This is a genomic window from uncultured Desulfobulbus sp. (genome assembly GCF_963662935.2).
Taxonomy (GTDB): Bacteria; Desulfobacterota; Desulfobulbia; order Desulfobulbales; family Desulfobulbaceae; genus Desulfobulbus.
On sequence record NZ_CAXXTL010000002.1, the window covers coordinates 749,573 to 807,243 of the forward strand.

Below are 57,671 nucleotides of genomic sequence, written 5' to 3' on the forward strand. Positions count from 1 at the left end.
GAGCAAAGCCTCGGTGATGGCCCGGCCGATGCCACGGGTAGCGCCGGTGACGACTGCTTTTTTTCCTTCAAATTCGAGCATGGCTTCTGTCAACCCTTTACTTTTCGATCCAGCTGGTCAGCGTTTTGGGATGTCACTTATGATTCGAATAAAAAATCAGACCCTATTTCCCATCATCATTCGCGTTCATTCCGTTGAACTTCTTTAGTAGATACTGCAAGAAATTCCTAAGTTAGCAATCGCGTCCAACTACGGCTTGGTTCTATTTGGCTTTGGCAGTGAAGAAGAATACCACATCCGCCGCGATTTTCGCTCCATGTGCAACCTTAACTTCTTCCAGCTTCACTTGGAGCGCACTTGCAAACTGCTTACGTTTTGGCTCAACCCATCGTTTTCCTGCACGATTTGTCTGGTGTTGATAAATAACAAGCAACCAACCATGGGGAAGCACATCCCAAATGCTACGGATCTCGGTATTAAGAACGTGCTTCTTGTCAGCCTTGCCTTCTGGTTCAAGACCAGTATCCGGGTCAAGGAAGACTATAGAACGACCGTCGTTGTGTGCATGGATGAAAAATTTAACCGCCTCGTGGTAAACATCCCTCTCCATTTCTTCAAATGGAACGTCAAATATAGCAACCTCAGGTGGGGTAGGCAGCGTGGCAACATTCCCAATGTTACGAAAATGTCTTAGCACTCCTGTTGGAAGAGGGTGTTTTTCACCCCCAATTACAATTTCACCAAAATTTGATTTGTTGTAGTAGGCTATCTGAAGCACACGTTTGGCATCATATCTTTCGGCAAGTATAGAAAGGACACTCCACTTTACCAAGTCTCGATTATCAGAATACCAAGCATCTCGCATCGTTGTTCACCCTCGTCCTAACTCCGCAAATACCCATCGACATCATTGGCCACAATCACCCCGTAGTTGATTGCTCCCAGCCAGCCGCTCATAATGATGCCCACTGAACCGACATGGAAGAGGCCGCCGATCTCCTTGTGCAGGGAGCGGGAGATGTCGAGCCCCTCAAACTTGGTGCCGAACGAGGTGCCTTTAGTGTGCAGGGTGTAGCGGTGGAAGGTGCGCGGCGTCGCCGATTCGATGGTGTCCACCTTGGCTCTGACGCCGGGAATGTAGCGTTCCAGATCATCGAAACAGCGTTCGATCATCGCCTCTTTGGCTTGACTATAAGCAGCCTTATCGAGCCCGGCCCAGTCGTCGTAATCGGCGTTCATCGAGGCGACGATGGTGTAATCGGGTGGACTCTGAGGCCGGGTCCGGGGATAGTAGAGGGAAAAGGTGCGGCTTTTGGTGTCCATCCGCCGCATTTCCTCCGAGGAAAACTCTGCCGCCGTCGAGGTGAACAACAAATCACCAATATCGTTGATAACCTCCCCCTTGCGGATGCCGAAATAAACCTGGCAGCTGGAGTTGTTGACCCGCACCTTGCCGAAACGGTCAAGGAAATCGGCGGCAAACTGTTCCCGGCCCACCAGGTTGTCGATGGTGTTGGTGACGCCTGCATTGGAGATCACCGCCTTGGCGTTGATTTCGCGGCCACGGACCACCACCCCCGCAGTAACGCCGTTATCAACCAGGATGCGTTCGACCCGTGCCCCGGTGCAGATATCGACGCCCTTATCGCGCAGCTCATCCGCCATCAGACCGATCAGCTTGTCGGTGCCGCCCTCAAAGGTGAACACGCCCCGATTCATAAAGTTGGAGAAGACGATGCCGTAGGTAATGGCCGGTTCGTCGAGGGTTGAACCGTTGGCGTAGGTGATGGGTTCCATCAGCAGACGATGGATGTCGCTGCGGCCCGGGAAAAACTGCTCAAACAGCTCCCGGGTGGTCAGGGACTGGTCGTCGTAAAAATTCATCGCATCGACCGTGGCAAAGAAGCCCTCGACCACGGTTTGCCTGACACCGAAACGCTCCTGGAGAATGCGGATGAAGTCGTTCTTGCTGAAAGTGGTGGTCAGAGAAAACTGGGGGTTGTCGAATACGATGTTGTTCAGCTGGACGATGGAATCGCGGATGGCCTTGCCCCAGTATTTCTTGCAGGTCTTGACCATGCCGTAGGGAAAGCCGTGTAGGGAGACATCAAAGATGTGGCCGCCCCGCTTGAACCAGGTGGCGAGTCCCCCAAGCTGGATGTGGTGTTCGAGCAGCAGCACCGAGTGTCCGGCCGCCGCCAGCCGGTTGGCCGAGGTCAGGCCGCCGAGGCCGGAACCGACCACAATGACATCATAACGGGCTTGCACCCTATCCAGCGGTGAGTATTGCATCGCGTTCCATCGTGTTGACTCATTCTCGACCAATAGCCCCTCCGGTTCGAGCCGCATCCAGCAGAGCTGGCGGGCAATCCAGTGGTGCTCCCGAGAAAAAAATTACCGCAGGATATGCTGATTGACCACCGTGATCCCGCTCAGCATCGCCCCGACAATGCCGAGGTACCCTTGATCCGTTCCGGCCAGAAAAAGATTGGGCCAGGGGGTGACACCGTCCCTGATTTTCATGCCGCTGCCATAGACCGCTCCCTGGGCTTTGCGGGTAAAGCGCTCGATGGTCACTGGCGTAAAGCTGTCCTGATATACAATGGACTGGCGATAATTCCCAATAATTTCCTCGCTGGCAACGGTGGAGACCTTGGTCTCACGCTGTTTTACCAGATCATAGGCCTCTGAAGACAGGGCTTTCCACAGGGGATAACTGGCGGCATTGGTCACTCGGACCTGCACAAGATCCGCCGGAGGCAGGCCGGCAAAATTCTCGGGAAAGCAGATTACCCCCCAGGAGGGGTCAATATAGGCATCCGGCCGGCGGTAATGGAGCCGGGGTTGATTGTGATAGAAAATTATGGTGCGTTGCTGGGCAAGCGCTGCAACCTGATCGCGCGGGACCAGGGAAATGGTTTCCATGAAACTCATCCGGCCGCTGTAGGTTTCCCGGTCCGCCTTCCAGCCGGAAAGCCGAATGGTTTCCGGGATACCGGCCGTGGACAGGACAACTTCCGCGGTCAGCACCTCGCCGCTTTCCAGCCGCACCCCCGTAATCCGGCTCTTGTCGCTGACGATCTCCGCCACCGCACTGCGGTAGCGCAATTCGCCGCCGAAGTCCCGGTACTGCTGCACCAGCAGATCGAGAAATTCCCGCATGGTACCAGCCGGCCGAAAAAAACCCTCTTCAAAAACCGCCCGGAACATGATGACGAACTGTCCCAGGTCCATGTCATGCTCTTCCGCATTGCCATAGACCATGAGCGGCAGCAGCAGCATATCCTCCAACTGCGGTTCTTGGAGCTGCTCGGCTAGAAACTGGCGGGTCGAACGCCAAGGAACGGCCTTAAAGGGGTCGTAGGCGGCAAGATTTTTTTTGAGCTGGCGGAAGCGATCGATACAACCTGGAAATTCGCGGCCGACCTCCTCCTCCAACACAGCGGGCTCGTTGGAGAACACGAGGGAACGACCAGCGAAACGAATTTCCGAGGCGATCTGTTCGTGGAGGGCGAATCGTTTGCGGGAGAGGTGCAACTGACGGAAAAGCCGATTGAGCGGGGCGTGTTTTTCACCGGGAGCAGCACAGTTGGTCATCGCGTGCAAGCCCGTTTCCAGCAGCCGTCCCTGACGAACATAGAAGGAATTAAGCCCGCCGGGCAGGGCGTGCTGTTCGAGGATCAGGGTTTTGGTACCGAAACGGGCAGCCCGGATACCGGCCGCGAGCCCCGACAGACCACCTCCGATGATAATGAGCTGATACTCAGCCATGCGAACCAAACCGGTAGATTGAGGGAACCTCAGCCTCGGTGCAGGTCACCCCGGCGAGGGTAATCAGACGTTGTGCAGTTTGGGTTCGAGGTAGTTGACGCAACTGGTCAGCGTGGCGAGCTGAGGATATTCCTCTTCCGGTATCTGCAGTTTGTAGCGTTTCCGCAATTCCATGACAATATCCAAAAAATCCATGGAGTCGAGGTCTAACTGGTCCCGCAGGGGGGCGTCGGCATCAAGGCTGGAAAAATCAGCTTCTTCATCAATATCTGCTATGATTTCAAGGATAACATCCTTGATTTCGTCACGGGTCATTCTTCGATTCCTCTATATAAAAAAACGGATAAACGTATTGCACTCGAACGAAAGTTGAGAGAAATACCACAGACCCCCTCAGTTCGCCACAAATCTCTCGACAATGACCACCGAATTTATCCCCAACATACCGAAGGAATTATTGAGGATGGCATCGACCCGCTCAAGCTGATGCGGGGTGTTGGCGACCAGACCGGGCAGGGCGCATTCCGGGTCGAGGTTGTCCAGGTTGATGGTCGGATGCACCAGATTATCGGTGAACGAAGGTAAATTACCGGCCAGCTCGAGTACCCCGGCCGCGCCCATGGCATGGCCGATACTCGACTTGGTATTGTTGATCCAGGTGGTGGTAGAACCGGCAAAGGTCTCCCGAATGGCGTTGCACTCCTCGATGTCCCCCTGCTTGGTGCCAGTGGCGTGGGCGTTGAGGATGGTGATGTCCGAAGGTTCGAGACCTGCACGTTGCAGAGCCATCTCCATGCACTGCCGTTGCCGGGGGCCATGGGGAAGCACAAAATCCCGGGCGTCCGAATTCATGCCATATCCGGTGATCTCACCGTAGATCGATGCCCCCCTGGCCAGGGCCCGATCCAAACGCTCCAGGGTAAACACACAACCGCCCTCGGAGATGACGATGCCGTTGCGGTCCTGGTCAAAGGGGCGGCTAGCTTTGGTGGGATCGGTGTGCTCGGCCAAGGCTCCCTGGGCGCGAAAGCTGGCAAAGATGCCAAACGAGCCGACGCACTCAGAAAGACCGCCGCAGAGCGCGAGATCAACCTCGCCCAGGCGCAGCATCTGGACTCCCTGGATCAGGGCAGCGTTACCGGCAGCGCAGGCCGCGCCGATGGCGTAGTGCGGCCCAGTGATCCCAAGATTCATGGTGATCTCGCCGGCGGGGTTGTTGAGCACGGTGCGGGGGTTGTGGTGGTGGGTCCAGTAGTTGACATCATAGCCGTACTGACCGATGTTGTAGACCTCGTTTTCCGTTTCCACGGTGCCGTGCTCGGTGAGACCGATGTACACACCAGTCTTGGCTCGATCGTAGGTGGAAAAATCGATCCCGGCATCAACCAGGGCCTCATTGGCGCAGTAGACCGCGATGCAACCGGCGCGGGTCCCCCGGCTGTTCTCCCGTTTCTTGCGGTAGCGGGTTTCGGCAAATTGGCAAATTCCGGCCGGGTGAACGCCCATGTACCGCAGATCGATGGTAGTGATCCCGCTCCTGCCAGCCAGCAGGTTAGCCCGGAAATCGGTCAGATTAGCGGCACCCGGCGCAACCAGGCCGACGCCGGTGATAACAATCCGTTGGTTTTCAGCTTGCTGTTTCATAGTGGCAGACAAGAGGCTCACACCCGTCCCAATCCCTTGATAATACTGGGCACGCTACTCATGGCCTCATCCAATTTGTCGGGCATGGGGCCACCGGCCTGGGCCATATCCGGCCGGCCGCCGCCCTTGCCGCCAACAATCGTTGCCACCCGGTTGACCAGTTCGCCAGCCTTGATCCGTCCAGTCAGCTCTTTGCTGACCATGGCCAACAGGGCGGCCTTGCCCTCAAATTCGCCGCCGAGGACAATGATCCCACTGGGCATTTTATCGCGGATCTTATCACCGATCTCCCGTAGGGTTTTTGGTGAATCGAGCGGTACTCGACTGGCCACCACTCGCATCTCGTCAATCTCGATACTGGATTCAAGTAATTGATCAAGGTCAGACAAGGCCATGGAAGCGTTCAGAGCGCCAAGTTGTTTTTCCAGTTCTTTCTGGCGCTTGAGCAGACCCTGGATCTTATCGACAGCGCCATCAAGAGGCCCGGAGATCACCGAACTGATCGCTGATGCCTGACGGGCCAGCTCCTGCATCCAATGGATCGCCGCCGCTCCAGTGACCGCCTCAATCCGGCGAACACCGGCAGCGACACCGGTCTCCATGATAATCTTGAACAAGCCGATGTCGCCGGTCATGCGGGCATGGGTGCCGCCGCACAGCTCCTTGCTGAATTCGCCGATGCTGACCACCCGCACCTCGTCGCCGTACTTCTCGCCGAACAGAGCGGTGGCTCCCTCGGTGATTGCCTGCTCGCGCCCGAGCAGCGCGGTGGCCACCGGGGTGTTGTTCCGAATCTGGGCGTTGACCACCTGTTCAATAGTGCAGAGTTCAGCGTGGGTCAGGGGAGAAAAATGGGTGAAGTCGAAACGCAGCCGGTTGTGATCAACAGCGGAGCCCGCCTGTTTGACATGGTCACCCAGCACCTTTTGCATCGCTGCCTGCAGGAGATGGGTGGCGGTGTGATTGAGAACGGTGGCGCCACGCCGGTCGGCCACCTGCAATTCCACCCGGATACCGGTGGTCAATGCGCCTTGCGCTACCTGCCCTTCATGGAGGGTCAACCCTTCAACCGGAGCAAAAGTCTTGGTGACGACGAAACGACCTTCCGGCCAGGTGATCTCACCCTGGTCGCCGATCTGCCCACCCGATTCGGCATAAAACGGTGTTTGCGCGCAGAACAGGCGCAAGGTTTCCCCGGTTTTAGCCTCAGTCACTAACTGCCCAGCCGCATTGACAATGCCATCGACCGTCGAAACTCCTTGCGTGGCCCCATAGCCGATGAATTCGGCCTTCTTCCCTTGGGACGCCAACTCGATGATACCGCCCTCCAGATGGTCAACATCACCGCCCTTCCACGATTTCCGGGACTGCTCGCGCTGCTGCTCCATGGCCTTGGCAAAGCCCGGCTCATCAAAGGAAACGCCCTTTTCGATGGCGATATCGCGGACGATGTCCACCGGAAAACCAAAGGTGTCGTAGAGCTTGAAAATGAAACCGCCCTGAATGACGGATCGGTCGCCCTGCTCTTTCTTCAGCCGCCTGATCTCCTGATCGAGTTTGTTCAGGCCGTGATCCAAGGTCTCACCAAAACGCAGTTCCTCATTGGTGACCACCTTGGCCAGCAGTTGGCGGGTCTCATTGAGATGAGGATAAGCGTGGTGCATCTCTTCGGTGACGAGGGCGCAGACCCCAGGGAAAAAGGAGGTCAGGCCCAGGGCGCGGCCGTAACGGATGGCCCGGCGCATGATCCGGCGCAACACATAGCCCCGGCCCTCGTTGGAGGGCAGCACACCATCGGCCACGAGAAAGGTAGTGGCCCGGGCATGGTCGGCGATGACCCGCATGGAAACATCGTCCGCCGCGTTTTCGTGGTATTTTTTCCCGGCGAGAGCAGCGACATGTTCAATGATCGGCGTAAACAGATCGCAATCGTAATTGTTGACCTTGCCCTGGAGCACGGCCGCCACCCGCTCAAGCCCCATGCCGGTATCAATCGAGGGTTTGGGCAAGGGAGTCATGGTGCCGGCTTCGTCCCTGTTAAATTGCATGAACACCAGGTTCCACAGTTCGAGAAACCGGTCGCACTCACAGCCGAGCGCACATTCGGGGCGGCCGCATCCCACTTCCGCCCCCTGGTCGATATGGATCTCCGAACAGGGGCCGCAGGGGCCGGTGTCACCCATGGCCCAGAAATTATCTTTCTCACCCATGCGGACGATACGGCCCTTGGGCAAGGTCTCTACCTGCTCCCAGAGCACGAAGGCCTCGTCGTCGTCATCATAGACGGTGACCCAAAGTTTGTTGGGATCGAGTTTCAGCTTTTCGGTGAGAAATTCCCAGGCAAAGGCAATGGCGTCCTTTTTGAAATAATCGCCAAAGGAAAAATTCCCCAGCATTTCGAAGAAGGTATGATGCCGGGCGGTATAGCCGACGTTTTCCAGGTCATTGTGCTTGCCGCCGGCTCTGACGCTGCTCTGGGCGGTGGTCGCCCGCACATAGGGACGGGTTTCCTCGCCCATGAAGACCTTTTTAAACTGGACCATGCCCGAGTTGACAAAGAGCAGGGTAGGATCATCATGGGGCACCAGGGAAGAAGCGGCAACCCTGGTGTGGCCTTTGCTCTCAAAAAACTCTAAAAAACATTTCCGTATTTCGTTACCAGTCATTGCGTCGTTATACCGTTAGTTTTTTTTGGAATGATCCCCACCGGGGCCACCAGGCCCTCATCCATGGTGCGAACTGGCGCAAAAAATACACGCAAGCGTGAAGTGCAAAAAGCAAAGTTTTCCATGATACCATGAAATAAAATGTTGCAAAGAAAAAATGACGGCAAGAATAGCCGATAAAAAAACAGGCGGAATGCATCGCATCCCGCCTGTCTGTTTTTCTAGATCGCGTGGCCCGTTCAGGGCCGGTCGATCGCTGGCTTGCCTATGGGACCGATCACCCCATCTGCTTCTTGGTGTCGACCAATTGATCGACAACCGACGGATCGGCGAGGGTTGAGGTATCGCCGAAATCGCCAAAATCATTGGCGGCGATCTTGCGTAAAATTCTGCGCATGATCTTGCCGGACCGGGTCTTCGGCAGTCCCGGTGCCCACTGGATCACATCGGGGGTGGCGATGGGACCGATCTCCTTACGGACATGCTGGCGCAATTCCGCCCGCAGTTCCTCGCTCTCCTCGGCCCACGACATTAGGGTAACATAGGCAAAAATCGCCTGTCCTTTGATCGGATGCGGCATGCCGACCGCTGCGGCCTCGGCCACTGCCTCGTGGGCGACCAGGGCAGACTCGATCTCCGCAGTGCCCAGACGATGTCCGGAAACGTTGATGACGTCGTCAAGCCGGCCCATGATCCAGAAATAGCCATCCTCATCCTTACGGGCGCCGTCCTCCGGGTCGTAGGTGTCGGCATAGCGGTTGAAGTAGGCCTTTTTGTAGCGCTCCGGATTGCCGAACACACCGCGCAGCATACCCGGCCAAGGTTTACGGATGACCAGATGCCCGCCCTCATTGGGACCGGCCTCTTTGCCCTCCTCATTATAAATCGCGGCATCAATACCTGGCAGCGGAAAGGTGGCCGAACCGGGCTTGAGCGGGGTTACATAGGGCAATGGCGAAATCATAATCCCGCCGGTTTCGGTCTGCCACCAGGTGTCGACGATCGGCAGTTTTTCCTTGCCGATGTTGATATAATACCACATCCAGGCCTCGGGATTGATCGGCTCGCCCACTGTACCGAGAATGCGCAGGCTGGACAGATCCCATTTTTGGGTGGGTCCGACCCCGTCTCGCATCAAAGCACGGATGGCGGTTGGCGCGGTGTAGAAGATATTGACCTTGAACTTCTCGACGATCTTCCAGAAACGGTCCGAAGCCGGATAGTTGGGCACCCCTTCGAACATGAGCGCAGTGGCACCCAGCCCCAACGGACCATAGAGGATGTAGCTATGACCGGTGATCCAGCCCAGATCGGCGGTGCACCAGTAGACATCGCTGTCCTTCAGGTCGAAGACCCATTGGGCGGTGTGCATGGCGTAGGTCAGATAGCCGCCGGTGGTATGGACAACGCCCTTGGGCTTGCCGGTGGAGCCGGAAGTGTAGAGAATGAACAGCATATCCTCGGAATCCATGGATTCCGGCTCGCAGAACGAGGATATATCAGGGGCATGCACCTCTCTGTGCCACCAGCAGTCGCGGCCTTCCTTCATTTCAATTTCGTTGCCGGCCCGCCGGACCACCACGCAGGTCTCGACGCTGGGGCAGGTCAGCATGGCCTCGTCGGCATTGGGCTTGAGCGGAATGGCCTTACCGCCGCGCAAAACAGCATCGGCAGTAATCAGAACTTTGGCATGGCAATCCTCAATGCGGCTCTGCAGGGCGATGGCCGAAAAACCGCCAAAAACAACCGAATGCACGGCACCAAGCCGAGCGCAGGCGAGCAGGGAAATCGCCAATTCCGGGATCATCGGTAGATAGATGGCCACCCGGTCGCCTTTTTTCACCCCTCTCTTTTTCAGAACATTGGCGAAACGGCAGACCTCGTCGTGCAGCATCTGATAGGTATAGACCCGGACATCCTCTTCCGGCTCACCCTGCCAGATGATAGCGGCCTTGTTGCGCCGCCCGTCGGTGAGGTGCCTGTCCAAACAATTCGTGGAAATGTTGAGTTTGCCGCCAAGGAACCACTTGACCTCGGGAATGGAGAGATCACACTCCAGGACCTTGTCCCATTTTTTATCCCAGGTGACCAGCTCTTCGGCTCGCCCCGCCCAAAAACCTTCAGGATCTTCCATGGAGTGCGCATACGCTTTCTTGTACTCCTCCATCGACTTGACCCAGGCCTGTTCACGCCCTTTATCCGGTGGCTGGAATACTTTTCCCTCGGCCAGCAAACTGGTGATTTTGTCTTCCATTGCACTCATAGGATTCCCCCCTCAACGTAAAAACCGCTTGTTACAGTTATCCATGCCGCCTTTGCCACGCAGACGCGGGCCAACATGACCTACCAACTTGAAATACTTTCCCTCGCATCAAATTGTGCTTGAGCAGGAGACACCATGGGCACCGGTGCATCCTCCGGTTCCAGCCTTGATGACTCCGGACCAGAATTCCATGAGTAAATGAGTACAGGAGTTTTTCGAAAAAAGAAAAGAAATATTGCACGCGACCCCCGTTAATTTGCATTTTTTTGCAAAAAATACTTAACCCCGGGAGGCGCACGCTCTATTCATCAGAACAATAGAAAATGACAATCAGTTTCACTGCTGTCCACAGGAAAAATAATGATGCTTCTCCTTCGTTTTTGCACCTGGAAGACACATTGCCGATAGCATACCTTCCTATTCATCAGAACAATAGAAAATGACAATCAGTTTCACTGTTGTTTACAAAGCGAAAAAGGATGATTTTCCCTCATTTTTGCACCTGGAATGTACGTTGCCGATAACAGTTTCCGGGATTGACGAGAGACAATCCAGTCATTACCTCTTTCCTGAATTCCGGGATCCACAGCGGGAAGCCTACAGGAAGCAGGCAACCAGCATTAATCATCACGCAACAAGGGAGTCTTTTATGGTTATCAACGATTGGATTCATGTCTTTGCCGGTTCGTTTATCCTGCTCAGCCTGGCTATGGGTGTCGAAAGCCCGGTCAATCCTTTGTTCGTCAGCCGTTACTGGCTGCTGCTTACGGCCTTTGTCGGCGCCAATCTGCTCCAGTACGGGATCAGCAAATTCTGCCCGCTCGGGTTGATCCTGAAAAAACTGGGGGTGCCGGAAATCAGGGAGACCTTAAAAAAAGAAGCCTGAACGGCCCGACGCCTCCTCATGAAGGCCGGCCTCCTGATCTGAGGCGCATCAACCGGGGCAAGCAGAGCAGGGAAACCAAAACCAGGCCAATTACCAGATACCAAGGAAAACAACCGATAGTCGCCTTGAAGGCCTGATCTTCCAGGAGAGCCGCCGGCCAGTCAGGGTGCAGGGCCGCCTGACCTTGACGAAAATGCTTGATCAGGCCGGCAAAGATCAGGCCGATGAACCCGTAGGCCGCGTTAAAGGCCAAACCCTTGAAACTCAACACCGTGGCCCGCTGGTGTGACTCGGTGATCTCGTTGAGGTAGTGACTGGTAAAAAAACTGGTCAGCATCAGGCCGATGAACACCGCGATCATCGGCAGCAGCCCCAGATAGGGCACAAAGAGGGTCAGTAAAAAAAGAACAAGCAGCAAGGCACCGCTGAGTAGAACGGCATTTCGACCGGGCGAAAACCGCTCTGTCATCTTGCGCGCCACCCTGGGGACAAAAAGCCCAATGACCGCCACCGCCGAGCCCAGCAGACCGAAACTGGCTTCAGGCAAATCAATCAGTCGGTAGTATTGACTGGTCAGGGTGACGATCATCCGCAGGGTATGATCAAAGGTCATGGCAAAAAGGATAATCGCCAGGGCCATGGGAGTGCGCAGGATCCAGCCGCCCGCCCGGCCCGTCAGACAGGTGACTTCCCATAGGGTGACGGAGCCGGAAGAGCGCTCTGCCTGCCTGGAAAGTCCCTGGGGCTCACGCATCCGCAGCGTTGCAACCAATGCCAGCAGACCAAAACCCAGGGTCAGATAGAGGGGGAAACGCATGCTCACCTGCTGGGTGACAACTCCCTTAACACACAACCACCCGAGCACCCGGTTGACCACGCCGGGATCATAGACCACCGCCCCTAGCGTCATAGCAAAGATATAACCGACATTCTGAGCCCGCATCTGTACCTCCAGCACCTTGGGCCACTCACCGGCAAGTCCGTGAGCAACCAAGGTATCGTAGGCCAGCGCCTCGTCGGCGCCGCTGGCCATGGCCTCGGCCAGACCGCTGAGCACCCGGTTAGCCAGAAACGCCCAAAAAACAAGCTGCGGATTTCCCAGCGGCACAAAGGCGATCAGCGACATTTCGGCGATCATCAGCAGGGAGGTGGTCACCAATAACAACCTGCGCCCCAACAGATCGGCCAGGGCGCCGGAGGGGACCTCGGCCAGGACAATGGTGAAGGCCCAGACGGTATTGAGCAAGGCAAACTGCTCCAAACTGAGACCGAAATCAAGAAAAAGAATCGTAAAAACAGGATAATAAAACCTGGCGTTGAACAGGACTCGAAAAACAACGAACAGGCGGATATTCGGCAACCCGTAAGGTGAAACCAGCGGCACGCCCCCTTCTCTTTTTGCCCCGTCTTTCAACAAACACATCCCCCTTTCCGTATCACTTCAATTAAAACACCCGGACATTCCCTGACCAGAAATAACTGCCCATCAAGCCGTCCACAGGGTAAAAGAGACCACTATCTCCCTATGACAACGCAATTGTATTGGACGACGGCACAATTCTCCTATATATTCCAGACAATACCTCTTCTTCAAGAGGCTACGGCACCTTGAAGGACAACGGCATCCGTGATCAAACCCGGCGCCTCAACAATCTCCCGATCGTTTCAGTTACCTGCCGGGATGCGGGAACGCAATGATAACCGTCTCAAAAACCCTTCTCTCCTATACACTGTTTCTTCTTGTTCCGCTATTCGCTGTCTTGGCCGCTGGCGGGCATCTCGCCGGCAATCATCTGGCCGACCGCCTGGAACAAGAGGCCCGCGACAATGCCGCTTCAGTGCAGCACATGGTGGAGGCTGCCACCAAGGCCTCTTTTGAGCAGATGCTGCGCTCTGTTGCGGAAAACAACCTCACATTTCTCAACTCACTGCACCAAAAACATCAAGCCGGCGCCCTTTCCCTGGATGAGGCTAAGTGGCTGGCCCTCGAAACCCTGGCCGCACAAACCGTGGGCCGGAGCGGTTACATTTTCTCCTTCGACAGCCAGGGGGTGCTCCAAGGGCATCCCGACAAAGCCCTGGTCAACACCGTGGTCAATCGCGGCCTGCTCGAACGGCTGCAACAACTGAAGCCCTTGGAACAAGGAGAATACCTGGGCTACCTGATCCAGGATTCCCGTAAACAGCAACCCTTGGCCCTCTTCAAGGCGGTGTTTGCACCTTGGGATTGGACCATTGCCCTCATTTGCAGCGCCAACGACCAGCACCAGATGGTCCCTCTGGCGACTCTCGCCACAACGATCAGCGGCCTGCAGTTTGCCGGTGGACTCCGGCCCTTTTTTCTTGACCAATCCGGCCTGTTCCGACCCAATGGCTCTGTTCCGCAAGCCTCTGTCTCGGAGGGGCAAAACGCTCTGCCCCTCCTGGCCGCAGCCCTCCGCCGGCAACACAACGGCTCCCTGACCTGGCCCCTGCTCCTCCCTGACCAAACCATTGAAGACCGGGTCTTTGTTTTTCAATACCTGGCCGCCAACGATATGATCGTCGGTGTTTGCGGATCGCGCGCTGAACTGTACCAACCGCTCGCCACCTTCCGCCTTTATTTCCTCCTTACCCTGCTGACCCTTTTCCTGGGCGCCTTGGCGGCAATGCCTCTCCTCTACCAACGGCAGAACAAACCGCTTCGCCGCTTTGCTCAGGACATGGCCCTCACCGATGCACACAGCAGCGAGGTGCACACGGAAGCCGGCCACCACGACCTGACCCTGATAGCCGCCGCGTTCAATCGCCTGCTGACCGAATTTCGCTGCCAGCGCGACGAACTGGAAGCGGTCCAAATAGACGCCGATCTTGTCGGGCAGCGGCTCCGCCAGGAACTCATTAGCCGCAAGGAAACCCGAGTAAAACTCCGGACGGAAATCACCACCCGGAAAAGCGCGGAAAAGTATTTACTTCTGTTCAAGGGTATTTTTGATAATGCCATCGAGGGCATCTACATCACCGACCCTGAGGCGCGTATCCTCACCGTCAACCACTCGTTTTCCGAGATCACCGGTTACCAGCCCGCTGAAGTCATCGGCCACCACCCGAGCATGCTCGGCTCCGGACAACAGAGCCATGACTTTTACCAACGGATGTGGCGCAACATGCGGCAGAACGGTTCCTGGTCAGGCGAAATCTGGAATCAAAAAAAGGACGGCACCATCTGCCCGCAGTGGCTCTCCATCAGCGTCATCAAGAACGACCAACAACAAATCACCCACTATTTTGCTTTTTTCCATGACATCACCGAACTCAAGCGCAAGGAAAAGCAGATCTCGGTTATGGCCTACAGCGACGCTCTCACCCGGCTGCCCAACCGGTCCGCACTTGAACGCCGCCTGGCCAAGTCCATCGCCCGGGCAGCGCGGGATCATCTCACCCTGGCGGTCTTCTTCATCGATCTGGACAATTTTAAAAACGTCAACGACTCCCTCGGCCATGATAAGGGCGATCAAGTCCTGATCGAGGTGGCGAACCGGTTGTCGCAAACCATCCGCAGCGAGGACACCCTCTCGCGTCTCGGCGGTGATGAGTTTATCCTGCTCAGCGAGAGCATCGAGAACGAAACTGCGGTCTACACCCTGGCCAACAGAATTCTGGCCGCGCTCCAGCAGCCCATTGTGCTGAAACCAAATACCATCTACATCAATGCCAGCATCGGCATTTCCATCTTCCCCGACGATGGCCAGACCACCCAGGAACTGATCAAGAATGCCGACATGGCCATGTACAAGGCCAAGAGCGAAGGCAAAAATAAATTTGTCATGTTCACCCAGGAGATGAACGAAAAGCTCCTCAATCACATCCGGATCGAAAACTCCATCCGCACCGGGCTCAAGCTCAGGGAATTTTCCGTTTTCTATCAACCCAAAATCGACGTGGAGAGTGAACAGCCCACCTCGTTCGAGGCCTTGATCCGTTGGCGGAAAAACAACACCATCATCGGTCCGGACCAATTTATCTCCATTGCCGAGGAATCAGGCCTGATCGACGAGATGAGTTTGTATGTCCTCGACGAAGTGTGCATCTTCCTCAGCAAACTGCAAGGACAGAACGTCCAGGTTCTGCCGATCAGCGTCAACATGTCCCCCCGAACCTTCAATAATCTGAATATTGTCGAAACGATCGATGCCATTCTCGGCTTACATCATATTGATCATCATCTGATTGAGTTTGAGATCACCGAAACCACAGCCATGAAAGACGTGCAGCACACCCTGGCCACCATGCAGCGGTTCCGGCAACGGGGCATCCGTTTTTCCATCGACGATTTCGGCACCGGCTATTCGTCGCTCAGCTATCTCAGCGAGATGCCGGTCTCGACCCTGAAGATCGACAAACGTTTCATCAACGCCGGCGACGCCAACAGCCGGAGCATCGCCTCCACCATCACCGCCATGTCGAAACAGATGCGGCTCAAGGTGGTGGCCGAGGGGGTCGAAACCCGCAACCAGTTGCAGTGGGTGCGAGGAATCGGCTGCGACGAGGTCCAGGGTTTTTATTTTTCCCGGCCGATGCCCGAACAGGACACCCTGCTCTATCTGCAAGCAGGACTCAGCGCCTCATCACAGGGCATCCTTCCCCTTCATACCTCCATTCATTGATGAAACGTTCCTTGCCCCAGCTCCCTCCTTATTCCATCTTCGGCTGAAGCACGCCCGCAACTTCACTGCGAGCAGAACACCGTCCCAAAAAATTACATGAAAATGAAGCAAAAAATTTCGTAGAGAGAGGAGACTGACACCATGCGATACGCCAACCTCCTTCTTGATCTGGACGGCACCCTGACCGATCCCAAAATCGGCATCTCCCGCTGCATCCAACATGCCCTGCATGCGCTCGGTCATGAACCCCCGGATACCGATACGCTGGACTGGTGCATCGGCCCGCCCCTGCAATACTCCTTTGGCCAACTGCTGAATTCAACCGACGTGGATCTGCTGGCGCAGGCGGTGCATCTCTACCGGCAACGATTTGCTGAGATTGGACTTTTTGAGAACAGGGTGTACGATGGTATTCCCGAGGTTCTGGCAACGTTGCAGCAGCAGGGTTGCCGTCTTTTCCTCGCCACCTCCAAGCCTCGGATATTTGCCAAACAGATTCTCGACCATTTCAACTTGGCCGGGTATTTTGAGACCGCCCACGGCAGCGAACTGAATGGACAGCTCACCGACAAGCCCTCCCTGGTGCGGCATATTCTGGCAATCGAAGGGTTGCAGCCCGACCAAACTATGATCGTCGGCGACCGCAAGTTTGATATTATTGGAGGCAAGGCAAACGGTATTCGTACAGGGGCCGTGACGTATGGGTATGGAACGAGGGAGGAATTGGAGGCCGAAGCCCCCGATCTCCTCTTCGATTCACCAGATCAACTCCTCCGGCAATGGAACAGTACTCTTCTCACCTAAATTCACTCATGCCTGGAAAGCCCTGAGGACTCATCCCTTGAGAAAGGAGCAGCAATAATCGGTTATTTCCTTCACCTTCAGACTGAACGACGAGTTGGCCGCAACCTCAAAGGCCTCGCCGCCCTGCACGGCTTGCCAATTCTTTTCTCCCGGCAGCAGCACATCAAGAGTACCGGACAGAATCTCCATCAATTCCTTGGCATCGGTATTAAACGTGTATTCTCCAGGTAGCATGATCCCCAGCGTTTTTTTCGCCCCGTCAGCAAAGACAATGGTCCGGCTGGTTACCTTGCCGTCAAAATAGACATTTGCCTCTCGTACAATCGTTACATCTTTGAATTCTGACATCATTTTCCTCTTTTGTGTTTGTTGATAAAAAAAATTAAATCCCCACTTCAGGGGATTACCAGGACACCATCAGCATCCCTCACAGGACTACAACAGGTTTACCTTTCCCCCGAGAACGCACAACCATCTCACATCTTCCCCTGTTGCTGGAAGAGATGTTGACTGACCAAGGTGAGAAGAATGGCGAACACCATGGCCGCACTGCCCAGGAGAACATTGTAGTAGACCGGGGCCACCAGGGCGAGACGAATCATCAGGGTGGAAAGGGCGTAGCCGGAATTACGAAAAATCATCTTGGCAGACGGGTGAAAACACTGCGACACCAAGACAATAAGAATATCGGTGAGAATCAACTGGGTATAGAAGCCGTGGAGAAAATCCGGATGCTCGATACCCAGAAAGCTCTGGTACAGTGAGTAGCCGCCCATGCCAATGAAGGAGACCAGCAGCAGCAGGGAGATCGCCTTTTTGGAGGCGACGAATCCGTACAGGTCGATATGGCGGCGGTCTTCCTCACTCCGTTTCTGGATTTTGTAATAGAGGCCCAGCAGGGCAAAGATCAGCAATGCCCCAAAACCGCTGGCCAGAATGTGCAGGATCTTGTCGATGTTGCCTTCATAGCCAAGTGGTTCCGCAAAATAGGACAACTCCTTGAAGGCATTACGGATGAGGATCAGGGAGAGGATTTCGAACTGCTTGCCCAGTGAACGGGAGAAGGAGCACGGCAGGACAAAAATCAGGCTGATGACCTCAAGGATCAGGATGACCGTGAAAGCGGCGTGGACCGCGTAAAAATGGTTCTTGGGCAGAAGCACCGCCAGATCGGCAGGCAACAGCCCCTGACGGTTGAGTTCAATGATCGCCAGACTGCACAAAAAAAGAAATACCAGCGAAACGGAAATCTTGCGGAAGAGCCTTTCGTGTTCATAAAAGGTCTGCAGGGGATCAAAAATGTAGGTGATCCGGGCAAAGAGGGTGTTCATGGCGAGGTTCTCAATAAAAAATGGAAACGCAGGACCTGCGCAAGGGGCCACGCGGACCGAACCCCTTACCTTGAGGCACAAAGGTTCGCAAGTGCAATCGCACTCCACCTCATACCTTTTCTCAAAAAGTGCGGGTGCCGTTGTCGACTCACCGGGGCCGAAAAAAGCGGAGCCGGTTGGCGTTGGTGACCACGGTCACCGAGGACAAAGCCATGGCGGCGCTGGCAAACATCGGCTCCAGCAGCCAGCCGGTGAAGGGATAGAAGAGACCGGCAGCCAGCGGGATGCCAATCACATTGTAAATAAAGGCGCCGAACAGGTTCTGTTTGATGTTGCGGATGGTGGCGCTGGAAATGGCAATGGCGTCGGCGACCAAAAGGAGCGAGTCGCCGGCCAGGGTGATATCGGCATTCTCGATGGCCACATCGGTGCCACTGCCGACGGCAAAGCCGGTATCCGCCTGAGCCAGGGCCGGAGCGTCGTTGACACCGTCGCCGACCATGCCGACCTTGAAGCCCTGCTGTTGCAGGCTCTGGATCACCTGGAGCTTCTCCTCCGGCAGGATCTCGCTGTGCACCTCGGCGATGCCCACTTCACGGGCTACGGCCTCGGCAGTCGCCCGACTATCACCACTGCACATTACCACCGTGATGCCCTGCGCCTGCAGTGCTTTAACCGCAGCCGCCGAATCCTGACGCACTGGATCCTTGAGGATTAAGAGGCCCAGCACTTTCACTCCTTGGGCAAGCCAGACCGGCGTCCCACCCTGGGCCGCCTGGCGTCCGGCCTCCACTTGCAAATCGGCGGGCAGTGCCAACCCCTCCTCGATCAAAAAATGGCGGTTTCCGAGCAGATACGTGATGTCGGCATATTCCGCCCGTACACCCCGGCCGGGGATGGCGGTGAAATTATCCAGACTGCGGAGCGGTTCTCCCTGTTCCAGCTGCGCGGTCAATACCGCCTCGGCCAGTGGATGTTCGGATCCGCTCTCCAAACTTGCCGCCCAGAGCAGGATCTCTCGCTCCCGGCTCCCAACTGCAGGGAAAATGGCGGTAACCGCCGGACACCCATCGGTCAAGGTGCCGGTCTTATCGACCACCACATGGGTCAGGGTCGAGGCAGTCTGGAGGGCGTCGCTGTTGCGGATCAAGACATTGCACTGAGCCGCCCGGCTGGTGCCGACCATGATCGCAATCGGCGTGGCCAACCCCAGGGCGCAGGGGCAGGCAATGACCAGCACGGCGATGGCGGCGGTCAGGGCATGGGCCAGGCGCAGATCCGTGGCAAATCCCAACCAGGCAAGAAAGGTCACCAGGCTGATACCGATGACCACCGGCACGAAGACCCCGGCAATGCGGTCGACCAGACGGCCGATGGGCGGTTTGCTCATCTGCGCCGTCTTGACCATGCGGATGATCCGGGCCAGGGTGGTATCATCGCCCAGTCGGGTCACCCGCAGAACAAAGGCACCGGATCTGTTCATGGTGCCGCCGGTGACCATGTCGCCGAGCTGCCGGACTACGGCCAACGGCTCGCCGGTGAGCATCGATTCGTCAATGGTGGTTCGCCCCTCGACGATCTCGCCGTCAATCGGCACCTTCTCCCCGGGCCTGACCCGCACCCGGTCGTTGATGCGCAACAGCGAAACAGGGATTTCGACCTGACCGGCAGCCCGGAGCACCCAGGCGGTGCGGGCCCGCAGGCCAACGAGTGCCCCAATCGCCTCGCTGGTGGTCCGCTTGGCTCTAGTTTCCAGGGCATGCCCCAACTGGAGAAAGGCGAGGATCATCACCGAGGCGTCAAGGTAGAGGTTGTTGGCAGCACCGGGAATGAAATTCGGATCGGCGATCACCAGCGCCGAGGACACCCAGGCGGCCCCGGTCCCCAGAGCCACCAGGGTATCCATGTTGGCGGACCCGTGCCGGGCTTGCTTCCAGGCGCCGACAAAATAGCTCCTTCCACTGAAAACCATGGTGAACAGGCAGAGTAGAGCCGCCCCGGCCCAGAACAGTTGCCCCTCGTGGGGATGGGGAAAGAGGCCGGACATGTGCCCGGCCATGAGCACGAAGCCCACCAACCCGGCAAGGAGAGCCCGCTGCCAAGAACGGCGGATTTCCAGCCGCGTCTCCTCGGCCTGCCTGAGACCAGGATCAGCGAACGATTCCTCGAGCACTACCTGGTAGCCAATATCAGCGAGCCTCAGCAGCACATCGGCAGGGTGCTGGGTGGTTTTGATGCGCAACCGCCCTTCCTTGAGTTCCATTTGAAGGGCCGTGTCCGGGGCCAGGAGGACCTGGCGAACCTGTTCCAGATCGGCCGCCTCTGGCTGCGGTTGCAGCCGAACAAAAAAAATGTCGCTGGTGAGCCGCTGCCGCAGGGCAGCGCCGTAGCCCTGACCAAGGATCGCCTGCACCGCCAAATCCGGAGCGCCGCCCTGCACCAAGGCCTTCTTCTCGATCAGATTGACCGCGGCTGTGGTGACGCCGGGAACGTCAAGCAGGGCCTCTTCCACCCGGCGCACACAACTGGCGCAGTGCATGCCGAGGATGTCGATCTCGTATGTTTCCTCCCCGGCGGACCGGACATCCGCAACGACCGAGGCCCGATATCCGGCCTGAACGATTGCCGCCGCTACCCGATCCGGATCGCCACCTACGACGCTGGCACTCTTCTCCACCAGGTTGACCGCTGCCTCGCGCACCCCTTCGACAGCACGGATGGCGGCCTCGACCCGGCCGACGCAACTGGCGCAGTGCATGTCTTCTACTTGGAGCAGATACGGCCTTGGGGAATCGGGCCGTTGCGGAGCCTTCGCCCCCGGTTCCGGCATCGGGCAGGTGGCGGGTTCGCCGGTCTCTTCCAGCTCGGCCGGATATCCGGCCTCGCCCACCGCCCGAATAATTGCCATCGGATCACCGCCGCTGACCGTCAGGGTTCCAGCCGCCAGATCGACCTGCGCCGCGCTCACGCCCGCCACTTGCCGAGCCGCCTCCTCCACCCGCGCCTGGCAGTGCTCGCAGGTCATATCACTGACCTTTAAACAAGAGGTTGGGGAAATAATCGATTGGGTAACAGGGGCAGAGATGCTCATAATGGAAGACCCGGAAAAAAATGCGGCGCTTTCACCAACTGATCGTGATCGCGCCTGAGGTTATAAATTTAGGTGGTACTATAAATCGCTCGACTGCAATCATAAAGGCAGAATATGCACCTCTTCCCGCAGCGGATAGTTGCCTTCGATAAGCAGGCCGTGGCGGCCGTCAATGGCAATCGGGGCGCCGCAGGTGATGCGGGTACCATTGATCACGGCATATTCCTCGGTCTCAAAAACCTGCATGTCGCGGCATCCGACCACACAGGTCTTCTCTAGCCGGGTGGCCACCACCGAGGCATGGGAGGTCTGGCCACCCCGCGAGGTCACCAGGCCATCGGCGAGCGATATCTCGCGGATATCCTCGGGCACCGTGTCGCGGCGGATGAGAATCAGCGGCGTTCCCGGTTCCTCCTGGCGCAAACGGCTAATGTTGTCTTCGTTGAACACTGCCTTGCCCGACATCGCCGAGCCGGAAACACCGATACCCTTGGCGAGAATCGCCTTATGGGCCAGATCGGAATCGACAAAGACGTTGAGGTGCTCTTTTTTCTTGATGGTGATCATGTCGCGGGTCTGCAACAGGTACAACTGCTCCGGTTCCGGTCCCTCGAAGGTGAATTCAATCTCCTGCGGATTCCACTCCTTCTCGTAGACCAGATTCCGGCTGATGGCCAGGAGGCGCTCGTAGGTCTTGGGAAAAAGTCTCTCCAGACTCTTGTTCTCGTCGCGACCATCGATCTCGGCCTGCTCCACTGAAATAGGATAGCTGGTGACCAGACCGGAAACGATATCCTCGCCCTGATCGCTGGTGGCGTAATCGCCCCACAGAGCCACCCGCCGCACCTTGCGGTAAGGGTGGGCGGTGAAGAGCACGCCCGATCCCGCCCGGGCATCAAGGTTGCCGAAGACCATGGTCTGAACAATGACCGCCGTGCCCCAGTCGTCGGAAACTCCCATCAGGTGCCGGTATTCCTGGGCCTTGGGCGTATGCCAGGAATCAAAGACCATATCGACCGCGCCGATCAGCTGCAGCCAGGGATCCTCGGGCATGCCGAAGCCGCGACTCCGCACCGCCTGCTGGTAGTTGAGCGCCAGCTGGCGCATCTGCTCGGGTGAAAAATCACGCTTATACAGCACGTTGTGCTCGTGCTTGTGGGTATTCATCAGCTCCTGGAAATCCTCGCGCTCCATGCCGTTGGCCATGCCCCAAGATTGGAGGAAGCGGCGGAAGTTGTCCCAGGCAAAATATTTCGAATGGGGGTGGTTGGCGACATACTCCTCGGTCATCTCCTCGTTGGCACCGACGTTGTGAATGGTCGACATGATGCCCGGCATGGAGATGGCCGAACCGGAGCGGACCGAGAGCAGCAGCGGCTTCTCCGGCGACCCAAAAACCAGTCCGGTCAACTGTTCGATGCTGGTGACTGCCGCCCGTACCCGGCGCATGTACTCGTCTCGAGCCCGCTCAAATTTGCGGATCGCCCGGTAACAGCGAAAGACCTCGGTGGTGATGATAAAGGCCGGCGGCACCGGCATCTTGTCCCGGGCCAGCACTACCAGATTGAAACCCTTGTTGCCGAGATGAATCAGGTTGTGGGTGCGCAGGTTTTCCGCGTGCAGGCTGCTGATCGACTTTTCCGGATTGTAGGTCATCAGCAGATCCAGGGTCTTCTCATCAAGGAGATCCTTCTGGGCCTCGAGGGTACCAATCACCTTGCCGATGAAATTGTCGAGATGCTGGAGGCCGAAGGTGGTGGAAATCAGGTCGCGAAAAAAAATCTCCGACAGGCGGAGCACGTTTTCCGGCATGTTCTTTTCATCCCAGGAACCGTGATACTTGGGCAGGAGGTTTTCCTTGCCGATCTGCGGCACAATGATCGACAGATTGTTCTGGTGGATATTGGTGTAGTAGGCGTAGATGATGTCCTTGACCCCCTCGGAGAGGCCGCGCATGATATCGAGATGCTGGGTGTAGGAAAACCGCCGGATGCCGATGGAGGTGGCCAGCAGACTGATGTAGGTCTCCAAACGGCGGCTGGAGATGCCGTCGATCTGCAGCGCCCGGGTAAAGAGCCGCAAGCACTTGAGGATACGGATAAAGGTGGCCTGGGTGATGAAGCTGAGGTTGACCGTGGCGAACAGCTTTTCCAAATAGACATTGGCCAGACTTTCCAGACGGAAGGTCAGGCCAAGGGCATCGAACTTGCGTTCGCTGTAGCGGCCGTAGACCGAGGGAATGTCCACCGCGATATGCCGCTTATAGTATATTTCCTCCTTGGGTTCGAACTTCTCCGGGCTGAGGATGACCTTCTGCAGGTGCTCCAACTCGTCAAGCAGGGCGTCGAGACAATGGATGGGGTCGTTGGTCTCGAGCACGTCGAGCAGATGACCCAGTTCGGGAAATCCGGCATTGGTGGCGTGGTGCAACTGGTTCTGAATCTCGGGCAGACTCAAATTGTACTTGAGATGGAGCAGCTTGTACATCCGCACCAGGAGGGCAAAACGCCGCCGCTCCACCTCGGAGAGATCCTGCTGCCGATCAAGAAATTCCTGACGCTCGTCATCTCCCCAGGCCAGAATCTGATCCATACGGGTGAATCGCAGCTCTTTTCTGATTCGGGCCGCCAATTGATGCTGATCGTCGATAAAGGGCCCGCTGGTCTCGATCTGCCGCAGGACCTCTTCGGGGAGATATTCATGGAGATAGCTGCGCTCAAGCGTGATCCAGAAAGCAAAAATCGATTCGATGAAACCCACAATCAGATTGCTCGACTCGACATGGGCCTGCTTGCGCAGGAAATGAATCAACGGGTCGCGGCGTTTGTGGATCTCGTCGAGTTCGGTGGAGACGTCGCGCAGCTCGCCCTCGGCGCCGATCTCGTTGAAAAAGACCGGCATCAGCTTGGTGAACTGCTTGGCCAGGTTGTAAATCGGGCCGATGGGGTGATTAAGCAGGTCGGTAATGTCGCGCTGGAACAGATCGGTATCGCGGACACAGGTGCCCGAAAGCCGCAGATTGATGATCAGGGCCGAGAACAGGGTGGAACACCATTTGGGCTCCTGCTCGATCAGGTTGAGCCAGATCCGGATGTTGGTCAGGTGGGCCGGGTTGGCAATGGGTTGCCAATCCTCGTCGACGCCCCGCACATTGGCGTACTGAAAGCCAAAACGTACCGCCTCCCAGAGGAAGGCCTCGACCAGGCGGGAATTGCCGCGCTTGAAGACCTCATTGCCGATCACCTGGATACACTGCAGCGAGGTGTGCGGGTAACGGCGGACATTGGCCTTGAGCAGGTGAAAGGTGGTGACGAAAAACTGCTCGATCTCCTCGAAGCTCTGCTTGCGGATCAACTGCACCAGGGAACGATTGATTTCGCGCAGGGTCTCCTCGTGGATCAAGGAGAGCCCCTTGGTGTCCATGATCCGGAAGAGAAAGAGCAGCTTACGATTCTCGAGGAAATGAGAAGCGGCTTCGTCACCCGGCTCCGCCGCGACCATCTTGGCGGGGATTTCCTTGTAGAGACGGACGATGTCCATATGGCTGGGCAGGGTAAGGATCAGTTCCAGCCCGGCCTGGTAATCGGCTGCGAAATCGATTGCTTCCTGAATCTGCTGACATTCACGGATGCGCTGGTGCGAGATACCCTGCAACAGATCCTGACCGTGCCACTGGCGGCAGTAGTCGCCGCACTGTTTCTCAAACCAAGGCAGGGGATCTTCCTCGCTCAGCCAGTACTGGTAGTTGCGTAGGAGAATCGTCCGCATCAGCTGGGCTAGCGCCTGGAGATCAAAGGGCCGCTCGGGCTGTTCTTTGCGCAGGACAATGACCTTTTGGGCCATTTTCCGCACCGGATGGTGCCCCTGCACCATGGACAGCATCACCTGGGGCTCGGTTTCATCGAGTTCCCGTAATCGGGTAAAAAAATCGCTCAAAGCCGCCTCGAACCGAAAAAGAGTCGAGCTGTCCAAGGAAAAAATCAGCTTGTCGGCATAGGCAAGCATGGCCTCCAAAATCTTTTGCAGCAACTGATCGTTACGGCTTGAATCCTTGAGGGCGTCAAAAAAAATGGCCATGAACAGGGAAAAAGCTTCCGGTCCCTGCTCGTGATCGCGGTAGTGGTTGATATTTTTCAGGGCAAAGGCGCGCAGTTCCGGGATGATCAGCTTCCAGTTGTGATACGGATGGCTGATTTCATAGAGCAAGGTATCGAGTTTTCCCTGAAGCCCTTGAAAACGGCAGACAACCTCGCGCAGCAGATTATACGCCGGGTTGATCACCACAGGAGCGGCGGTTTCCCGCAGATTGGCCTTGAGTGCATCGGAAACAAGGGGCGGCGGACAGGAGGGATCAACGGACATGGGCAGCCTCATACAAAGGAACGGAATAACCTCGCGACATCTTTTTTTATTGTATAATTGATCGGCAGGAAAGTCAGCAGGAGTTTTTCACCGGCATCCCCGGCGGCCGGGAAGCGGGCCACCCGCGCTGAAACCCTAGTTCTTCCTTGGAAATCAGTACCAAGACTGCTACTATAGCCCACGTTCTTAAGCCGGCGGCGCGGTTGCCGCGCCGTCAACCGGATACACCAGCAACCCGCCCCGGAGGCGGGCTTCTCTTTTCCCGCTCCCAACAACCACCATGAACCGCTACACCCTTACCATCATCCTTCTGGCCTGCAGTAACGTCTTCATGACCTTTGCCTGGTACGGCCACCTCAAGAGCCTGTCGCACAAGCCCTGGATTATCGCCGCCCTGATCAGTTGGGGCATTGCCCTGATCGAATATCTGTTGCAGGTGCCGGCCAACCGCATCGGCCACAACGTCATGTCCGTGGGCCAGTTGAAGATTTTGCAGGAGGTGATTACCCTCTCCATCTTCGTGCCTTTTTCCGTTTTCTACCTCAAGGAAAAGCTGACCATGGATTATCTCTGGGCCGGGCTTTGCCTGCTGGGCGCGGTCTTTTTCCTCTTTCGCGGCAAGTTGATGGGGGCCTGACCCCGGCTGCCGCTCCCTTGTGAACAACTATGGACCATACCACCCTGCCCTGTCGTTTTGTGCTCGATTTGCCGAATTGGGCCCCGGATGAACTGCAGCAACTGCCTCAATTTCTGCCTGACCTGAAGGCACGGATGGCAGCGGTGCTCCGCTTTGCCCGCCTGAATACAGAAAACCAGACCGGCGGCCCCTTTGCCGCCGGAGTCTTTGAACGGGATTCGGGGCGATTGATGAGCATCGGCGTCAATCGGGTGGTGCCACTCAATTGCTCCTCGGCCCACGCCGAAGTGATGGCGCTGTCGCTCGCCCAACAGCGGTTAGGCGTTTACGATCTGGGCGGCCCCGGCTTGCCCGCGCATCAACTGGTGGTCAACTGGAGCCCCTGCGCCATGTGCTTCGGGGCGGTGCTCTGGTCCGGCATCCGCTCGCTGGTGATTGCCGGAGCCGATGCGGCGATGATGGCGATTACCAGTTTTGACGAGGGGCCGATGCCCGACAAGTGGCGGGAGGAACTGGCCAAGCGGGGCATCGAACTGATTGAGGGGGTATTGCGGCAGGAGGCCCTGGCGGATTTCCGCACCTTCGCCGCTTCCAACCCGGTAGTTTACAATGGACGGCAGGGGTGAGAATTTAATGGAGATGGCTCGAGAGTATCATTCTCCACTACCCCTCGGCGCACATCCAGAAGTGCGTTGCACTCTTCCAGGCTGCTCGCTTGTACCCGGCAAAGCCGAGGAGGGTTCCAAAGAAAATAATGAAGGCAAAATGCGCAACGCATCTTTTACATGGAAAATTATGTTATCATTCTGTAAAAATTTCAGAATTGGTGATGATTGCTGCCAAACAGGAGTAAATTAAAAACAAGGAAATCCAAATGTTCACGAAAATTATCTCTGCGATCAAGTCTGTTTTCGATAAATACCCTTAACACTTTCTTTTTTTTACTGTTATTCTCGTTCTTTCACTCGATTATTTTACTGGAGAACGCATTCAGTTTCCAATATTTTACGCATTACCGGTTGGGATGCTTGCATGGAAAAACCACAAGATTACATCATATACAACCGCTATCCTCATGGCATCGACAAGAATTTTTTTTCATTTTTTATGGAAAGACGAAATATTTCTATTTTATAGAATATATAATGCTTTCATAACATCTTTCGCTTTATCCTTATATGCTTTTTTCTTGAATAAGATATTAGAACAAAATGAATATTTAAAGAAAATTAGAGGCGAAGATGGAAGTTATCAAAAAGTAGACGAGTTTATAGCTAACCACTCACAAGCTCAATTCAGCAATTCACTTTCCTCTGAATGCAGAGGAAGAATTTTACCCTAACTACTTCAAGCAAAAGATGAAGTTTAAAACGAAAAAAATCTTGCAAAAATGACTCCAATGAAACTGACAGGCACGAGAACAGGTAACTATCAGATTCATTTGCAATCGCTACAGTTCAGCGCTCTTTGAAATTTTCACAGCGAACCAGGTCCTGATACCCAAAATGCCACTTACAAAAATACAAATGCCTGCAAGGATGAAATTTGTCGTCCGCGTCGCTTGGAAACTCATTGTCGTGTTGATCGTGATCGGCTCCATTCGGCTGCTGTATGCCAAACTGCAGGCCGAGGTCTCGTATGATCCTGTCACCAAATCCTTGTTGGACGGCGGTGGTTTATGGAGTGACATCAAAGTGATTGCTGCCGCCATCACCAGTTATGTGCTTGACGTCCCACTCAAGTCCCATCTCTGCGCCGGCCTGTCCGCAATGGCCGCTTATGTGGCGTTGGCCTGGTATGACCGGATCGCCCTGCTTCATCTTGATCGACTCAAAGGTATCTCATGGCCTTATGTTGCCATGTGCTCATTCGTCACCTATGCGTTCGGCCACAATTTAGGGGCTTCGGTCCTTTCCGGAGGAATCGTGCGGCTCCGTGCCTATTGCGCCAAAGGACTCAAAGCCACTGAAGTCGCCGCGCTCGTCGCCATGTGCTCGTTTACCTTTCTTTTCGGCAACCTCCTGTTACTCGGGGCAGTACTGCTGCTTGAGCCGGAAATAGTCCTCTCTCTTGCCAATCTCATTCCTCGCATGGCCCTACCCATCTGGCTCATTCAAACAGCAGGTATTTTTCTCCTGACCCTATGCACCCTTTATGTCCTGGGATCTTGGCGAACCTTCAAGCCTTTTCGGGTGGGAACAATAGACATCATCTATCCACGCCTTGGCATAGTTGGCAGACAACTCCTTGCGGCTCCTTTGGAGATCATGGCTGCCGCTGGTATCATCTACTTTGTTCTGCCTGAGGCAAGCAATCCTGGCTACTTCGTCGTCCTAGGGGCGTTCATCCTGTCCTTTTCCGCGGGCCTTGTTTCCCAGGTGCCAGGTGGTCTCGGTGTCATGGAGGCCGTGTTTCTCGCCATCATTGACACCGTTCCCCCAACGAGTGTGATTGCAGCATTGCTTATATGGCGCCTGCTCTATCTGCTGCTGCCACTTGCCTTATCCCTTCCAGTTATTTTTGTTTTCGAACACTCAAAAACCGCCTGACTGCAAAGCACGGACTCCCCCGTGCTTGACGGTCAGTTAAATGTACTTTTTTAAAATTCCAGGTAGAGTAGGAAGCTGATAGACAGACCCCGAAAATTCCAGGGACGAAAATTCCAGGGACAGGAAAATTCCAGGGACAGAAAATTCCAGGGACAGGATATTGATTTTTTATGGAATCGGATAGCCTATCTTAGAAATTTTTCTATCGATCTCCCTGCGGGAGGGTTCTTTTCTTTGCGTAATCAAAGAAAAGAACCCGCCTTGCGGCCTGTGCCACACCACTAAAGAAAGGGCAGCCCAGCCGCTGAGACTGCCCCGTCCGTCGAGGCACGGAACCGGCGGAGCAAACAGCGGGTTGGCTTGACCAACCGGCGCTCGCTGCTCTCAAACAGTTTGCCCCTTCATCCAGTTCCGCACCCCGCCGCCCGGCTCAGCGGCAATGGCTTTTGACATCCACCTGACGGTGCCAGCGCCTTTCACGCTTAGAGGCTGTGATGTTTTTTGTTTCAGATTTTGCTTGCGGTCATTTCGAGAACAGCGAGAAATCTCGAGACAATTAGAGATTTCTCGTCACTGCGCTCCTCGAAAGGACAACAGAGGTGGCGTCTTATCCCAGCTTCAAGCCAACCAGGAAACCCGCTATCGCGCTGCCGCCCTTCCAGGTGAGCTGGGACAACCGGTTGTAAAGGAAGCTGCCGGATTGATTGGCCAGATCGGCGGCGGCTTGGGCGGACTGGTGCAGAGCCTGATCGTTGACCTGGGTGACGCCATAGTACTCGCCGACAAAGAGCAAGACCACTGCTGCACCGCCTATGAACAAGGCCAACTTGAGGACTTTCTTGGCAAAGTAACCCACGGCCAGGCCGACAAGAAAAGGCGCACCGATGTTGGGCAGGAGAAAGGCGGCAGAAAAGAAATCCAGCGAGGCTGGATCGGGTACGGGCTTGGTCATGGCGTTTCCTCTGACCGGTTCGGGAACTGGGGTTGAGTGCGTGCAGGCCCCGGACACCCGAGACCTCGATCCGGGGCATTAAACCCCCAATCCCAGGCCCAGGTCAAGATGATTTCCATGCTCAAGCCCAAGGGTGCGAACGGTGCGCCCCGGTATCCGGTTCGCACCCCATCGACCGGATTTAGGGAATCACACCGCAGGCCAGTCGCGCACCCCCGCCGCCCAAGGGGGCCGGATGGTCCGCATGGTTATCGCCGCCCAGGTGAATCATCAGGGAGCGCCCCTTGACATCAGCCACCTTCAGCCGAGGCGCCAGGACCGGGTTGGTCGCCGTGCCGGAAGCATCAACAGTCAGTGCTGGGAGATCGCCCAGGTGGCCGTCACCCCAGGGCAAACCGTGTTTTTTGCTGCCCGTGGGATCGTAATGGCCGCCAGCAGCCAGGGCGGGCACCATCTTGCCGTCCTTTTCCATGGGGCCACAACTCGGGTTTTCATGGACATGAAAGCCGTGCAGCCCTGGGGGCAAGCCGGTGAGCGCAGGGGTGAACACGAGGCCATACGACGTTTCGCTGATTACAATCTGACCGATGGCACCCCCGGTCCCTTTCTCATCCGCCATATTCATGGGAACCGTGATGTCTGCCATAGCCGTTCCATACAGCAACACAATGGCCGCTGCAGCGAGTACTTTGTAGTGGGGTTTCATAGCGTTTCTCCTTTCCTGGTTAAAGAGCTTTTCCTTTGTATCAGGCGTACCGAGCCATCGCAAAAAGCCTGTCGGCCCCCATGCCACGCCTTGCGGCATCTGTAACGCTGCTCATCGTCAACAAACTCCTACCGTCAGACCGACTGCACGCACGAACTCAGCGGTTTGCACACCTCATATCCCCGCTCTTTATTGAACGGGTTGAAAACCAGCGTCGGGCAAGGCGAACCTTTGATTACCCGTTCCGCTACGCTACCGAGCAGCACCTTTTCGATGCCCTGGGAGCCGTGGGTGGCAATGATGATGAGATCAACGTGCTGCTCTCGAGCATACGCGAGGATAGCCTCGGCCGTCTCACCGCTGACAACGACGCCGTCAAGACCGTGCGCCCGGCCTTTCACTGTCTCCATCAAGGCAGTCATCTTGCTCTCTGCATGCGCGAGGAAGGACGCTTCCAATTGCTCGAGTGTATCGGGTTTATAATCGCTATAATCGGGGAGCTGCGGCATGACATGAATGAAGGTCGCTTGTGCAGCCCCAAGCTTTTGGGTTATAAAAAGGGCCAAATCGACCAGAGCCCCTGAATGTTCATGAAAATCTATGGGAACGAGGATGTTGCGGATTTCCAGCATGGTACACCTCCTTGTCGAGTAGACCTTCCAGATTGGACGCAAATGAAAAAGGGTTCTTCATGCAACAGCGTGACCAGACTTCCTTGTTGCAATTTCCTTGCGGAGTTTAAACGTGTTACAGCACTACTCCTAGTAGATAAGACCGTTGCGGAGGACAGTCAATAAGGCTCACCTAATAGTTCCAAAGAACAATGCTTCATTGGAAAAACGCGAGACCGGACTGACCAAGGTTTGATGAAGGACTGAAGCATTGACCGGGTTTCGCACCTTGGCCCCCTCAAACCCGATTATTTACAACAGGCGGCACGGAAAAATATCTTTACTTTGTAAGTTCGATTATTTAACTGATTTTATCAGTTGAACTGCCTTTGACTAAGGTACTTTTTGAAGTGTACCCTTTCAAGAGGACGCTTTATGGAAGAGAACTGTCCAAGCAAAACAGCCTTGCGTGTTGCTCTGCGCCGCGCAGCTCATCAACTTCTCGATGAACCCAAGATATTTGACGACCCGCTGGCGGTTCGCCTCTTAGGGTTGGACGCCACCGGGACTTTCTCAGAATATGGTCAGGAGTGGCTGGCGGAAACGCCTCTATCCCGTGTGCTCCGTGCCTCCTTGGCTGCACGCAGCCAGTACCTTGAAGACGAATTCCGCGTGGCCAGAGAACAAGGCGTGGGTCAACTGGTCATTCTTGGTGCCGGGCTTGATACCTTCGCCTACCGAAATCCTGGTCTCAACAATGGGTTGCGGGTCTTCGAGGTGGACCATCCCGCCACCCAGCAGTGGAAGCACAAGCGTCTTGAGGAGGCCAACATACTGGTTCCCCCAAATCTCACCTTTGCGCCGATCGATTTTGAAACCCAGACGCTGCCAGACGGCTTGGGAAAAGCCGGATTTGCTTTCGACAAAAAAACATTCTTCTCCTGGCTGGGTGTAAGCATGTATTTGTCGAGCAGTGCGATTGAGGCCACGTTGCGATTCGTGGCTTCATTGCCGGCCGGCTGCAGCATTGTTTTTGACTATATGATTCCACCGTCCATGCTGAGCCCGAATGCACGGAATATTTTTGATGGATTAGCGCAACGGGTGGCCGCTGCTGGAGAACCCTTTCAGACCTTCTTTGAGCCTTTGCTGCTGGAGAGAAATTTGCGCGAGATGGGATTCGGACAGGTTGTGGATATGGCACCGGAAAAAATGGATGCCAGATACTTCAAGGGCCGGACGGATGGATTGAGAGTTGGCAAGCTCTCACACATCATGCATGCACGCGTTTGAATGGGATCAAATTCGCCAAGGAAGTGGACAATGAGCCGGCAATTCAATCCGGGACCGGCATGATCCGCCTTATGCTCATCGGCCTGGCCGCCGGGCTCTTTTTCAGCACCACCTTTGTCCTCAATCGGGCCATGAGCCTGGAAAACGGCCACTGGTACTGGTCGGCCGCGCTCCGCTATTTCTACATGGTGGTGCTGCTCGGTATCGGACTTTCGGTGTGCAAGGGACCCGCCTATTTCCGGCGGGTGCTGGGAGAATGGAGCCGTCACTGGCCCTTCTGGACGCTCAGCGGCACCATCGGTTTTGGCTGCTTTTACGCGCTGCTTTGCTTCGCCGCCGATTTTGCCCCCGGATGGGTAGTCGCCACCACTTGGCAGTTGACCATCATCGCCACCCTGTTTGTCCTGAAGTGCTTCGGCGGCCGCTTCGCCAAACGGATCTGGCTCTACGCGCTGGTGGTTGTTGCCGGAGTGGTGCTGGTCAACCTCAGCAACGCCGGCACCGCCAACCTTCACCCTCTGCTGCTGGGCGGGTTGCCGGTGCTGATCGCCGCCTTCTGCTATCCTTTGGGCAATCAGTTGGTCTGGGAGGCCCAGCGCGGCAGACCATGGCTACCTCAAATCGATGCCGCGCTCCTGGCCAACAGCTTCACCAAGGTCTTTCTCCTCTCGGCCGGCAGCCTGCCCTTCTGGTTGCTGCTCTATCCCTGCACCGATGCAGGATTACCCTCTTCAGGCCAGTTACTCAACACTGGCCTGGTGGCCCTCTTTTCCGGTGTTATCGCCACTACCCTCTTCCTCCACGCCCGCAGCCGCGCCGATAACGCGAGCAAACTGGCCGCGGTCGATGCCACCCAATCGAGCGAAGTCCTGTTCGCCCTGGCCGGGGAGATCCTCTTTCTTCACGCCATCCTGCCCAACACCGTCGGCCTGGTCGGCATCGCCATCACCATCCTCGGACTGATTGCCTTTGTCCGCCATGAGCACGAATAAATCGACGGCTCTTGAGGAGAGTTTTGCACAGCCTCACGCTTCACTTTTGAACCGATACCCCACACCTGACTCGGTTTGTATGTAGCGTGGCCGCGAGGCATCGTTTTCGAGTTTATGGCGGAGATTGCTGATGTTGACCCGCAGGACATGCGGCTGTTCCAGATAAGCGGCACCCCAGATCTGCTTGAGAATCTGGCGATGGGTCATCACCTTGCCGGCATTGGTGACCAGCAGACGGAGCAGTTCGTACTCCGTGGGCGTCAGGGCAACGGCCTCGCCGCGCAAGAGCACCAACCGGCGGGCCAAATCAACCTCTAATTCGTTGATCCTGATCACCGGTTCCGGCATCTGCTGCACGGAGCGCCGCAGCATCACCCGGATCCGGGCGAGCAATTCGCTGACGCCGAAGGGTTTAGTGAGATAGTCGTCGGCCCCCGAATCAAGCGCCTTAACCTTGTCGGCCTCACGATCGCGAACGGAAAGGACAATGATCGGCACCTGTGACCATTGCCGTATCCTTTTGATGACCTCGACGCCGTCCAGGTCGGGCAAACCCAGATCCAGCAAAATGACGTCCGGTTTGACCGTCACGGCAGCAGCGAGCGCGGCATGGCCGTTGTCCGCCAGAAAGAGGGCAAATTCGCCGTCCGCAAGGGCAGTTTTCAAAAACCGGCGGATGGCTGGTTCGTCATCGACGATCAGTATCCGCTGTGGATGTGCTTCCGTTACCATTTCGTTCCTGTTGACAAAGGGAGCAGGCAGGAGACGCACAATCCGCCGCCCACCCGGTTTTCCGCGCGGATTGTTCCCTGATGGGCCTCGACAATGCCCTTGCAGATGGACAATCCCAGTCCCGTTCCACTGACCCCTTCCGGAACGGGCAGACGATAGAATTTTTCAAACACCCGCTGCACGTCATCCTCAGGCACTCCGGGACCACGGTCAAGGACTTTCAGGACCAGATGGTCGGCATCGATATCAGCGGTGATTTCCAGGGGACTGTCCGGGGGCGAATATTTCAAGCCGTTGTCGAGCAGATTGACCAGCACCTGGGTCATCAGAACCATATCCATACCGACCGAGGGCAGCCCCTCGGCAAGTTGCACGCTCACATCTCGTCCGGCCAATTTCTGATCGAGAATGGTCAGGGCGGTGCCGATCAAATCCTGGACATCGCACGGTTCCTTGTTGATCCGCATTTCTCCCGCCTCCAGCCGGGTCATGTCGAGCAGATTGCCGACAAACCGGTTCAGCCGCTCGGCCTCGTCCCAGGCACCGTTCAATAAATCCTGTTTTTGCCGGTCAGAGATCTGCAGCGTCCCCTCACGGAGACTGCTCAAGGCACCGATGATAGTGACCAAGGGAGTTCGCAGATCGTGGGAAATGGAGTTCAGCAAGGCTCGCTCCAACGACTCCCGCGCTTCCAGAACCTGGGCCTGTTCTGCCTGCCGAGCCAAATGCACCCGTTCCATGGCCAGGGAAATCTGGGCGACAAAGGCATCCAGGAGGCGGCGATGGTGAGGAGAAAAATACTCCGATGCGCCCTGCAAGGAAACTCCCAACGCCCCAAAAGCGTGACCGGTTGTGAGCAGGGGCAGATAGAGGAGTTTGGCTGAACTGAGCGTTTCCGTGCCGTTGCCTGCTGGCCGCCGGTTACGGAAGGCCCAGTCGGCCACGGCCAGCTCCTTTTCATCGAGGGTCAATCCGTTACTGATGGCGGCAATGCGTATTTGCTCATCCTGCGGGATCAACACTGCCAAATGGGCATGCAGAGACTCGCCGATGTTCTTGATCACCGCCACCAGGATGGAGTCCATATCGATGGCCACGGACAGGTCGCGGCTGAGGTAATAGAGACTCTCGGTCTGCAGTTCCCGTTCCCGCAGAGCCTCCGCCCGCACCTTTCCCTTGGCAACCAAGGTACTGATGACCACACCGACAATAAACAGACCAAAAAAGGTGAACAGATATTCGGTGTCCGCGACAGTAAAACTCCACCGGGGCATGATAAAGAAAAAATCGAAGGCCAGCACCCCGAACGCAGCGGTGAGGATGGCCGGTTTCAAACCGAACCGGACGGCAGCCAAAACCACCGCCAGCAGATAGACCATGACCAGGTTGATCGGCGAAATATAGGGCCGCACTAGGGAGGAAAGAACGGTCGCCGCGGCAACCAAGGTCAGACTCACCAAATAGTCCGGCCAAGAGCCTCTCTTCGGCGGCGGCACGACTGGGCTTTTTTGCCGTATCGTTTCTTGTTTAAAACTGACCACATGGACGTGGATTGAACCGCTGAGACGGATGATCTGATCGACGATTGGCGGCCGCAACAGTTCCCGCCAACGGGGTTTGGTGGGTTTGCCGACCACGATGCGGGTAACATTGTGACGGATGGCGTACTCGATGATCGCCTGGGGTACCGAAGAGGCGGTGATGGTCGCCACCTCGGCGCCTAGGCTTTCGGCCAGGCGGAGATCATGCCAGACCCGCTCCCGGTTTTCCTGCTGTTCCCTGGCCAGGCGGGGCGTTTCGATATAGACGGTGAACCATTGGGCCTTGAGTTCGTCGGCCAGACGCCGGGTGGTCCGGATCAGTTGCTCGCTAAACGGGCTGCCGCTGGCGCAGACCAGCAGACGTTCGGTCACGGGCCAGGGGCCGACAATGGACCGGGTCTCCATATAGGTCCGCATTTCATCGTCGACCCGGGCAGCAGTCCGGCGCAACGCCAGTTCCCGCAGGGCAATGAGATTGCCGGGCCGGAAGAATTTTTTTGCGGCGAGAGAGGCTTGTTCCGGAATATAGACCTTGCCCTGGCTCAACCGTTGCAGCAAGGCCTCGGGCGGAATATCAACCAGCATGATTTCCGCCGCCAGATCCAGAAGGCTGTCGGGAACGGTTTCCCGTATGGGTATGCCGGTGACCTGGGCGACTATGTCGTTTAAGCTCTCGAAATGCTGGACATTGACCGTGGTGAACACGTCGATGCCGGCGGCAAGGAGTTCCTCGATATCCTGCCAGCGCTTTTCATGGCGGCAGCCGGGTGCATTGGTATGGGCCAGTTCGTCGACCAGCGCCACTTCGGGCTTTCTTGCCAGGGTTGCATCAAGGTCCAGTTCGGTCAGTGCCACCCCCTGGTAGGTGCAGCGGGCTTTGGGCAACACCTCCAGACCTTCGAGCAGGGCACCGGTTTCCGCCCGGCCGTGGGATTCGACATAAGCGGCTAACACCTCGCGGCCTTCCGCCTTGAGCTGCCGGGCCGCCTCCAGCATGGTGTAAGTTTTGCCGACACCGGCGGCATAGCCCAAAAATATTTTTAATCGTCCGCGCTGCTTCCCCTTTTCATCTGCCTGCGCAGCTTTGAGCATGGCTTCCGGCGATGGACGCATCTCTTCCTGGGGCAGGCTCATGAGATGACCTGGTCCCAATCAAGGGTGAGGCTCTGCACTCTTTTCTCGCTCCACTGCATCATAAATCAAACAAGGCAAGGGTTCATCATCATGCTGGCGTGACGATTCACTCTACTTGGTTGCCTTGTAGGTTTTGTTGTGCGCCGTCTCTTGAAAAGCAGCCAGCACCGTATCGCACTGCGCCGCGATTCGACGTTTTTTGCCAAACGAAAGTTCCATCGATTTGACATTGCTGTTTTTTCTCGACAGTTGCATTACCTCGGCGGTCACTGCCGCAAATTCGGCAAAAGCTGTTTTTGCCTGCGACACGGCCTCCAGGCTCTCTGCGCCCACAAGGTCACTCAGAACAGCGAGAGAATCGGCAACATTGTTTTCCTCCGTTTTCATTTGCGCCTCAATCTGGTCCATTTTCTCATCAATGGCCTCGGCGATGTGGGTACTGTGCAGATTGTATATTTTGAGACCAGCGATCAGGGCGCGGGAGACCGGTCCGGCAATCCGGCTTTCGTCCTGCATCCCTGGAGAAGATTGGAGAATATATTCAAGGGCCTGCTCAAATTTCTGCATCGTTTCGGCCCCTTTCCCCCTGGAAAGGGCTGCCGCCTTGAGATTGGTGTTTTCCACCGCGAGTTCCAAAATCACCTGATCGAGCTTGCCGAATTCCGCCCAACAGGTGGTGAACTCATTCATCAGCTTCTGCTCATCCGGCGAGGGAATGGCGTCAACGAGTGAACGAAGGATGTTCAGGTTCTGGCCCACCGTGGCCGAGGCAGCGCGCGATTGGTTGGCAAAATCGATAGATTCCTGATCGGTGAGTGCCATGACGGCATTCTTCTCCATTTCTACAGATTTGAGCAGATCGATGCGCATCTGGGAGAGTATTCTCTTTTTTTCAAGGGTGTTCTCATAGGGACTGTTCTTGGAGGGTGAATCGCCGTTCTGTTTTGCCATGACGGCAAAAAGGACGATTGCAACGGCTATGCCAATTCCCACCATGAAAGCGACTTGTTCCTTCTTGTTTGCAAACTGCATATTCGTCCCCACGTATTCAATTGAAAAGATCCGATTCTTCCTTGTTCCGGCAGCACGTTGGTGCAGCGTTGCGGGCAGCGGGAAGGCCTGTCGTCGGTGCTGGAAAACCTCTCATCGTATCATTGTGTCCAACTCCACATTGACTGCCAGAACATTCACCCGCGGTGCCCCCATAAACCCAAATTGGCGGTCTTCGAGATGAGCGGCGATGATATTGGCGACCTTTTCATCACTCAGGCCACGTGCCAGGGCAATGCGATGGATTTGGCTCTTTGCGGCCTGCGGCGTGACATGAGGATCAAGACCGCTGCCCGATGCCTGGACCAAGTCCGCAGCAACCGGTCCACCCACTCCGGCAGCGTGCAACCATTGCATCCGTTCGTCAACCGTTTTCTGGTAGTAGGGATTGGTCGGCCCGGCATTAGAGCCGCCGGAGGCCAGCGGATTGTAGGAAAAATCAGCAGTAGCCGAGGGGCGCGGCCACAAATATTTGGGATCGGAAAACGGCTGGCCGATGAGGGCGGAGCCGACCACCTTTCCCGCGCTGCCGGTGATGAAGCTGCCCATGGCCTGATGCGGGAAGAGTGCTTGAGCCAAACCGGTGACAACGGCAGGGTAGATGCCGCCGCAGACAATAGAGAACAGGAGGAGCATGAGCAGTGCCGGTCGTATTTCTTTCATGACTTGAATCCTTCATCATTGGTTGGAGTCAGATCAATAAACCGATGCCCAGGTCAATGACCTTGATGCCTATAAAAGGGGCGATGATGCCGCCGACACCATACACCATCAGGTTGAAGATCAGCAGTTTCTCGGCTGGCATCGGGCGGAACTTGGTCCCTCTCAACGCTAAGGGCACCAAGAGCGGAATAATAATGGCATTAAAAATGACCGCTGACAGAATCGCGCTATAGGGGCTGGCTAACTGCATAACGTTCAGTGCGCCCAGTTGCGGATAGATGGAAACAAGCGCCGCCGGGATAATGGCAAAGTACTTGGCAATATCGTTGGAGATACTGAAGGTGGTCAGGTTGCCCCGGGTCATCAGGATCTGCTTGCCGATCTCGACGATATCCAGCAGCTTGGTCGGGTTGCTGTCCAGATCGATGATGTTGGCTGCCTCGCGGGCCGGCTGGGTGCCGGTGTTCATGGCCACGGCCACATCGGCCTGGGCCAAGGCCGGGGCATCGTTGGTGCCGTCGCCGGTCATGGCCACCATGAAACCGGCCTCCTGGTTTTCGCGAATCAGACGGAGTTTGTCTTCCGGCTTGGCCTGGGCCAGGAAGTCGTCAACCTGGGCCTCGGCAGCGATGGCAGCAGCGGTCAGCGGATTGTCGCCGGTGATCATCACGGTCTTAATTCCCATCCTCCGGAGTTGTTGAAAGCGTTCCTGGATGCCGCTTTTGACAATATCTTTCAGGTTAATCACGCCCAAAACTTCAGCGCCCCGGCAGACCGCTAGCGGGGTCGCCCCGGCGTGGGCAATGGCAATGACCTTCCCTTCCAGGTCTTTGGGGACGGTGCCGCCTTGCTTGCGGACAAAGGCGACGATGGAGTCGGCCGCGCCTTTGCGATAGATCACGCCGTCAACATCGGCCCCGGAGAGACGGGTGTCGGCGCTGAACGGGATCGTTACCGCGCTGGCGGGAAGCACTTCCAGCCGCAAATCCTGTTGCTGCCCGGCTAGGGCCACCACGCTCCTCCCTTCCGGGGTTTCATCGCCGAGCGAGGCCATCAGCGCCGCCTGTGCCACTTCCCGCTCCGTGTGCCCGCCCACCGGCACAAAGGCCACCGCCTCCCGATTGCCGTGGGTGATGGTCCCGGTCTTGTCAAGCAGCAGGACGTTGACGTCGCCGGCAGCCTCAATGGCCCGGCCGGAGAGGGCGATGACGTTCTTCTGGAAGAGGCGGTCCATACCGGCGATACCGATAGCGGGTAAAAGTGCGGCAATGGTGGTCGGTGCCAGGCAGACAAAGAGGGCCACCAGAATGGTCAGCGATACCGGGCTGCCCTGGCCGGCAGCGGCAACGCTGTAGATGGATAGCGGGCTGATATTGGCGCAGACCAGGAGAAAAACCAGGGTGAGGGCAATCAGCAAGACCTCCAATGCCACCTCGTTGGGGGTCTTGCGGCGCTTGGCCCCCTCGATCAGAGAGATCATCCGGTCGAGAAAGGTCTCGCCGGGATTAGCGGTAATCCTGATGATGACGGCATTGCCAATGACCGTGGTGCCGCCGGTGACCGCGCTGCGGTCTCCCCCCGATTCACGGACCACCGGGGCCGATTCGCCGGTGACCGCCGACTCGTTGACCAAAGCCGCTCCAGCCACCACCTCGCCGTCTCCGGCGATCAGCTCACCCGCCTCCACCAAGATATAATCGCCCTTGTGGAGTTCGCTGGCCCCGACCTTGGCCTGGGGGCTCGCAAAATCTGGTCCGGCGAGGCGTTTGGCGACGACGTCGGTGCGCGACTGGCGCAGACTTGCGGCTCGGGCCTTGCCGCGTCCCTCGGCCAGAGCCTCGGCAAAGGTGGCGAAAATCACCGTTAGCCAGAGCCAAATGGAGACGGTACCGGTGAACCAGACAGGTTCGCGATTGGCTCCGGTCAGCGAGAGAACGAAGGTCACCAGGGTGATGCAACTGGCGATCTCAACCGCCAGCATGACTGGATTGCGCCAGAGGGAGCGCGGGTCGAGTTTTTTCAGGGACTGGACCAGGGCGCCCCTCAGCAGTTCTCTATCAAAGGCCGATTGGGGTTGGGGAGTATGTTTCGACATGGCCTTACTGCCCTCCGAGCAGGTGTTCGACGATTGGTCCCAAGGCCAGGGCGGGGAAAAAGGTCAAGGCGCCGACAATGAGGATGACCAGGGTCAGCCAGAGGGCAAAAGGGGCCCTGTCGGTAGGCAGGGTGCCGAGGCTGGGAGGGATGTATTTTTTGCCGGCGAGGGAACCCGCCATGGCCAGGATGGCCACCGCCGGGACGTAACGGCCGATCAGCATCGCCAGAGAACCCAGCAGGGTGTAAAAATCGACGCTGGCATTCAAGCCTGCGAAGGCGCTGCCGTTGTTGTTGGCCATGGAGGCAAAGGCGTAGAGCACCTCGGAGAGACCGTGGGCACCGGGATTGGCCATGGCGGCCACGGCTGATGGAGTGATCATGGCTATGCCCGAGAAAATCAGTACCATAACCCCGGAGCTGAGAATGGTAATGATCGCCATCCACATCTCCCGCACCTCGATCTTTTTGCCTAGGTACTCCGGCGTCCGGCCGATCATCAGGCCAGAAACAAAGACCGCGATAACGGCAAAGGCCAGCATCGTATAGAGGCCCGAGCCGACCCCGCCGAAGACAATCTCGCCGAGCAGCATCAACGAAAGGGGCACCAGACCGCCGATGGGGGTGAGCGAGTCGTGCATGGCGGCGACTGCACCGCAGGAGGTGGCGGTGGTGGCCACTTCAAAGAGACTGGTGCCGGCGATACCGAAGCGGACCTCCTTCCCTTCCATATTGCCGCCTTCGATCCCCAACTGGGTGAGTTGCGGGGTACCGCTGGTCTCGGCCCACTGGAGAACGCCAAAAGAAGTTAATAGGAGCAAGAGCATGACCGCCAGCAGGGTCCAGCCCTGGCGGCTATTGCCGACCATGCTGCCAAAAGTGGCGGTGAGACTGGCCGGGATCAGCAGGATGAGCAGGATCTCCAGCAGATGGGAGAGCGGGGTTGGATTCTCAAAGGGATGAGCCGAGTTGGCATTGAAGAAGCCGCCGCCGTTGGTGCCCAGTTCCTTGATTGCCTCCTGAGAAGCGACCGGGCCCATGGGGATGCTGACCTCGCCCACGACCACCGTTTCAGTTAACGGATTACCGTTCGCATTCAGGAGTGGCTTGCCCGCATCGTCCACTTGCGGCTTATCATAGCTGATGGTCTGGACCAAAGGTACCGTTTGGTAGGGGCTGAAATTCTGGATCACCCCCTGGGAGACCAGGATGAGCGCGGCAACCAGCGCTAGCGGCAGCAGGATGTAGAGGGTGCCGCGGCTCAGGTCGACCCAGAAGTTGCCAATAAACGAGCTCTTACGCCGGGAAAAACCACGAATCAGGGCAATGACAATGGCCATGCCGGTGGCGGCGGAGACAAAATTATGCACCGCGAGCCCCACCATCTGGGTGAAGTAGCTGGCGACGGCCTCGCCACTGTACGCCTGCCAGTTGGTGTTGGTGGTAAAACTGACCGCGGTATTGAACGCCAGTTGCCAGGAAAAAGGCGGCAGGCCCTGCGGGTTCAGGGGCAGCAGATGCTGCGTGATTAGCAGGGCGAAGAGCACTGCGAAACCCGCGAGGTTGAACAGGAGCATGGTGGCCGCATAGCGCTGCCAGCCCATCTCCTCATCTTTATTCACCCCGCAGATCCGGTACAATACCTTCTCGCAGGGAACAAGGAGGGGCGAAAGCAGGGTCCGATCGCCCTGATAGACCTTGGCCATGAAAAGGCCAAACGGCTTGACCAGAAAGAGCAGGATTGTGAAAAAAAAGCCTGTTTGCAGCCAATCAGAGGCATTCATAGCGATACTCCTGATACGATGTTCTCGAACACCTCAACCCATATGGAGGTTGCAGGTGGATCCGTGATCCATGTCACTTGAACGTATCTATAACACCTTTGACATCAAGATAAGCTCAAGACATCAGGGGAATCTATCAATTAAACATCAAGAAGAGGGGGCGGTCATGCAAGGGAGAGCCCCATGCTTTCGTAACCACTGGTTACGATGGGACGACCTGGAAATGTTAGAGAAAATTCACAATTCAACATGGTTGCCCAATTCGACCACCCGATCCGGCGGCAGTTTGAAGAACGAGGTGGCGTTCCAGGCGTTACGCGACATGTAAATGAACAACAGCTTGCGCCAATGGGCCATGGGTGCCGTTCCGGTGGCCGACATGTTTTCACGCCCCAGGTAGAAGGAGGTGGAATAAATATCAACAGGCATTCCCTTGTCACTGAGCAGTTCTATAATCTCCGGCAGTGCTGGCGTCTCCATGAAACCGTATCGTGCCTTGATGCGGTAAAAGCCCAAACCAAGATCCTCAATGCTGACCCGGTCCTCCAGGGCTACGGTTGGTGTTTCCGCCGCGAGAATGGAAAGCAGCAGGATTCGTTCGTGCAGGGCTTCATTATGCTTAAAGTGATGGAGCAGGGTGTGGGGAATACCTTCCGGAGAAATCGACATAAACACCGCCGTGCCGCTGATTCGCTGGGGCTTGTACCCGGCGATATCCTTAAGGAACACCTCGGTCGGGATCTTCATCAGGCTGTAGTGTTTAGCCAGAATGGCCCGGCCGTCACGCCAGGTCATCATCGCAATCAGGATACTGACGGCGATGCAGAGGGTGATCCAGCCGCCATCGGTGATCTTGAGCAGATTGGCGCCCAGAAAGGAACAATCGAAAAACAGGAAGAGTGCCAGCAGCGATGCACTTTGCCACCAGGGCCATTGCCATCTGATGGAGGTCACCTTGAAATAAATGAAGGAGGTGATGGCCATAGTAGCGGTGACGGCAATACCGTAGGCGGCCGCCAGCCGGGTGGATTCTTTGAAGGCGAGCACCAGCGACAAGCAGGCGATCATCAGCATCCAGTTGACCGTTGGCATGTAAATCTGCCCCTTCGTTTGCTCGGAGGTGTGGACGATGTGCATGCGCGGGGTAAATCCCAGTTGAATCGCCTGCTGGGTCAACGAATAGACGCCGGAAATCATAGCCTGGGAGGCAATGATGGTGGCCATGGTCGAAAGGCCCACCATGGGATAGAGCAGCGACTGGGGCACCAGGGCATAAAAGGGGTTGACCTCGACCAATTCAGGATGGTGCAGCAACAGCGCCCCTTGGCCAAAGTAATTGAGGACTAGACCGGGTAGAACCGCGCCGTACCAGGAGAGACGGATAGGGAGGCGGCCAAAATGGCCCATGTCGGCATACAGTGCTTCCCCACCGGTGATACAGAGGACCACCCCTCCCAGAACCACGAAGCCATGCAGACCATTGCGGAGAAAAAAGGAGATCGCCTGCCGAGGGTCAAGGGCGGCAAGGATCTCCTGATTGCCCGCAATGGCACCAACCCCGAGCCCACCGAGCACCAGAAACCAGACCACCATGATCGGGCCGAACAGGGTGCCGATGCGCGCGGTGCCATGCCGCTGAACAACAAACAGGATGACCAGCACCAGGCAGGTGAGCGGCACAACATACTTGGCTGCGGCATCGGTGGCCATGTTGAGCCCTTCTATCGCCGACAGCACCGAGATGGCTGGCGTGATGACCCCGTCGCCATAGAGCAAGGCTGCACCGAAAGCGGCGAGGAACATGAGCAACGACCACTGTTTCCCACTCATTTGCAGGCCTTGGAGCATGCTGAGGAGTGAAAAAATGCCGCCCTCACCCTTGTTATCGGCTCGCATGATAAACACGACATATTTCAGGCCGACAACAAGCATCAACGACCAGAAGACCAAGGACATAATTCCGAGGACATTGGCGGCGGTCGGTGTGACCCCGTGGGCTCCGGTGAAGCACTCCTTGATGGTGTAGAGCGGACTGGTGCCGATATCGCCGTAAATAATTCCTAGGGCCGCCATTGCTAACAGCGGGAGTTCTTTTCCGGGGGAGGGCAGTGTAGCGCCGCTTTGCGGAGCTTGAGCGGCGCTCTCCACCTCGTTGGCGGGATCGATGGGTTGCATAATACTTTCCTTGCAGAAGTCCAGGAACAGGAGGAGGAAACCTCACCCGGACGGTATAATTAATTGCTCTTTCGTGAACAGCCTCGCGTCCGTCCGCAGGCAAGAGCTTGTTGTTTCAAAAAGGTCAGATTGGGCGGAAAAATACAAACGAGTCGTCTGTTGACCCATCGCGGGGGCAATGGTAGCATCTTCTGTATAAAGAAAATATCAAGATGCGAAGGGAGGATATCAAGATTTCATCAAGATGAATAATTGTGGGCAGCACGCTGCGTTGCGGGAATTGAAAAAATGGAATGAACGGGAAAAAGCATAGCTCGCCAGGCCTGCCGGGCAGTATTTTTGGCCAGGGGGAGTGGAATAGAGACAGCCATCCTGCCCGGCGGGAATTAATAGGGCGGCTGCTGGCAGGAACCGATGGCGTACTCTTTCACGGGCTTGCCGGTTTGATCGAGAACAGGCCGCCCGTTGTTGTCGAGCACGATGCGCTCCCAGCGGCACAGACCCGGCGGCGGCAGGGGAGGAGACACATAAACCGGCGGCGGATACGTCAGAGGTGCCGGATCAAAGGCCGCCACGAACGGTGACGCAAGAAAGGAGGCGGTCCGCTCTCCAACCGGTTCGATACCGCTGGTATAATGCGCCAGAGCCGGCGAAGGAGACGAGGACATCACCATCACACTGAACGCTAACACAAGCATGGTTGCTTTCACCATTTCTCACCTCCTCCTGGCATCGGGGCACCGAAAGAAATACTTCACCAAGGCAGGCATGAAGACCTGCGTCTTTTTGAAGACTATTTTAATCATTCCTCCATCAAGGAGAAAGAGGGCGGGCGCTCTTCACTCCTCCGCTTCCGAAGCCAATTCGATGGACACCGCTCGCATTTCCCAGTGCTGCCCTTAACCTGGCGCATCCCATTGCATCATTAAAAATTTTCCCAACACCGGGAAGTCTGCCCCACCTGTCATCTTGACTTTCGGTTTATTTTCCACCACTATGAATACATGAAAAAGAAAGAGAAAATAGCCGATAACCTCATTCTGATCGTCGACGACAATCCGGTCATCGTCAAATTGCTGGGAGCGATGCTCACCCGCGCCGGCTATCAAGTGGCTCGAGCTGAAAGCGGCCGCCAAGCTCTGGAAATTCTGGAATCCCTCCTGCCGGACCTGATCCTCCTGGATATTGATATGCCTGGCGTCTCAGGGCTCGAAACCTGCAGGATCATCAAGGAAACCACCCGGATCGCAGACATCCCCGTCATTTTCGTCACCGCCAGCGACGACAAAGATGACATTGTCGCCGGATTTTCGGCCGGCGCCCAGGATTACATCATCAAACCGTCGACCAAGGAAGAGCTGCTCGCTCGGGTCAGAACGCACCTGGCGCTGTGCAAGACCCAGCAGGCCCTGAAGGCAAGTCGTGCCCGGTACCGCGAGCTGTCCTTCATTGATGATCTCACCGGTTTCCACAACACCCGCTACCTGTATCAAACCCTGCAGGCACACCTCGACAAGCATCCAGATTGGCCCGTCACCGTTATTTTCATGGATATCGATAAGTTCAAGCATGTTGTCGACACCCATGGCCACCTCAATGGCAGCCGCGCCATTGCCGAACTGGCTGCGGTCATCAAGCCCATGCTCCCCAAGGGAAGTTACGGCGTCAGTTACGGCGGGGATGAGTTCGTCGTCGTCCTGCCCCGGCACGACGGAGTTGCGGGCGGACTACTCGCCGAGCAGATCCGAGCGGCGATTGCAGCCAACCGCTTTCTCACCTCGCAGGGCCTGGCCGTCAAGATTACCATCAGTTGCGGCGTGGCCTCGTATCCCGATGACGCCGGCAACCTGGTCGACCTGCTCGGCAATGCCGACCATGCCCTGTTTGAAACGAAAAGAAGGGGAAGAAACGCCGTTGTCACCTTTACGGAAATGAAAACCAATCAGCGCCCCTCCCGTTTTTTGCCGATCGATCAGCACTGAACGCTGGTACCGTTACCACGCTGGTCGCAACAAACACTATCATTCCAGCAGGATACCGCATTCATGACTCTTCAAGAGGACACAGAAGATTTCCTATCGTAACATTTCTTTTGTATTTTTTTGCGAGCTTTCAACCTCCCAAAAAATACTTTGGCGCATTGCCGGTTTTCCACTTGATGTTGCAGCCCATACTTGGCTGCTGCTCCTTGGAGATCGGCTGCCCCGCCAAGAGGGCGTCCAGAGCCCGGCGGAGATCTCTGCCGGTCACCGTCGTCGTCTTGCCGGGTCGGGCATCGTCCAATTGTCCCCGGTAGACCAACCGTTGTTCGCGATCAAACAGAAAAAAATCGGGTGTGCAGGCAGCTTGATACGCTTTGGCCACCTCCTGGGATTCGTCGTACAGATAGGGAAAGGAATATCCGATCCTCCTGGCCTCGTCGCCCATCCGCGCAAAACTGTCGTCCGGGTAGGTTACGGCGTCATTGGCATTGATGCTCACCATGGCGACGCCCTTTGCCCCATATTCGCGACCGATGGTCGCCAGTTCGTACTGCACATGTTTAACATAGGGGCAATGGTTGCACAAAAACACCACTAACAGACCTGCCGCATTCTTGAAATCGTCAAGGCAAACGGTTTTCCCCGTGGTGTCCGGCAGGGAGAAAGGGGGTGCTTGTGCGCCCAGTTCCAGCATTGTCGATGCGGTTAAAACCATAATTATCCTCCATTGTAGTTGGGGTTCAAAGAGCAGACAAAATCGCCGTCCAGCCCTCGTTCAAGCTTTCCACATCCATCCTGACCATCTCATCATTGGTTGATGCACCGGCCGCCACGGTTCCCCTCAAAACTCGGTCCTTATCGACCATTGCACTTTTTTTCAGGGAAATACTTTTTTTTGCCATAATTCCGGCTATTATGCTTTTGATGGCAAATATGTACAGCTTCGTTCTCTTCACCCACAGTGACCCATACCATGCAAAAAGGCATCTTCCTCGGTCTGGCAACAGCCGATATCGTATACTATGTCCCCCACCACCTTGAAAACAATGAAAAACTCAAGGCAGAACGGCAACTTGCCTATGCAGGTGGTCCGGCGACCAATGCCGCCGTCACCTTTGCCGCTTTCGGCAACGAAGCGTCGCTGATTACTGGCCTCGGCCAGCATCCCTTAGCCCATGTCGCCAAGGCGGACCTTGCCGACCACAAGGTGCAGTTGATCGATTGCACCGACCAACCCAGAAGGCCCCCGATCCTTTCAGCCATCATTGTCGATCTCTCCACCGGTGAGCGCAGTGTTGTCTATTCCAATACCGATCTCCGCAAACTCCGGCACGATGCCGTCAACGAGAGTACCCTCGAATATGCCGACATTCTCCTGTTCGATGGCTATTACCTCCCCCAGGCGACCCAACTGGCCCACTGGGCCAAGCCCCTGCGCATTCCGGTGGTCCTCGACGGCGGTAGTTGGAAGGAAGGGCTGGAGAAACTGCTGCCGCTGGTCGATTACGCGATCTGCTCCAGCGCCTTTACCCCGCCTGGATGCACGGATTCGGACAGTGTCATCGCCCACCTTCGGGATTACGGCATCGACAACATCGCCATCACCAAGGACGGCGCCCCGATCATCGCCCACACCCAGGGCCAGACCACTGAATTGCCGGTGATGACGGTCAAAGCGGTGGATACGTTGGGCGCCGGCGACATCTTCCACGGCGCCTTCTGTCATTACATCCTGGAAAACGATTTCCTGCTCAGCCTGGAACGGGCCGGCGAGGTGGCCAGCCTTTCCTGCACCTCACTCGGCACCAGGGCTTGGATTGAACAGGAAAAATTCATCTGATCCGCAGCAACCTACTTGGCCAGCCTTCATCTCTTCCTCTGTCATTTCCAACGTATAAGAGGAGTCTGGAGATTTCTCCCGTGCGGTCGAAATGACAAACAGAACGAATTTCCCAGTACGAGAGTTACCGCTGCCGGAAGGGAATCTGGCAGTAGTCGATGCCGCGTTTGGGAACGATGCCGTTCTGCTCCAGGAACATCTTCAGCGAATGCATTGAGATATTGATGTTCGCCGTGGGCCCGAGGTAGAGATGGTCCATGGCCAGAGGCGTACCGTTGAGGCCAATGCCGAATTCGATATAGGGCACCAGCATGGCGTGCCCTTCCCGGAACAAGATTGGGGCATCGGCGGTGTTGGCAATCACCGGCGAGACAATGCGCCACTCCTTTTCCTCGCGGAACGACGGGTGCTTCAAGATGGCCGCGATCCGCAGCAGATCGGTTTCCATGGCGGCAAAGGCCTCGCGGTAGCGGGCGGAACGCTCGGCGGCTGACTGGTCACCGCCGGTCAACCCGGCCGCCAGCGTTTCCACCGCATCGACCACCTGGCGGATCAGCATCCGTTGGCGCGAAGGTTCATAGATGCATTTACCGATCATGAACTGCTGCCGCTCGGCACAGCGCAGGATATACTCGGGACAGAAGCCCAGGCTGACGCCCTTGCCCGGCGCGCTGTAGCCCCGCCACTGACTGAGCAGGTTGCCGTGCGAACGGAAAGAGGCGCCGAAAAGCATATATCCGCTGGTAATCCGATACGCCACCCAGTCAACGAACTGTGACAACAGGCTGGAGTTTGGGTGACCGCTGTCGATCCGCTCGCCCACCTCAGCTTTAATCAAGTCCGCCGTGTGCCGCAGCTCAGCGGAATCGTTCATGTACCGAATATCACTGGCCCATAGCGCCCGGCTCCTGACGATGCCGAGCAGCCCACTGAAGGTGGTGTAATGATAGAGGGTGCCCAGCGGGATATCGGCGTACAGCTCCCTGGTTAATGCCTCGATTTCCTTCATTACTCACCCTTGTCCTATGTTGTCCGCCTAACCCCGGTCGGACATCCAAATCATTCTTGAGATTTACGCCGCCATCTGGTAAACATGTGCTTCGTTCTAACATGCCGGAATTGAGGGGTTTCCTCTTTTCTTACCGTGCCAGCGATCGTTTCACCCCGAACGCCGCAGATGCAGGCGGCCGACACAAACATCCCTTGCCAACTTCACCCAGGTACCATATCCGATGTATAGAAATTTCAAAATAGTCCCTCAGATCATTTTCGGCCGCGGCTCTTTCAATCAATTAGGCGATATCCTCCAGGCCAAACGGGTCGCTCCGGAGTCCTACATGGTTTTTGTCCTCGACGATGTCTTCAAGGGACGTGAACTCGAAAGTCGATTGCCGCTGCAAAAAGGCGACAGGGTGCTCCTAGTCAATGTCGATGATGAACCCAAAACCGACTACATCGATTACCTGACCGCCCAGCTCCGATCCTACAACCTGCGCACACCCGACGGCATCATCGGCATCGGCGGCGGCGCCACCATGGACATCGCCAAAGCGGTTTCGCTGATGCTCAACAATCCCGGAACAGCGGCTGATTACCAGGGCTGGGATCTGATCAATAATCCAGCGGTCTACCATGTGGCAGTGCCCACCCTGGCAGGCACCGGCGCCGAGATCTCCCGCACCACCGTCCTCACCGGTCCGGTAAAAAAACTGGGGATCAACTCCGACTACACCCTCTACGACCAGATTCTCCTCGACCCGGAGCTGATCAAAGATGTTCCCAAGGACCAGTGGTTCTACACCGGCATGGACTGCTATATCCATGATGTCGAGTCATTGGAAGGCACCTTTCTCAACGAATTCAGCCGCGCCTACGGCGAGAAGTCGATCGAGCTCTGCCGCCAGGTCTTTCTCGAGGATCACCCCGATAAAGATGACAAACTGATGATGGCCTCCTACTTCGGCGGCATGTCCATCGCCTACTCCCAGGTGGGGGCCTGTCATGCCCTGTCCTACGGCCTGTCGTTTGTGCTCGGCACCCACCACGGCATCGGCTGCTGCATCACCTTCGATTACCTGGAAGATGTCTATCCGGAGGGGGTTAAAGAATTCCGCCAGATGATGGCCAAGCACGACATTAAGCTGCCGCGCAACCTGACCAAGGGGCTCGACGACAAGGCCCTGGACACAATGGCCAATGTGGCCCTCGGCCTGGCCCCGCTGTGGGAGAACTGCTTTGGCAAGGACTGGCAGAGCATCATGACCAAGGAGCGGGTGCTCGAACTCTACCGCAAGATGTGACCATCGAGAAAACACGGTGAAAAGATCCATGGTTTTCTCCTTTGCGGGAAGACCATGGTTGAAGCACACACCAAAAGGCCTTGCCTGCTTCAGCTCATCAACGATGGCTGAAACGGACAAGGCCTTTGTTGTTCAGGATGGCTCGGCAAGGCAGGACAGCAGTCCATGCCCCTGGTGCAGCAGGCGCTCGAATTCGGCCGCCGGCACCGGCCGGCTGGCTAGATACCCCTGGATCAACATCCCGCTCATCGCCTGCAGGATTCCCAACTGCGCCTCTGTCTCCACCCCTTCGGCAACAATCGCCAAATTCAGGGTCTTGGCCAGAGACACTATGGCCGCGACAATCGCCCTGCTGTCGGCATCGGTGCTGATATCCCGGATGAACGAACGATCAATTTTGAGTCCGTCAAGGGGTAACCGTTTGAGGTAGGAAAGCGAGGAATACCCGGTGCCAAAATCATCCAGATAGAATTTGCCGCCCTCCGCCCGCAACTCCCCTAAAATTTTCTGCGCCTTGCCAATATCACCCATCAACATGGACTCGGTGATTTCAAAATAGAGCCGCCCCGGTTCCAGTCCGGTCGTGCCGACGACCTCACGCAGCAGCTTGACCAGATCCTGCCCGGTAAATTGCCGCGATGAAATATTCACCGACAACCCAAGGTTATATCCGGCCTCCTGCCACTTCTTGGCCTGCCCGGCGGCTGCCTGCAACACCCATTCCCCCAAAGGCAGAATCAGGCCGGATTCCTCGGCCAACGGAATAAATTCGGCAGGCGAAATCAGCGCACCTTCATGCCGCCACCGGATCAAGGCCTCCGCACCCAGGATATGCCCGGTCCGGCTGCTCACCAAGGGCTGATAATGCAATTCAAACTCTTGCAGCTCAATCCCTTTACGCAGCTTTGATTCCAGGGAAAGGCGATGATGCGCCTGGGCGTCCAACTCCGGCGTGAACAACTGGTAGGCGTTGCGCCCAAGGTTCTTCGCCTGGTACATGGCCATGTCGGCATTCTTGATCAGAGCGTCGGCATCGTTGCCGTCATCCGGCGAAATCGTCCCACCGATACTGGCGGTGACAAAGTATTCAATTTCCCCATGGTAAAACGGCGCTTTCAGGCTCGCAAGCAGCCGGGTGGCAATCAGGCCAGCATCTTCAACGCTCTCAATCTCCGGCAAGAGGATCAGAAATTCATCACCGCCCTGCCGGGCCAGGGTATCGCCGATCCGCAGTTGTTCTTTCAAACGCCGGGATAACTCCACCAGCAGGGTGTCGCCGGCGGTGTGGCCAAAACCGTCATTGATATTTTTGAAATGGTCCAGATCGAGAAACAGCAGGGCCAGTTTGGTTTCTTTCCGCTTCATCCCGGCCAGGGCCATCTGCAGCCGGTCATTGAGCAGAACCCGATTGGGCAGGCCGGTGAGGGCATCGTGCTGGGCCTGATGTTCAAGGGCATCCTGCTGCCGTTTCAGCTCGGTGATATCATGGAAAATGGAGACATAGTTGGTGATCTGCCCGTATGGATTGCGCACCGCATTGATGGTCAGCCACTCCGGGTAGATTTCCCCGCTTTTCCGGCGGTTCCAGATTTCTCCGCTCCATTGCCCTTCGCTGGCCAGCTGCGCCCACATCGCCTGATAAAAGGAAGCGTCATGCCTGTCTGACTTCAGTACCCTCGGATTCTGGCCGACCGATTCCTGTGCCGTATAGCCGGTAATCAGGGTGAAGGCTGGGTTGACTTGCAGGATTTTGCCGTCCTTGTCGGTGACGACGATGCCCTCGATCGAATGCTCAAAAACCTTGGCGGCAAAGACCAACTCTTCTTCGGCCAGCTTCCTTTTGGTGGAATCCCGGACCACAGCCAGACTGCAACTCGGCTCCTCGCCCGGACTCCACAGGGGAGAGACAGTGACAATAATCCAGACCACGCTGCCATTTTTATGCAGATAGCGTTTTTCAACCGTGAACTCGGCAATCGTGCCGGCAACCAGGTCGCGCCGCTGCTGGCGATCAAGCTCGAGATCTTCGGGATGGGTGATGTCCCTGAAGGTCAGGTTCAGCATCTCCTCTTCCGAATACCCGACGAGCTCACAGTATTTCTTATTGATCTGACGAAACCTGCCGCTGCGGGCGTCAACCTGGGCGACGCCGACGCTGGCCATTTCAAAAAAAGTACGAAATTTCTGTTCGCTGGTGGCGAGAGCAGCTGTGCGTTTGTCGACTTCACGGCTTAAACGTTTATTAAACAGCACCAGGATGACGCCGCCGCCCAACCCAAAAACCAGGACACACCCGAGAATAGCACCGGCAAGATACAGCGTATGCTGCTTGCTGGCCGCCAATTCCTCGCGGAGTTCGGCATAAAGAAACCCCTTAAGACTGTAGCCGGGGGGCATCAGACCCAACTGGATATAGGTGTTGGCAATGTGGCGCCAGCGCTCGGGGCTCATATACCCGATCTCGACCAGCTCCGGCCGGATCAGGCCCCGCATGGCTTCGGCCTCAAACAACAGATGTTCCAGGGTTTTCTCCTGGGAATAACGGGCCAGGATCAACCGGGCGATCTCCTCGGGATGCTCCATGGCATAAAGCCAGCCACGCTGCACCGCCCGGCGAAAAGCCTCGATTCGTTCCGGGTGCTCCCGCACCTCATGCTCGGTGGTGACCAGGCAGTCACCGTAAAAATCGATGCCGTACTGAACCGGTTTGATCAATACCGCCGTTATCCCCTGCTTACCCAGGAGATAGGGCTCGTTGGTCAAATAGGCGGTCTGGGCATCGACCCTGCCGGTCACGAGATCGTCCACGGACCAGGTGTGCGGCTGGACGTGCAGCGACTGGAGAGGCACCCCTTCATTGGCTAGCATGGCCAGGTGCTCCGTATCGGTTTCGGTGGTGATCATCACCCGCTTGCCCACCAGATCCTTGGGGGCCAACAACCCTTTGTCTCTTTTGGTCAGGATCACATTGGCTGAATGCTGGAAAATAGCGCTCACAACCACCAAGGGTCGCCCCTGTTGCCGCTCCAGCAGCACGGAGGGCGACATCACCGCGAATTCAGCCTGCCCCGAAAGGAGCGCATCAGAAGGATTGAGGCCGGGTTTTCCCGGCAACAGCTCCACATCAAAACCGGCTTCACGGAAAAAACCCTGTTCAATGGCCGCATAGTAACCGGCAAACTGGAACTGATGCCGCCACTTGAGCTGCAAACGGACGGTCTCCACGGCCCGTTCGTCTGCATGGCAGATCGGCACAGAAGCCAGGACAACGAGGAAGAAAGCAACCAGCAGTGAGAAAACAAACAACAGTTCTGCCCGCCGGGGCAAGGAACGGTATGCAGGGCGATAACGTGGAGTTGGATATATTTCCGCGGTAAGGTTTGAGGGCACGATAGGACGTCTCCGGTCGTTCGTTGACAAGATGCAGCTCTCCTGCAATGGTAGCAATACGTTCAGGTCAACTCAAGGTGAAAGGCGGCCCGGCTGCTGAATTCTAGGCGCGGAAGAAAGAATCCACGAGAGCGTCGCGGCTGTATGCCCTCCCCGCCCGCACGTTGCAGGTAAAACCTGTTGCATATCGGGCTGATGCCGTATAGCTTTCTCATGTTTCCAGGTCGTTCTTGCTGCTTACAGAGAGCTGCTCGGCCTGTCCCGGAAATTCCTTGTTTCAATTCGCTTTCAAGTTGGCATGTACTTGTAGGGTGCGCTGCGCGCACCACCATGCTTTTGCTGGTGCGCGCAGCGCACCCTACACAAACGGAGTGTCAGCTTGAATGCAAATACAAATTATTCCGATATTTCTCTCAGGGGGGCGACATGAAGCAGGCTGCCTTTCTCAGTATCCCGGACTGGCTGCGGGAGATCGTCAACGATCCCTTCCGCAGGTACCTCTTCCTCGGCCTGATCCTGCTTGGCATTGGCCTCTCCTGCCTTGAGTACCAGAGAGAAGGGCAGATCGCCCCGCACCAGCAGCAGATTGCCTTTTTCTTTCATCCCCAGTGCCCGCATTGCCGCGAGCAGAAGCTCTTTATCCCCTATCTCCAGGCCAAATATCCCGAGCTTTCCTGGATGGAGTACGATACCTCGCTGCCGGAAAACGTCAGGCTGCTGGCTGACTTCATCGCCAAGAGCAGCGAGCCGCTCGCAACAATTGGTGTACCCATGACCTTCATCGGCCCCTACATGATCGACGGCTTCGAGACAGCGGAAACAACCGGCGTGCGCCTGGAACAGGCCATTCGGGCGGTGGTGAAAAATGACCCTTCCCTGTTTCCGCAGACAGATGCAGGCAGCGGTCACCGGCAAACGCTCGACCTGCCGCTTTTGGGCACCATCCGGCTGGCCGAGTATTCCCTGCCGGCACTGGCGGTGATCATCGGCCTGGTCGACGGATTCAACCCCTGCGCCATGTGGGTTCTGGTCTACCTGATCTCGCTGATTGTCAGCCTCAACGACCGCCGCAAGATCTGGCTGCTGGTCGGCACCTTTGTCGCCAGTTCGGGCATTCTCTACTTCTTGTTCATGACCGCCTGGCTCAATGTCTTTCTCTTCCTCGGCTACTTGCGCAGCCTCACCCTGATCATCGGCCTCGGGGCCCTGGGTGCGGGCATCCTCAACATCCGGGAATATGTGCAGACCAAGGGCCAACTGACCTGCACGGTCGGTGATGCTACGTCCAAGAAAAAAACGATGAGCCGCATCGACCAGATCGTCGAGGCGCCACTGACCACATTCACGGTCTTTGGCATTATCGCCCTGGCCTTTATCGTCAATTCGATCGAATTCGCCTGTTCGGCCGCCCTGCCCGCCATTTTCACCCACACGCTGGCTCTCCGCAACCTGCCGACCATCGAATACTACGGCTACATCCTGCTCTACGATTTCTTCTTCATGCTCGATGACCTGATTATCTTCAGCCTGGCGGTCCTGGCCCTGGACACCAGCATCGGCCAGCGCTACGCCGGTCATTGCCGGATTGTCGGCGGATTGGTGTTGATTGTGCTCGGTGGGGTGATGGTGTTTCAGCCGGAGTTGTTGCGGTGAAGGTAAGGATGAGATGTGGCAAAATCAGTGGACAAACAAATCCCTTACCCGCCTCCCCGACTTTTCACGATGTTCGCCCCGCTGGGATGCGCCTTTCCGGGAAAAATGAATCCGGGGCTGCCGGGTGCCTTGCCGCTGAGCCGGGCGGCGGGGTGCGGAACCGGATGAAGAGGCAAACTGTTTGAGCGCAGCGAGTTTTTGCCTCGCCGGTTCTGCACCTCGGCGAACGGGGTAGTCTCAGCGACCGGGCTGCCCTTTCTTTAGTGGTGTGGCGCAGTCCACACGACGGGTTCATTTCTTTGGGCACGCAAAGAAAAGAACGCCCATCCCGCAGGGATTGCCAGGTGTCATTAAATAAAATATATATCCTGTCCCCGTAATTCTCCCTGTCACCGTAATTCTCCTCCGACTGTTCACGATGTTCTCCCCGCTTGGATGCAATTTATAAGAAAATTCTTTGACTTTCCATATGATTGCTCCATACAATCGCAATAAGAATAATTTTCGTGCTTTCATCGGGAATTGAGAATATGGCGAACACAAATCCGCTTATTAAATTGACAGATCAAGTAGTTAACAATTAGCGAAGTTGATTATAAATAACGAGAAAATGCAGAAGTGGTCTCTTTATAAACCAAAGGAGGAAGATTAATGTCAGACGCAAAAGGCTATGAAAAAGAATTCTCGGACGAGGGTTTCTGGGATAAAATTGTTAAATATGCCAAAATTGCCGGCCAAGAAGTTGTTGAGAAAGCTCTCTGGCTCTACTATGCAGCTCAATCTCCCGAAACCCCAGTATGGGCAAAAACAACCATATATGGGGCGCTTGGTTACTTAATTTTTCCTGCTGATGCAATTCCAGATATTGTACCAGTGGTTGGGTATGCTGACGATCTTGGGGTGCTTGCAGCAGCAGTAGCTGCTGTGACCATCTATATTACTGACGATGTAAAAGTCCAAGCAGCGCAAAATTAAAAGTATGGTTTGGCATATAATAAAAAGTTCTAACCACTCAACTTGCTGTCTAAAAGCGAGTTGCCAGGATGAAGCCTAAACGTATTCCGGGAAAAGTGTGCGCTACGATTTCCCGGATTACGTTGCCCTGTATCCAGGCTAGGACTTTTTCCTGTCTGCGTTTAATGCAAAAAACTGGTGCTAAGCAAAACGTCGGGCTCCCTCTTAACACATCCACAATCCTCAACAATACGCCCGGCCGCCTTCAACTTTTCATCCCCGATCCATCGCGAAACTCTCCCGAATCTCAACCTCCACGCGGCAAATCAGCCGATGCAATCTGCCCAAGGTAGTAATCATAATCCCCCTCGAAAATTCGCATCTGGCCATGATCGATCTCAAAGACCCGGTTGACCAGGGAACGGAGGAAATGGCGGTCGTGGCTGACCATGATCAGGGTGCCGGTGAACTGCTGCAATGCCTCGAGCAGCACCTCGCGCGACTGGATGTCGAGGTGGTTGGTCGGCTCGTCGAGGATGAGAAAATTGAGCGGCCGGGCCAGCAGCATGGCCAGGATCACCCGGCTTTTTTCGCCGCCGGAGAGCAGCTTTATTCGCTTATCGACATCATCCCCCTGGAAGAGGAAGGTGGCGCAGAGGTTGCGGACTGTGCCGATGTTGGCCAGGGGCATGGCGGCCTGCACGGTGGCAGACACCGTCATGTCGCCGTCGAGCAGGTCCATTGAATGCTGGCTGAAATAGCCGGTGAGCACATTGGCCCCGATCACAACCGTGCCGGTGGTCGGTTCCACCTGCCCGGCCAGCACCTTGAGCAGGGTTGATTTACCGGCTCCGTTGCGGCCGGTGAGCGCGATTTTCTCCCGCCGCCGGATCATGCCTTCAAGGCCGCCGAACACCCGGCGGGTGGTGCCGTCCGGCTGCAGCCAGACTTTGCCGAGACCATCCAAGCGGACAACATCGTCGCCGCTGCGAGGCGGCTCGGGGAATTCGAACTTGATGGTCCGCTGCTCCGGCGGCAGCTGTATCCGTTCGATCTTCTCCAGTTTCTTGATCCGCGACTGCACTTGGGCGGCGTGGGAAACCCTGGCCCCGAAGCGGGCAATGAAATCCTCTTCCTTGGCCAACATCTCCTGCTGCCGCCGGAAACTGGCCAGC

At 56.3% G+C, this 57,671-nt stretch carries 41 protein-coding genes and 1 pseudogene (2 of these 42 running past the window's edge); 13 read left to right on the top strand and 29 right to left on the bottom strand.

Annotated features, from left to right (window positions below; translation table 11 throughout):
- From fabG to acs, 8 genes are all read right to left on the bottom strand, one after another.
- Nucleotides 1-81: the beginning of a 3-oxoacyl-ACP reductase FabG gene (gene fabG, locus ACHZCX_RS07635; RefSeq protein WP_319586637.1), read on the bottom strand. 660 nt of this gene lie to the left of the window's left edge; the window shows 81 of its 741 coding nt (coding positions 1-81); its start codon is at nt 79-81; its stop codon lies off the left edge, out of view.
- 181 nt (nt 82-262) lie between these two features.
- The gene (locus ACHZCX_RS07640; protein ID WP_319586638.1) at nt 263-865 is read right to left on the bottom strand and encodes a hypothetical protein; all 603 of its coding nucleotides are present in this window, start codon (nt 863-865) and stop codon (nt 263-265) included.
- 17 nt (nt 866-882) lie between these two features.
- Nucleotides 883-2,292 carry an NAD(P)/FAD-dependent oxidoreductase gene (locus ACHZCX_RS07645; protein WP_319586639.1) on the bottom strand — a complete coding sequence of 470 codons (1,410 nt, stop codon included), beginning with the start codon at nt 2,290-2,292 and terminating at the stop codon, nt 883-885.
- 102 nt (nt 2,293-2,394) lie between these two features.
- Complete coding sequence (locus tag ACHZCX_RS07650) at nt 2,395-3,771, bottom strand: FAD-dependent oxidoreductase (protein ID WP_319586640.1); 1,377 nt, start codon at nt 3,769-3,771, stop codon at nt 2,395-2,397.
- A gap of 63 nt (nt 3,772-3,834) precedes the next feature.
- Nucleotides 3,835-4,086, bottom strand: a complete 252-nt coding sequence (locus tag ACHZCX_RS07655) for an acyl carrier protein (protein WP_319586641.1) — start codon at nt 4,084-4,086, stop codon at nt 3,835-3,837.
- 78 nt (nt 4,087-4,164) lie between these two features.
- Nucleotides 4,165-5,415 (bottom strand): beta-ketoacyl-[acyl-carrier-protein] synthase family protein, encoded by a 1,251-nt coding sequence (locus ACHZCX_RS07660; protein WP_319586642.1) that lies wholly within the window; start codon nt 5,413-5,415, stop codon nt 4,165-4,167.
- A 17-nt stretch (nt 5,416-5,432) separates the two neighbouring features.
- On the bottom strand, nt 5,433-8,081 hold the full coding sequence (alaS, locus tag ACHZCX_RS07665; protein ID WP_319586643.1) for an alanine--tRNA ligase: 2,649 nt from the start codon (nt 8,079-8,081) through the stop codon (nt 5,433-5,435).
- A gap of 277 nt (nt 8,082-8,358) precedes the next feature.
- Nucleotides 8,359-10,344: an acetate--CoA ligase gene (gene acs / locus ACHZCX_RS07670; RefSeq protein WP_319586644.1), complete on the bottom strand. Its 1,986-nt coding sequence runs from the start codon at nt 10,342-10,344 to the stop codon at nt 8,359-8,361.
- A gap of 649 nt (nt 10,345-10,993) precedes the next feature.
- On the opposite strand from acs, the gene ACHZCX_RS07675 reads away from it, so the two are divergent.
- Nucleotides 10,994-11,230, top strand: coding sequence for a DUF2892 domain-containing protein (locus tag ACHZCX_RS07675; protein ID WP_319586645.1), 237 nt, complete (start codon nt 10,994-10,996; stop codon nt 11,228-11,230).
- A gap of 16 nt (nt 11,231-11,246) precedes the next feature.
- On the opposite strand, the gene ACHZCX_RS07680 is transcribed toward ACHZCX_RS07675, so the two are convergent.
- The gene (locus ACHZCX_RS07680) at nt 11,247-12,653 is read right to left on the bottom strand and encodes an MFS transporter (RefSeq protein WP_319586646.1); all 1,407 of its coding nucleotides are present in this window, start codon (nt 12,651-12,653) and stop codon (nt 11,247-11,249) included.
- A gap of 271 nt (nt 12,654-12,924) precedes the next feature.
- On the opposite strand from ACHZCX_RS07680, the gene ACHZCX_RS07685 reads away from it, so the two are divergent.
- Together ACHZCX_RS07685 and ACHZCX_RS07690 are read left to right on the top strand one after the other, a co-directional pair.
- Nucleotides 12,925-15,876 (top strand): EAL domain-containing protein, encoded by a 2,952-nt coding sequence (locus ACHZCX_RS07685; protein ID WP_319586647.1) that lies wholly within the window; start codon nt 12,925-12,927, stop codon nt 15,874-15,876.
- Between the two features lie 141 nt (nt 15,877-16,017).
- Complete coding sequence (locus tag ACHZCX_RS07690; RefSeq protein WP_319586648.1) at nt 16,018-16,680, top strand: HAD hydrolase-like protein; 663 nt, start codon at nt 16,018-16,020, stop codon at nt 16,678-16,680.
- A gap of 30 nt (nt 16,681-16,710) precedes the next feature.
- Here ACHZCX_RS07690 and ACHZCX_RS07695 read toward each other — a convergent pair whose 3' ends face one another.
- The 4 genes from ACHZCX_RS07695 to ACHZCX_RS07710 form a co-directional block, all read right to left on the bottom strand.
- Nucleotides 16,711-17,028 (bottom strand): pyrimidine/purine nucleoside phosphorylase, encoded by a 318-nt coding sequence (locus tag ACHZCX_RS07695; protein ID WP_394708814.1) that lies wholly within the window; start codon nt 17,026-17,028, stop codon nt 16,711-16,713.
- Nucleotides 17,029-17,156: 128 nt separating this feature from the next.
- Nucleotides 17,157-18,011: a hypothetical protein gene (locus ACHZCX_RS07700; RefSeq protein WP_319586650.1), complete on the bottom strand. Its 855-nt coding sequence runs from the start codon at nt 18,009-18,011 to the stop codon at nt 17,157-17,159.
- A 148-nt stretch (nt 18,012-18,159) separates the two neighbouring features.
- Nucleotides 18,160-21,036, bottom strand: coding sequence for a heavy metal translocating P-type ATPase (locus tag ACHZCX_RS07705; RefSeq protein WP_394708776.1), 2,877 nt, complete (start codon nt 21,034-21,036; stop codon nt 18,160-18,162).
- A 165-nt stretch (nt 21,037-21,201) separates the two neighbouring features.
- Nucleotides 21,202-25,464 (bottom strand): PEP/pyruvate-binding domain-containing protein, encoded by a 4,263-nt coding sequence (locus ACHZCX_RS07710; protein WP_319586652.1) that lies wholly within the window; start codon nt 25,462-25,464, stop codon nt 21,202-21,204.
- A 280-nt stretch (nt 25,465-25,744) separates the two neighbouring features.
- Between ACHZCX_RS07710 and ACHZCX_RS07715 the strand changes: the two genes are divergently transcribed.
- The 3 genes from ACHZCX_RS07715 to ACHZCX_RS07725 all read left to right on the top strand — a co-directional run bounded on the left by ACHZCX_RS07715 (nt 25,745) and on the right by ACHZCX_RS07725 (nt 28,650).
- On the top strand, nt 25,745-26,101 hold the full coding sequence (locus ACHZCX_RS07715; protein ID WP_319586653.1) for a DMT family protein: 357 nt from the start codon (nt 25,745-25,747) through the stop codon (nt 26,099-26,101).
- Between the two features lie 29 nt (nt 26,102-26,130).
- The gene (locus ACHZCX_RS07720) at nt 26,131-26,727 is read left to right on the top strand and encodes a nucleoside deaminase (RefSeq protein ID WP_319586654.1); all 597 of its coding nucleotides are present in this window, start codon (nt 26,131-26,133) and stop codon (nt 26,725-26,727) included.
- Between the two features lie 912 nt (nt 26,728-27,639).
- Nucleotides 27,640-28,650, top strand: coding sequence for a lysylphosphatidylglycerol synthase domain-containing protein (locus tag ACHZCX_RS07725; protein ID WP_319586655.1), 1,011 nt, complete (start codon nt 27,640-27,642; stop codon nt 28,648-28,650).
- 607 nt (nt 28,651-29,257) lie between these two features.
- Here ACHZCX_RS07725 and ACHZCX_RS07730 read toward each other — a convergent pair.
- From ACHZCX_RS07730 to ACHZCX_RS07740, 3 genes are all read right to left on the bottom strand, one after another.
- A complete protein-coding gene (locus ACHZCX_RS07730) occupies nt 29,258-29,602 on the bottom strand; it encodes an FUN14 domain-containing protein (protein ID WP_319586656.1) in 345 nt (114 codons plus the stop codon).
- 181 nt (nt 29,603-29,783) lie between these two features.
- Nucleotides 29,784-30,308 (bottom strand): superoxide dismutase [Cu-Zn] SodC, encoded by a 525-nt coding sequence (gene sodC / locus ACHZCX_RS07735; RefSeq protein ID WP_319586657.1) that lies wholly within the window; start codon nt 30,306-30,308, stop codon nt 29,784-29,786.
- Nucleotides 30,309-30,442: 134 nt separating this feature from the next.
- Nucleotides 30,443-30,940, bottom strand: coding sequence for a universal stress protein (locus ACHZCX_RS07740; protein ID WP_319586658.1), 498 nt, complete (start codon nt 30,938-30,940; stop codon nt 30,443-30,445).
- Between the two features lie 414 nt (nt 30,941-31,354).
- Here ACHZCX_RS07740 and ACHZCX_RS07745 point away from each other — a divergent pair, with 414 nt between their 5' ends.
- Together ACHZCX_RS07745 and ACHZCX_RS07750 are read left to right on the top strand one after the other, a co-directional pair.
- Entirely contained in the window at nt 31,355-32,212 is an 858-nt protein-coding gene (locus ACHZCX_RS07745; RefSeq protein ID WP_319586659.1) for a class I SAM-dependent methyltransferase, read from the top strand.
- On the top strand, nt 32,209-33,204 hold the full coding sequence (locus ACHZCX_RS07750) for a multidrug resistance efflux transporter family protein (protein WP_319586660.1): 996 nt from the start codon (nt 32,209-32,211) through the stop codon (nt 33,202-33,204). Before ACHZCX_RS07745 ends, ACHZCX_RS07750 begins: the two co-directional genes overlap by 4 nt.
- 33 nt (nt 33,205-33,237) lie before the next feature.
- On the opposite strand, the gene ACHZCX_RS07755 is transcribed toward ACHZCX_RS07750, so the two are convergent.
- The 8 genes from ACHZCX_RS07755 to ACHZCX_RS07790 all read right to left on the bottom strand — a co-directional run bounded on the left by ACHZCX_RS07755 (nt 33,238) and on the right by ACHZCX_RS07790 (nt 45,090).
- Nucleotides 33,238-33,936 (bottom strand): response regulator, encoded by a 699-nt coding sequence (locus ACHZCX_RS07755; protein ID WP_319586661.1) that lies wholly within the window; start codon nt 33,934-33,936, stop codon nt 33,238-33,240.
- Complete coding sequence (locus ACHZCX_RS07760; RefSeq protein WP_319586662.1) at nt 33,930-36,611, bottom strand: sensor histidine kinase KdpD; 2,682 nt, start codon at nt 36,609-36,611, stop codon at nt 33,930-33,932. Before ACHZCX_RS07760 ends, ACHZCX_RS07755 begins: the two co-directional genes overlap by 7 nt.
- 111 nt (nt 36,612-36,722) lie before the next feature.
- On the bottom strand, nt 36,723-37,643 hold the full coding sequence (locus tag ACHZCX_RS07765; protein WP_319586663.1) for an MCP four helix bundle domain-containing protein: 921 nt from the start codon (nt 37,641-37,643) through the stop codon (nt 36,723-36,725).
- Between the two features lie 111 nt (nt 37,644-37,754).
- Nucleotides 37,755-38,324 carry a potassium-transporting ATPase subunit KdpC gene (kdpC, locus tag ACHZCX_RS07770; protein WP_319586664.1) on the bottom strand — a complete coding sequence of 190 codons (570 nt, stop codon included), beginning with the start codon at nt 38,322-38,324 and terminating at the stop codon, nt 37,755-37,757.
- 28 nt (nt 38,325-38,352) lie between these two features.
- Entirely contained in the window at nt 38,353-40,419 is a 2,067-nt protein-coding gene (gene kdpB / locus ACHZCX_RS07775) for a potassium-transporting ATPase subunit KdpB (protein ID WP_319586665.1), read from the bottom strand.
- Between the two features lie 4 nt (nt 40,420-40,423).
- Nucleotides 40,424-42,202 (bottom strand): potassium-transporting ATPase subunit KdpA, encoded by a 1,779-nt coding sequence (gene kdpA, locus ACHZCX_RS07780; RefSeq protein ID WP_319586666.1) that lies wholly within the window; start codon nt 42,200-42,202, stop codon nt 40,424-40,426.
- A gap of 237 nt (nt 42,203-42,439) precedes the next feature.
- Nucleotides 42,440-44,377 carry a KUP/HAK/KT family potassium transporter gene (locus tag ACHZCX_RS07785; RefSeq protein ID WP_319586667.1) on the bottom strand — a complete coding sequence of 646 codons (1,938 nt, stop codon included), beginning with the start codon at nt 44,375-44,377 and terminating at the stop codon, nt 42,440-42,442.
- A 386-nt stretch (nt 44,378-44,763) separates the two neighbouring features.
- Nucleotides 44,764-45,090, bottom strand: a complete 327-nt coding sequence (locus ACHZCX_RS07790; protein WP_319586668.1) for a hypothetical protein — start codon at nt 45,088-45,090, stop codon at nt 44,764-44,766.
- Nucleotides 45,091-45,381: 291 nt separating this feature from the next.
- On the opposite strand from ACHZCX_RS07790, the gene ACHZCX_RS07795 reads away from it, so the two are divergent.
- The gene (locus ACHZCX_RS07795) at nt 45,382-46,359 is read left to right on the top strand and encodes a diguanylate cyclase (protein WP_319586669.1); all 978 of its coding nucleotides are present in this window, start codon (nt 45,382-45,384) and stop codon (nt 46,357-46,359) included.
- A 130-nt stretch (nt 46,360-46,489) separates the two neighbouring features.
- Here the strand turns inward: ACHZCX_RS07795 and ACHZCX_RS07800 are convergent, their stop codons facing one another.
- Together ACHZCX_RS07800 and ACHZCX_RS07805 are read right to left on the bottom strand one after the other, a co-directional pair.
- Nucleotides 46,490-47,074 carry a thioredoxin family protein gene (locus ACHZCX_RS07800; protein ID WP_319586670.1) on the bottom strand — a complete coding sequence of 195 codons (585 nt, stop codon included), beginning with the start codon at nt 47,072-47,074 and terminating at the stop codon, nt 46,490-46,492.
- A gap of 25 nt (nt 47,075-47,099) precedes the next feature.
- The gene (locus tag ACHZCX_RS07805; RefSeq protein WP_319586671.1) at nt 47,100-47,261 is read right to left on the bottom strand and encodes a hypothetical protein; all 162 of its coding nucleotides are present in this window, start codon (nt 47,259-47,261) and stop codon (nt 47,100-47,102) included.
- 71 nt (nt 47,262-47,332) lie between these two features.
- Between ACHZCX_RS07805 and ACHZCX_RS07810 the strand changes: the two genes are divergently transcribed.
- Entirely contained in the window at nt 47,333-48,199 is an 867-nt protein-coding gene (locus tag ACHZCX_RS07810) for a PfkB family carbohydrate kinase (protein ID WP_319586672.1), read from the top strand.
- A 124-nt stretch (nt 48,200-48,323) separates the two neighbouring features.
- On the opposite strand, the gene ACHZCX_RS07815 is transcribed toward ACHZCX_RS07810, so the two are convergent.
- Nucleotides 48,324-49,208, bottom strand: a complete 885-nt coding sequence (locus ACHZCX_RS07815; protein WP_319586673.1) for a DUF2971 domain-containing protein — start codon at nt 49,206-49,208, stop codon at nt 48,324-48,326.
- 223 nt (nt 49,209-49,431) lie between these two features.
- Here ACHZCX_RS07815 and ACHZCX_RS07820 point away from each other — a divergent pair, with 223 nt between their 5' ends.
- Nucleotides 49,432-50,499, top strand: a complete 1,068-nt coding sequence (locus tag ACHZCX_RS07820) for an iron-containing alcohol dehydrogenase family protein (protein WP_319586674.1) — start codon at nt 49,432-49,434, stop codon at nt 50,497-50,499.
- 132 nt (nt 50,500-50,631) lie between these two features.
- Here the strand turns inward: ACHZCX_RS07820 and ACHZCX_RS07825 are convergent, their stop codons facing one another.
- Nucleotides 50,632-53,805, bottom strand: a complete 3,174-nt coding sequence (locus ACHZCX_RS07825) for an EAL domain-containing protein (RefSeq protein WP_319586675.1) — start codon at nt 53,803-53,805, stop codon at nt 50,632-50,634.
- A gap of 510 nt (nt 53,806-54,315) precedes the next feature.
- Between ACHZCX_RS07825 and ACHZCX_RS07830 the strand changes: the two genes are divergently transcribed.
- The gene (locus ACHZCX_RS07830; protein WP_319586676.1) at nt 54,316-55,542 is read left to right on the top strand and encodes a hypothetical protein; all 1,227 of its coding nucleotides are present in this window, start codon (nt 54,316-54,318) and stop codon (nt 55,540-55,542) included.
- Nucleotides 55,543-56,193: 651 nt separating this feature from the next.
- Nucleotides 56,194-56,537 (top strand): annotated as a pseudogene (locus ACHZCX_RS07835) (YkvA family protein).
- 266 nt (nt 56,538-56,803) lie between these two features.
- Here the strand turns inward: ACHZCX_RS07835 and ACHZCX_RS07840 are convergent.
- Nucleotides 56,804-57,671: the 3' portion of an ABC-F family ATP-binding cassette domain-containing protein gene (locus tag ACHZCX_RS07840; protein ID WP_319586678.1), read on the bottom strand. It continues 773 nt past the right edge of the window; 868 of the gene's 1,641 nt are visible here — the last part of the coding sequence; its start codon lies off the right edge, out of view — the gene reads right to left on this strand; it ends in the stop codon at nt 56,804-56,806.

What these genes read in the sequence shown, in the direction of transcription:
- ACHZCX_RS07640 (WP_319586638.1), bottom strand. Translation starts at nt 865, where the DNA reads ATGCGAGATGCTTGGTATTCTGATAATCGAGACTTGGTAAAGTGGAGT.
- ACHZCX_RS07645 (WP_319586639.1), bottom strand. Translation starts at nt 2,292, where the DNA reads ATGCAATACTCACCGCTGGATAGGGTGCAAGCCCGTTATGATGTCATT.
- ACHZCX_RS07650 (WP_319586640.1), bottom strand. Translation starts at nt 3,771, where the DNA reads ATGGCTGAGTATCAGCTCATTATCATCGGAGGTGGTCTGTCGGGGCTC.
- ACHZCX_RS07655 (WP_319586641.1), bottom strand. Translation starts at nt 4,086, where the DNA reads ATGACCCGTGACGAAATCAAGGATGTTATCCTTGAAATCATAGCAGAT.
- ACHZCX_RS07660 (WP_319586642.1), bottom strand. Translation starts at nt 5,415, where the DNA reads ATGAAACAGCAAGCTGAAAACCAACGGATTGTTATCACCGGCGTCGGC.
- alaS (WP_319586643.1), bottom strand. Translation starts at nt 8,081, where the DNA reads ATGACTGGTAACGAAATACGGAAATGTTTTTTAGAGTTTTTTGAGAGC.
- acs (WP_319586644.1), bottom strand. Translation starts at nt 10,344, where the DNA reads ATGAGTGCAATGGAAGACAAAATCACCAGTTTGCTGGCCGAGGGAAAA.
- ACHZCX_RS07675 (WP_319586645.1), top strand. Translation starts at nt 10,994, where the DNA reads ATGGTTATCAACGATTGGATTCATGTCTTTGCCGGTTCGTTTATCCTG.
- ACHZCX_RS07680 (WP_319586646.1), bottom strand. Translation starts at nt 12,653, where the DNA reads ATGTGTTTGTTGAAAGACGGGGCAAAAAGAGAAGGGGGCGTGCCGCTG.
- ACHZCX_RS07685 (WP_319586647.1), top strand. Translation starts at nt 12,925, where the DNA reads ATGATAACCGTCTCAAAAACCCTTCTCTCCTATACACTGTTTCTTCTT.
- ACHZCX_RS07690 (WP_319586648.1), top strand. Translation starts at nt 16,018, where the DNA reads ATGCGATACGCCAACCTCCTTCTTGATCTGGACGGCACCCTGACCGAT.
- ACHZCX_RS07695 (WP_394708814.1), bottom strand. Translation starts at nt 17,028, where the DNA reads ATGTCAGAATTCAAAGATGTAACGATTGTACGAGAGGCAAATGTCTAT.
- ACHZCX_RS07700 (WP_319586650.1), bottom strand. Translation starts at nt 18,011, where the DNA reads ATGAACACCCTCTTTGCCCGGATCACCTACATTTTTGATCCCCTGCAG.
- ACHZCX_RS07705 (WP_394708776.1), bottom strand. Translation starts at nt 21,036, where the DNA reads ATGACCTGCGAGCACTGCCAGGCGCGGGTGGAGGAGGCGGCTCGGCAA.
- ACHZCX_RS07710 (WP_319586652.1), bottom strand. Translation starts at nt 25,464, where the DNA reads ATGTCCGTTGATCCCTCCTGTCCGCCGCCCCTTGTTTCCGATGCACTC.
- ACHZCX_RS07715 (WP_319586653.1), top strand. Translation starts at nt 25,745, where the DNA reads ATGAACCGCTACACCCTTACCATCATCCTTCTGGCCTGCAGTAACGTC.
- ACHZCX_RS07720 (WP_319586654.1), top strand. Translation starts at nt 26,131, where the DNA reads ATGGACCATACCACCCTGCCCTGTCGTTTTGTGCTCGATTTGCCGAAT.
- ACHZCX_RS07725 (WP_319586655.1), top strand. Translation starts at nt 27,640, where the DNA reads ATGAAATTTGTCGTCCGCGTCGCTTGGAAACTCATTGTCGTGTTGATC.
- ACHZCX_RS07730 (WP_319586656.1), bottom strand. Translation starts at nt 29,602, where the DNA reads ATGACCAAGCCCGTACCCGATCCAGCCTCGCTGGATTTCTTTTCTGCC.
- sodC (WP_319586657.1), bottom strand. Translation starts at nt 30,308, where the DNA reads ATGAAACCCCACTACAAAGTACTCGCTGCAGCGGCCATTGTGTTGCTG.
- ACHZCX_RS07740 (WP_319586658.1), bottom strand. Translation starts at nt 30,940, where the DNA reads ATGCTGGAAATCCGCAACATCCTCGTTCCCATAGATTTTCATGAACAT.
- ACHZCX_RS07745 (WP_319586659.1), top strand. Translation starts at nt 31,355, where the DNA reads ATGGAAGAGAACTGTCCAAGCAAAACAGCCTTGCGTGTTGCTCTGCGC.
- ACHZCX_RS07755 (WP_319586661.1), bottom strand. Translation starts at nt 33,936, where the DNA reads ATGGTAACGGAAGCACATCCACAGCGGATACTGATCGTCGATGACGAA.
- ACHZCX_RS07760 (WP_319586662.1), bottom strand. Translation starts at nt 36,611, where the DNA reads ATGAGCCTGCCCCAGGAAGAGATGCGTCCATCGCCGGAAGCCATGCTC.
- ACHZCX_RS07765 (WP_319586663.1), bottom strand. Translation starts at nt 37,643, where the DNA reads ATGCAGTTTGCAAACAAGAAGGAACAAGTCGCTTTCATGGTGGGAATT.
- kdpC (WP_319586664.1), bottom strand. Translation starts at nt 38,324, where the DNA reads ATGAAAGAAATACGACCGGCACTGCTCATGCTCCTCCTGTTCTCTATT.
- kdpB (WP_319586665.1), bottom strand. Translation starts at nt 40,419, where the DNA reads ATGTCGAAACATACTCCCCAACCCCAATCGGCCTTTGATAGAGAACTG.
- kdpA (WP_319586666.1), bottom strand. Translation starts at nt 42,202, where the DNA reads ATGAATGCCTCTGATTGGCTGCAAACAGGCTTTTTTTTCACAATCCTG.
- ACHZCX_RS07785 (WP_319586667.1), bottom strand. Translation starts at nt 44,377, where the DNA reads ATGCAACCCATCGATCCCGCCAACGAGGTGGAGAGCGCCGCTCAAGCT.
- ACHZCX_RS07790 (WP_319586668.1), bottom strand. Translation starts at nt 45,090, where the DNA reads ATGGTGAAAGCAACCATGCTTGTGTTAGCGTTCAGTGTGATGGTGATG.
- ACHZCX_RS07795 (WP_319586669.1), top strand. Translation starts at nt 45,382, where the DNA reads ATGAAAAAGAAAGAGAAAATAGCCGATAACCTCATTCTGATCGTCGAC.
- ACHZCX_RS07800 (WP_319586670.1), bottom strand. Translation starts at nt 47,074, where the DNA reads ATGGTTTTAACCGCATCGACAATGCTGGAACTGGGCGCACAAGCACCC.
- ACHZCX_RS07805 (WP_319586671.1), bottom strand. Translation starts at nt 47,261, where the DNA reads ATGGCAAAAAAAAGTATTTCCCTGAAAAAAAGTGCAATGGTCGATAAG.
- ACHZCX_RS07810 (WP_319586672.1), top strand. Translation starts at nt 47,333, where the DNA reads ATGCAAAAAGGCATCTTCCTCGGTCTGGCAACAGCCGATATCGTATAC.
- ACHZCX_RS07815 (WP_319586673.1), bottom strand. Translation starts at nt 49,208, where the DNA reads ATGAAGGAAATCGAGGCATTAACCAGGGAGCTGTACGCCGATATCCCG.
- ACHZCX_RS07820 (WP_319586674.1), top strand. Translation starts at nt 49,432, where the DNA reads ATGTATAGAAATTTCAAAATAGTCCCTCAGATCATTTTCGGCCGCGGC.
- ACHZCX_RS07830 (WP_319586676.1), top strand. Translation starts at nt 54,316, where the DNA reads ATGAAGCAGGCTGCCTTTCTCAGTATCCCGGACTGGCTGCGGGAGATC.